This window comes from Mycetocola zhujimingii (assembly GCF_003065425.1).
GTDB classification, from domain to species: Bacteria; Actinomycetota; Actinomycetes; order Actinomycetales; family Microbacteriaceae; genus Mycetocola_A; species Mycetocola_A zhujimingii.
Genome location: NZ_CP026949.1, coordinates 1598592 through 1656262 on the forward strand (window position 1 = coordinate 1598592; position 57671 = coordinate 1656262).

49 protein-coding genes and 1 other RNA gene (2 of these 50 cut by a window edge) are annotated in these 57671 nt (G+C 64.8%); 22 read left to right on the forward strand and 28 right to left on the reverse strand.

Annotated features, from left to right (window positions below):
• A protein-coding gene (locus C3E77_RS07590) for a sulfurtransferase (RefSeq protein WP_108391077.1) crosses the window boundary here: on the forward strand, nt 1-406 show its 3' end. The gene continues 491 nt to the left of window position 1, outside the view; only the last 406 of its 897 coding nucleotides appear in the window; its start codon lies beyond the left edge, outside the window; it ends in the stop codon at nt 404-406.
• A 16-nt stretch (nt 407-422) separates the two neighbouring features.
• Nucleotides 423-860, forward strand: a complete 438-nt coding sequence (locus C3E77_RS07595) for a SufE family protein (RefSeq protein ID WP_108391078.1) — start codon at nt 423-425, stop codon at nt 858-860.
• 45 nt (nt 861-905) lie between these two features.
• Here C3E77_RS07595 and C3E77_RS07600 read toward each other — a convergent pair whose 3' ends face one another.
• Nucleotides 906-2099, reverse strand: coding sequence for an alpha/beta hydrolase family protein (locus C3E77_RS07600; protein ID WP_108391079.1), 1194 nt, complete (start codon nt 2097-2099; stop codon nt 906-908).
• Nucleotides 2100-2124: 25 nt separating this feature from the next.
• Here C3E77_RS07600 and C3E77_RS07605 point away from each other — a divergent pair, with 25 nt between their 5' ends.
• The 4 genes from C3E77_RS07605 to C3E77_RS07620 all read left to right on the forward strand — a co-directional run bounded on the left by C3E77_RS07605 (nt 2125) and on the right by C3E77_RS07620 (nt 7324).
• Nucleotides 2125-2721: a DUF3000 domain-containing protein gene (locus tag C3E77_RS07605; RefSeq protein ID WP_108391080.1), complete on the forward strand. Its 597-nt coding sequence runs from the start codon at nt 2125-2127 to the stop codon at nt 2719-2721.
• Nucleotides 2714-3913 (forward strand): HRDC domain-containing protein, encoded by a 1200-nt coding sequence (locus C3E77_RS07610; protein ID WP_108391081.1) that lies wholly within the window; start codon nt 2714-2716, stop codon nt 3911-3913. Before C3E77_RS07605 ends, C3E77_RS07610 begins: the two co-directional genes overlap by 8 nt.
• 73 nt (nt 3914-3986) lie before the next feature.
• Nucleotides 3987-5183, forward strand: a complete 1197-nt coding sequence (locus C3E77_RS07615; protein WP_108391082.1) for a thiolase family protein — start codon at nt 3987-3989, stop codon at nt 5181-5183.
• A 5-nt stretch (nt 5184-5188) separates the two neighbouring features.
• Nucleotides 5189-7324, forward strand: coding sequence for a 3-hydroxyacyl-CoA dehydrogenase NAD-binding domain-containing protein (locus C3E77_RS07620; RefSeq protein ID WP_108391083.1), 2136 nt, complete (start codon nt 5189-5191; stop codon nt 7322-7324).
• A 414-nt stretch (nt 7325-7738) separates the two neighbouring features.
• On the opposite strand, the gene dxs is transcribed toward C3E77_RS07620, so the two are convergent.
• The 5 genes from dxs to dut form a co-directional block, all read right to left on the reverse strand.
• Nucleotides 7739-9688: a 1-deoxy-D-xylulose-5-phosphate synthase gene (gene dxs / locus C3E77_RS07625; protein WP_108391084.1), complete on the reverse strand. Its 1950-nt coding sequence runs from the start codon at nt 9686-9688 to the stop codon at nt 7739-7741.
• A 125-nt stretch (nt 9689-9813) separates the two neighbouring features.
• A complete protein-coding gene (gene acnA / locus C3E77_RS07630; RefSeq protein ID WP_108391085.1) occupies nt 9814-12624 on the reverse strand; it encodes an aconitate hydratase AcnA in 2811 nt (936 codons plus the stop codon).
• Nucleotides 12625-12783: 159 nt separating this feature from the next.
• Nucleotides 12784-13572, reverse strand: a complete 789-nt coding sequence (locus tag C3E77_RS07635; protein ID WP_108391086.1) for a DUF3159 domain-containing protein — start codon at nt 13570-13572, stop codon at nt 12784-12786.
• Nucleotides 13572-14309, reverse strand: a complete 738-nt coding sequence (locus C3E77_RS07640) for a DUF3710 domain-containing protein (protein ID WP_108391087.1) — start codon at nt 14307-14309, stop codon at nt 13572-13574. Before C3E77_RS07640 ends, C3E77_RS07635 begins: the two co-directional genes overlap by 1 nt.
• The gene (gene dut / locus C3E77_RS07645) at nt 14306-14764 is read right to left on the reverse strand and encodes a dUTP diphosphatase (RefSeq protein WP_108391088.1); all 459 of its coding nucleotides are present in this window, start codon (nt 14762-14764) and stop codon (nt 14306-14308) included. The genes C3E77_RS07640 and dut overlap by 4 nt, the downstream gene beginning before the upstream one ends.
• Before the next feature lie 38 nt (nt 14765-14802).
• On the opposite strand from dut, the gene C3E77_RS07650 reads away from it, so the two are divergent.
• Nucleotides 14803-15264 carry a DUF3093 domain-containing protein gene (locus C3E77_RS07650; RefSeq protein ID WP_108391089.1) on the forward strand — a complete coding sequence of 154 codons (462 nt, stop codon included), beginning with the start codon at nt 14803-14805 and terminating at the stop codon, nt 15262-15264.
• On the opposite strand, the gene C3E77_RS07655 is transcribed toward C3E77_RS07650, so the two are convergent.
• The gene (locus C3E77_RS07655) at nt 15261-15554 is read right to left on the reverse strand and encodes a DUF4193 domain-containing protein (protein WP_121658897.1); all 294 of its coding nucleotides are present in this window, start codon (nt 15552-15554) and stop codon (nt 15261-15263) included. The genes C3E77_RS07650 and C3E77_RS07655 overlap by 4 nt on opposite strands.
• 198 nt (nt 15555-15752) lie before the next feature.
• Here C3E77_RS07655 and sepH point away from each other — a divergent pair, with 198 nt between their 5' ends.
• Nucleotides 15753-16787 (forward strand): septation protein SepH, encoded by a 1035-nt coding sequence (gene sepH / locus C3E77_RS07660; RefSeq protein ID WP_108393176.1) that lies wholly within the window; start codon nt 15753-15755, stop codon nt 16785-16787.
• 17 nt (nt 16788-16804) lie between these two features.
• Here the strand turns inward: sepH and C3E77_RS07665 are convergent, their stop codons facing one another.
• Complete coding sequence (locus C3E77_RS07665) at nt 16805-17944, reverse strand: alkaline phosphatase family protein (protein WP_108393178.1); 1140 nt, start codon at nt 17942-17944, stop codon at nt 16805-16807.
• Between the two features lie 89 nt (nt 17945-18033).
• On the opposite strand from C3E77_RS07665, the gene C3E77_RS07670 reads away from it, so the two are divergent.
• Nucleotides 18034-20511, forward strand: coding sequence for a DNA gyrase/topoisomerase IV subunit A (locus C3E77_RS07670; protein WP_108391091.1), 2478 nt, complete (start codon nt 18034-18036; stop codon nt 20509-20511).
• Nucleotides 20512-20631: 120 nt separating this feature from the next.
• Here the strand turns inward: C3E77_RS07670 and C3E77_RS07675 are convergent, their stop codons facing one another.
• Nucleotides 20632-22713 carry a DNA gyrase/topoisomerase IV subunit B gene (locus C3E77_RS07675; RefSeq protein ID WP_108391092.1) on the reverse strand — a complete coding sequence of 694 codons (2082 nt, stop codon included), beginning with the start codon at nt 22711-22713 and terminating at the stop codon, nt 20632-20634.
• A gap of 179 nt (nt 22714-22892) precedes the next feature.
• Here C3E77_RS07675 and C3E77_RS07680 point away from each other — a divergent pair, with 179 nt between their 5' ends.
• Entirely contained in the window at nt 22893-23138 is a 246-nt protein-coding gene (locus C3E77_RS07680; RefSeq protein WP_108391093.1) for a DUF7455 domain-containing protein, read from the forward strand.
• 89 nt (nt 23139-23227) lie between these two features.
• Here C3E77_RS07680 and C3E77_RS07685 read toward each other — a convergent pair whose 3' ends face one another.
• From C3E77_RS07685 to C3E77_RS07705, 5 genes are all read right to left on the reverse strand, one after another.
• Entirely contained in the window at nt 23228-23968 is a 741-nt protein-coding gene (locus C3E77_RS07685) for a type 1 glutamine amidotransferase (protein WP_108391094.1), read from the reverse strand.
• Nucleotides 23965-25260 (reverse strand): Mur ligase family protein, encoded by a 1296-nt coding sequence (locus tag C3E77_RS07690; RefSeq protein ID WP_146188051.1) that lies wholly within the window; start codon nt 25258-25260, stop codon nt 23965-23967. The genes C3E77_RS07685 and C3E77_RS07690 overlap by 4 nt, the downstream gene beginning before the upstream one ends.
• The gene (locus C3E77_RS07695) at nt 25253-26524 is read right to left on the reverse strand and encodes an RNA polymerase sigma factor (protein ID WP_108391096.1); all 1272 of its coding nucleotides are present in this window, start codon (nt 26522-26524) and stop codon (nt 25253-25255) included. The genes C3E77_RS07690 and C3E77_RS07695 overlap by 8 nt, the downstream gene beginning before the upstream one ends.
• 226 nt (nt 26525-26750) lie before the next feature.
• Entirely contained in the window at nt 26751-28067 is a 1317-nt protein-coding gene (locus C3E77_RS07700; protein ID WP_108391097.1) for an MFS transporter, read from the reverse strand.
• A gap of 25 nt (nt 28068-28092) precedes the next feature.
• Nucleotides 28093-29034, reverse strand: coding sequence for a proteasome assembly chaperone family protein (locus tag C3E77_RS07705; RefSeq protein WP_108391098.1), 942 nt, complete (start codon nt 29032-29034; stop codon nt 28093-28095).
• A gap of 115 nt (nt 29035-29149) precedes the next feature.
• On the opposite strand from C3E77_RS07705, the gene C3E77_RS07710 reads away from it, so the two are divergent.
• The 3 genes from C3E77_RS07710 (at nt 29150) to sucB (ending at nt 33675) form a co-directional block, all read left to right on the forward strand.
• Nucleotides 29150-30649: a leucyl aminopeptidase gene (locus C3E77_RS07710; RefSeq protein ID WP_108391099.1), complete on the forward strand. Its 1500-nt coding sequence runs from the start codon at nt 29150-29152 to the stop codon at nt 30647-30649.
• A 96-nt stretch (nt 30650-30745) separates the two neighbouring features.
• The gene (lpdA, locus tag C3E77_RS07715; protein WP_108391100.1) at nt 30746-32119 is read left to right on the forward strand and encodes a dihydrolipoyl dehydrogenase; all 1374 of its coding nucleotides are present in this window, start codon (nt 30746-30748) and stop codon (nt 32117-32119) included.
• Nucleotides 32120-32190: 71 nt separating this feature from the next.
• Nucleotides 32191-33675, forward strand: a complete 1485-nt coding sequence (gene sucB / locus C3E77_RS07720) for a 2-oxoglutarate dehydrogenase, E2 component, dihydrolipoamide succinyltransferase (RefSeq protein ID WP_108391101.1) — start codon at nt 32191-32193, stop codon at nt 33673-33675.
• Here sucB and C3E77_RS07725 read toward each other — a convergent pair whose 3' ends face one another.
• The gene (locus C3E77_RS07725) at nt 33676-35247 is read right to left on the reverse strand and encodes a hypothetical protein (RefSeq protein ID WP_108391102.1); all 1572 of its coding nucleotides are present in this window, start codon (nt 35245-35247) and stop codon (nt 33676-33678) included. It abuts the gene before it with no gap.
• 185 nt (nt 35248-35432) lie between these two features.
• Between C3E77_RS07725 and C3E77_RS07730 the strand changes: the two genes are divergently transcribed.
• Nucleotides 35433-36143: a DUF4191 domain-containing protein gene (locus tag C3E77_RS07730; RefSeq protein WP_108391103.1), complete on the forward strand. Its 711-nt coding sequence runs from the start codon at nt 35433-35435 to the stop codon at nt 36141-36143.
• Nucleotides 36144-36163: 20 nt separating this feature from the next.
• Here the strand turns inward: C3E77_RS07730 and C3E77_RS07735 are convergent, their stop codons facing one another.
• On the reverse strand, nt 36164-36592 hold the full coding sequence (locus tag C3E77_RS07735; protein WP_108391104.1) for an RDD family protein: 429 nt from the start codon (nt 36590-36592) through the stop codon (nt 36164-36166).
• Nucleotides 36593-36729: 137 nt separating this feature from the next.
• On the opposite strand from C3E77_RS07735, the gene glnA reads away from it, so the two are divergent.
• Complete coding sequence (gene glnA, locus C3E77_RS07740) at nt 36730-38154, forward strand: type I glutamate--ammonia ligase (protein ID WP_108391105.1); 1425 nt, start codon at nt 36730-36732, stop codon at nt 38152-38154.
• A gap of 293 nt (nt 38155-38447) precedes the next feature.
• Here glnA and C3E77_RS07745 read toward each other — a convergent pair whose 3' ends face one another.
• Nucleotides 38448-39035: a TetR/AcrR family transcriptional regulator gene (locus C3E77_RS07745; RefSeq protein WP_108393180.1), complete on the reverse strand. Its 588-nt coding sequence runs from the start codon at nt 39033-39035 to the stop codon at nt 38448-38450.
• A 110-nt stretch (nt 39036-39145) separates the two neighbouring features.
• Here C3E77_RS07745 and C3E77_RS07750 point away from each other — a divergent pair, with 110 nt between their 5' ends.
• Together C3E77_RS07750 and C3E77_RS07755 are read left to right on the forward strand one after the other, a co-directional pair.
• Nucleotides 39146-39550, forward strand: coding sequence for a Dabb family protein (locus tag C3E77_RS07750; RefSeq protein WP_108391106.1), 405 nt, complete (start codon nt 39146-39148; stop codon nt 39548-39550).
• 104 nt (nt 39551-39654) lie between these two features.
• Nucleotides 39655-40074, forward strand: a complete 420-nt coding sequence (locus tag C3E77_RS07755; protein WP_108391107.1) for a hypothetical protein — start codon at nt 39655-39657, stop codon at nt 40072-40074.
• A 195-nt stretch (nt 40075-40269) separates the two neighbouring features.
• Here C3E77_RS07755 and C3E77_RS07760 read toward each other — a convergent pair whose 3' ends face one another.
• Both C3E77_RS07760 and C3E77_RS07765 read right to left on the reverse strand, forming a co-directional pair.
• Nucleotides 40270-43263, reverse strand: coding sequence for a bifunctional [glutamine synthetase] adenylyltransferase/[glutamine synthetase]-adenylyl-L-tyrosine phosphorylase (locus C3E77_RS07760; protein ID WP_108391108.1), 2994 nt, complete (start codon nt 43261-43263; stop codon nt 40270-40272).
• A 24-nt stretch (nt 43264-43287) separates the two neighbouring features.
• Nucleotides 43288-44643, reverse strand: a complete 1356-nt coding sequence (locus C3E77_RS07765) for a glutamine synthetase family protein (RefSeq protein WP_108391109.1) — start codon at nt 44641-44643, stop codon at nt 43288-43290.
• Between the two features lie 112 nt (nt 44644-44755).
• On the opposite strand from C3E77_RS07765, the gene panB reads away from it, so the two are divergent.
• Entirely contained in the window at nt 44756-45589 is an 834-nt protein-coding gene (gene panB / locus C3E77_RS07770) for a 3-methyl-2-oxobutanoate hydroxymethyltransferase (protein ID WP_108391110.1), read from the forward strand.
• 38 nt (nt 45590-45627) lie between these two features.
• Here panB and C3E77_RS07775 read toward each other — a convergent pair whose 3' ends face one another.
• The gene (locus C3E77_RS07775) at nt 45628-45816 is read right to left on the reverse strand and encodes a hypothetical protein (protein WP_108391111.1); all 189 of its coding nucleotides are present in this window, start codon (nt 45814-45816) and stop codon (nt 45628-45630) included.
• A 35-nt stretch (nt 45817-45851) separates the two neighbouring features.
• Between C3E77_RS07775 and map the strand changes: the two genes are divergently transcribed.
• Entirely contained in the window at nt 45852-46733 is an 882-nt protein-coding gene (gene map, locus C3E77_RS07780) for a type I methionyl aminopeptidase (protein WP_108391112.1), read from the forward strand.
• Nucleotides 46730-47500, forward strand: a complete 771-nt coding sequence (ppgK, locus tag C3E77_RS07785) for a polyphosphate--glucose phosphotransferase (protein ID WP_108391113.1) — start codon at nt 46730-46732, stop codon at nt 47498-47500. Before map ends, ppgK begins: the two co-directional genes overlap by 4 nt.
• 46 nt (nt 47501-47546) lie before the next feature.
• Here the strand turns inward: ppgK and rnpB are convergent.
• From rnpB to C3E77_RS15640, 4 genes are all read right to left on the reverse strand, one after another.
• Nucleotides 47547-47910, reverse strand: an RNA gene (gene rnpB, locus C3E77_RS07790) — RNase P RNA component class A.
• Between the two features lie 40 nt (nt 47911-47950).
• On the reverse strand, nt 47951-48688 hold the full coding sequence (locus C3E77_RS07795; RefSeq protein WP_162924944.1) for a zinc ribbon domain-containing protein: 738 nt from the start codon (nt 48686-48688) through the stop codon (nt 47951-47953).
• Between the two features lie 47 nt (nt 48689-48735).
• Complete coding sequence (locus C3E77_RS07800; RefSeq protein ID WP_108391115.1) at nt 48736-49554, reverse strand: Nif3-like dinuclear metal center hexameric protein; 819 nt, start codon at nt 49552-49554, stop codon at nt 48736-48738.
• 71 nt (nt 49555-49625) lie between these two features.
• On the reverse strand, nt 49626-50408 hold the full coding sequence (locus tag C3E77_RS15640) for an aggregation-promoting factor C-terminal-like domain-containing protein (RefSeq protein WP_234031162.1): 783 nt from the start codon (nt 50406-50408) through the stop codon (nt 49626-49628).
• Between the two features lie 391 nt (nt 50409-50799).
• Here C3E77_RS15640 and C3E77_RS07810 point away from each other — a divergent pair, with 391 nt between their 5' ends.
• Complete coding sequence (locus tag C3E77_RS07810) at nt 50800-51759, forward strand: manganese catalase family protein (protein WP_108391116.1); 960 nt, start codon at nt 50800-50802, stop codon at nt 51757-51759.
• 141 nt (nt 51760-51900) lie between these two features.
• On the opposite strand, the gene C3E77_RS07815 is transcribed toward C3E77_RS07810, so the two are convergent.
• Both C3E77_RS07815 and C3E77_RS07820 read right to left on the reverse strand, forming a co-directional pair.
• Complete coding sequence (locus tag C3E77_RS07815) at nt 51901-52482, reverse strand: small multidrug efflux protein (protein WP_108391117.1); 582 nt, start codon at nt 52480-52482, stop codon at nt 51901-51903.
• 78 nt (nt 52483-52560) lie between these two features.
• Nucleotides 52561-53379 carry a MerR family transcriptional regulator gene (locus C3E77_RS07820; RefSeq protein WP_108391118.1) on the reverse strand — a complete coding sequence of 273 codons (819 nt, stop codon included), beginning with the start codon at nt 53377-53379 and terminating at the stop codon, nt 52561-52563.
• Nucleotides 53380-53816: 437 nt separating this feature from the next.
• Between C3E77_RS07820 and C3E77_RS07825 the strand changes: the two genes are divergently transcribed.
• Complete coding sequence (locus tag C3E77_RS07825) at nt 53817-56549, forward strand: ATP-binding protein (protein WP_198412128.1); 2733 nt, start codon at nt 53817-53819, stop codon at nt 56547-56549.
• 8 nt (nt 56550-56557) lie between these two features.
• Here C3E77_RS07825 and C3E77_RS07830 read toward each other — a convergent pair whose 3' ends face one another.
• Nucleotides 56558-57196 (reverse strand): dihydrofolate reductase family protein, encoded by a 639-nt coding sequence (locus tag C3E77_RS07830; RefSeq protein WP_108391119.1) that lies wholly within the window; start codon nt 57194-57196, stop codon nt 56558-56560.
• A gap of 204 nt (nt 57197-57400) precedes the next feature.
• Nucleotides 57401-57671: the 3' end of a hypothetical protein gene (locus C3E77_RS07835; RefSeq protein ID WP_162924945.1), read on the reverse strand. Its footprint extends 281 nt past the window's final position; 271 of the gene's 552 nt are visible here — the last part of the coding sequence; its start codon lies off the right edge, out of view — the gene reads right to left on this strand; it ends in the stop codon at nt 57401-57403.

Consider the following 57671-nt stretch of genomic DNA (forward strand, 5'->3'; position numbering starts at 1 on the left):
CGACGTCCTCGCCCACCTCGGCAATCCCCTGATCGACGTCAGGTCGCCGGAGGAGTACAGCGGCCAGCGCACAACCGCTCCCGCGTACCCGGAAGAGGGAGCTCTCAGGGCCGGCCACATCCCGACCGCGAAGAACGTGCCGTGGGGCCAGGCGGTGGCGCCGGACGGCACATTCAAGCCGCTCGCCGAGTTGGCTGCCGTCTACAAGGACGGCGCGGGCCTGGCTGATGGCGACTCGGTCGTGGCGTACTGCCGGATCGGTGAGCGCTCGAGCCACACCTGGTTCGTTCTGCACCACCTGCTCGGCTTCTCAGACGTTCGCAACTACGACGGTTCGTGGACCGAGTGGGGCAGCGCCGTCCGTGTTCCCATCGCCGTCGGTTCAGAGCCCGGTGACAGGCTCTGATGGCAGACTTGAATCGATGACCGAAATTACGCTCCCCGCACAGCTCGCCGAAATCCGCGACGACTTCCTCGAACTCGACGAGAAATCGCGCCTTCAGCTCCTCCTCGAGTTCTCGCAGGAACTCCCCGAGCTGCCTGCGCGCTACGCCGACCACGAGGACCTGCTCGAACGCGTTATCGAGTGCCAGTCCCCCGTCTACATCTTTGTGGACGTCGTTGACGGTGCCGTCCACCTGCACGCGACTGCCCCACGTGAGTCACCGACGACGCGCGGGTTCGCGAGCATTCTTGCGCAGGCCATCGACGGGCTGAGCCCGGAAGAGGTCCTCGCGGTTCCCGACGACTTCCCTCAGATGCTCGGCCTCACCCGGATCGTGTCGCCGCTTCGCCTCAACGGGATGAACGGGATGCTCAGGCGCATCAAGCGTCAGTTGACGGAGCGGGTCGCCGCCTAGGACGAATCGGCTTGTCCTGCCGCGAGCGTCAGCATGCGGCACGCATCAGTGTTCGGCGAGCCACTCCCTGATCGACTGGTTCCACCGATCGGGGTCGAAGTTCCAGAGCTTCGTGTGCCGAGCAGTGGAGAACGGCACAAAGGTGGCGAGGTCAGAACGCTTCTCGGCGAGCCGGCGCGCACCGTCAGCAGGAACGAAACCGTCGTCGTCGCTGTGCAGGACGAGCATCGGGATCGTGAGCTCGTCCGCCCTGTCGACCATGTTGAGCGCCGGAAAGTTCACCGCGGTGTGCTGGCCGGTCAGCGCCCGGCCCCAGCCATTGCTGATCGCCGCGATCGCCGCCCGCCGAACCGCGATGGGGATGCGCCCGGCGTCAGCCTGGTAGTCGAGCACGCTGCCCCAGTCGACAACCGCAGACTCGAGGATCAGCCCGGAGACGAGATCGGCTCGCTCGGCCCTGAGCGCTGCCTGAAGGGAGATCACCCCGCCCATCGACCAGCCCATGAGGACGACAGTTTTCGCGCCGTGCGTCGCGGCGAACTCGAGAGCGGCCTCGACATCCTGCCATTCGGTATCACCGAGCCCGTAGAGCCCGTCGCTGCTCGGCGGCGCGTCGCCGTCGTTGCGGTAGGAGATGAGCAGAGCCGTGCACCCTGACTCGTGCAGCACAGGCACCGCGCGAAGGCATTCACTGCGCGTCGTCCCCCTGCCGTGCACGGCGATGACCCAGCGCTCGGACTCAGGCTCGGCGGGAAACAGCCAGGCGGGTGCCGGTCCAACCTCGGTCTGGACGATTTCCTCGCTCCACGGGAGTCCGAGTTCGTCAGGTCGCGAGTAAAACCAGCCGCTGAAGGTCGCCGGCCCGGACGAGGGCAGGCCGTCGAGCTCGTCTCTGTCGTTGAGCAGGGCGCGAGTGACGGTGGACGCATTCTGGGACAGGATCGGGCCGAGCTTCAGGTAGCGTCCGTCCGGACCGAACCAGAGGCCGTATTTTCCGGGCAGTTCGGTATCCGGGTTGCGGACGAGGGTGATCGTCGCCGCGCGAGGGTCGAGTGATGTAACTACCGTCTCCTGCGCCCGCTTCGTCGCCGGTGTCACGACGCGCCGTGCAACAGCGGAGACCAGGAGTACGGATGCCGTCGCGGCTGTGGCGATGAACCCGCCGATGGTCAGTGAGATTTTCAGTGCCGCTCGTCGCGGACGTGTGACCGGCTCGACGGCGTGGCTGTGACGATTCATTGGGAAGTAACTCTAGTCTGCAAGCGTGGCAGACAGACTCACAGGCGCCGACGTTCCGGCGGCCTTCGCCCGTGCACTCGAATCGGTGCGCGGCGCCCAGGCACGCCCCGAACTCAGCGTTCACGAAATTCCTGCCCCCGGCAACCTGGCGCCATTCGCCGTCGCGCTCGCAGCCGATGTCACCCCGACCAGGCACGGCGCGGACTCCGAGCTCGGCACCGGGCGGTTCATCCTGCTCTACGACCCGGAAGAGCCGGAGGCGTGGGGCGGACCGTTCAGGGTCGTATGTTTCGCCCAGGCCCCACTCGAAACAGAGATCGGTCTCGACCCTTTCCTCGCCGACGTGGCGTGGTCGTGGCTCGTTGACGCTCTCAACGCCCGGGGTGCCCAGTACGCCTCCGCGTCGGGAACGGCAACAAAGATCCTGTCGACCGGGTTCGGCGAACTCGCGGCACAGCCCGACGGCGCCCAGATAGAGTTGAGGGCGTCCTGGACGCCGCTCGAAGCCGATGTGTCCTCCCACGTGGAAGGCTGGGGCGAGCTGCTGTGCATGCTCGCCGGGCTTCCGCCAACAACCGAAGGTGTAACCCTGTTGTCTAGCCGCAGGACGGCACGTGACTGACCGTCACGTCATCGATAGCGAGGACGAGTACCTCGACGCAATCACGAAGATCGAAGCGGGTCACGGACCAATCGCTGTCGATGCTGAGCGAGCGAGCGGATACCGCTACTCCCAGCGCGCGTACCTGATCCAGGTCTTCCGTCGCGGAGCCGGCGTGTTCCTCTTCGACCCACCGGCGATCGGCAGGTTCGACGCACTCAACGCCGCCATTCGCGACGAAGAGTGGATCATCCACGCAGCAAGCCAGGATCTGGCCTGCCTCCGAGAGGTCGGTCTCGACCCCAGCCGGATCTTCGACACCGAGCTTGCCAGTCGGCTTCTCGGTCTTGATCGCGTTGGTCTCGGCTCCGTCGTCGAAGAGCTTCTCGGCATCCACCTCGCGAAGGAGCACTCCGCCGCAGACTGGTCAACACGGCCGCTCCCCGAGTCATGGCTCGAGTACGCAGCCCTCGACGTTGAACTTCTCGTCGACGTGCGCGACAAGCTCGATGCCCTGCTCACCGAGTCAGGCAAGCAGGAAATCGCCGCTCAGGAGTTCGAGGCGACCAGGCTCCGCCAGCCCAAACTCGTTCGCCAGGATCCCTGGCGCCGGTTGTCCGGCCTTCACGGCGTGCGCGGCGCCAGGAACCTCGCCGTCGCACGTGAACTCTGGACGGCTCGTGACACCCTCGCACGGGAACGGGACGTAGCCCCCGGCCGCCTGGTCCCGGATGCCTCGCTCGTCGCCGTGGTCAAGACCCAGCCACGCTCGAGCGCAGCGCTCGCCGCCATGCGCGACTTCAAGGGCCGCGCGAGCCGTACCGACCTTCCTGTGTGGTGGGCGGCTCTCGAGCGGGGACTCACCACCGATGACCTCCCGCCGCTCCGTCCGGCGTCGAGCGATGTCCTCCCTCCGGCCCGGAGCTGGTCTGAACGCAATCCTGAAGCTGACGCGAGGCTCAAGGCCGCGCGAACAGCGCTCGCCGTCGTCGCTGAATCGCTCTCGATTCCGCTGGAGAACGTCCTCACCCCCGAGATGCTCCGTCGCCTCGCGTGGACTCCCCCCGTACCGCTCGACGCCGCGACGGTGGGCGATGCGCTCCGTGAACTCGGTGCTCGCGAGTGGCAAATTGAAGCTACTGCACAGACGATCGCCCTCGCCTTTGTAGAAGGTAACCAAACGGCATCCGAACCGCAGAAAAGCGAGTCGTAGGAAGGGTCAAAGGATGCGGCGGAGATTTTCGCCGCTCCTAGGATCGAATCCGAATCCGAAATTGGGAGGCAAAGTGGCCGAAATAGCTGACGTCTTTTTTGTTGATGGTGTGCGGACCCCCTTTGGTCGCGCCGGACAAAAAGGAATGTACTGGAACACCCGTGCAGACGACCTGGTCGTCAAGGCGATGATCGGGTTGCTCGAACGCAACCCCGATGTTCCCAAAGACCGAATCGATGAGGTCGCCATTGCCGCGACCACCCAGCAGGGCGACCAGGGCCTGACGCTCGGACGCACGACGGCACTTCTCGCCGGGCTGCCGCAGTCGGTCCCCGGCTACGCCATCGACCGCATGTGTGCCGGCGCAATGACGGCAGTGACCCAGGTGGGTAGCGCCATTGGTTTCGGCGCATACGATTTCGCCATCGCCGGTGGAGTCGAGCACATGGGCAGGCACCCGCTCGGTGCTGACGCCGACCCGAACCCCCGGTTTATGACCGAGAAGCTGGTCTCGGCTGATGCACTCGACATGGGAAAGACAGCCGAGCGAATCCACGACCGCTTCCCGCACCTGACCAAGGAGCGCGCCGATCGTTTCGGCATGCGCAGCCAGCACAAGCTCCAGGCCGCATATGAGGCCGGCAAGATCCAGCCTGACCTCATTCCCGTCGCCATTCGCAGCGAGTCAGGCTGGGGCCTGGCGACCCGCGATGAGGGAGCACGACCCGAGACCACCATGGAGGGACTGGCCAACCTCAAGACGCCGTTCCGCCCACACGGCCGCGTCACAGCAGGAACCGCATCGCCGCTCACCGACGGCGCGACGGTGAGCTTGCTCGCCGGTGGCTCCGCTGTCAAGGAGTTCCGCCTGAAGCCCAAGATGCGCATGGTGAGCTTCGCCTTCGCCGGCGTTGAGCCCGAGATCATGGGCCTTGGTCCTGTCCCGTCCACCGAGAAGGCGCTGAGGAAGGCCGGCCTGACGATCGATGACATCGGCCTGTTCGAACTCAACGAGGCGTTTGCCATCCAGGTACTCGCCCTTCTCGACCACTTCGGCATCGATGACGACGATCCCCGCGTAAACCAGTGGGGCGGCGCTATCGCCGTCGGCCACCCGCTCGCGGCATCCGGTGTCCGACTCATGAACCAGCTGGCAGCGCAGTTCGCCGAGCGTCCCGATGTGCGTTACGGCCTCACGGCGATGTGCGTCGGACTCGGCCAGGGCGGCAGCGTCATCTGGGAAAACCCGAACTGGAAGGGAAAGAAGTAACCGCGATGACCGATTACTCCACAATCGACTTTTCCCCTCTCGTCGCGCTGAGTGCCGATGAGGTCGTAACTCACTCCTTCGTCCAGAACGTCACCCTCCCCGGCGGCAAGGTGATCGCACTGATCACCCTGGACAACGGGCGCGACCACACCCGCCCGAACACGCTCGGCCCGATCACCCTCATGGAGCTCGGCAGGGTCCTCGACGAGCAGAAGGAGCGGGCCGGCCGCGGTGAGATCCACGCCGTGGCGATCACGGGCAAGCCGTTCATCCTCGCCGCAGGCGCTGACCTCAGCAAGGTGAGCGAGGTCGACTCCCGTGAGTCCGCGTTGCTCCTCGGCCAGCTCGGGCACTTCACCTTCGGCAAGCTCGACGCGCTCGGTGTGCCGTCGTTCGTGTTCATCAACGGACTCGCTCTCGGCGGCGGCCTCGAAATCGGGCTCAACGCGAATTACCGCACCGTCGACGCATCGGCACCAGCCATCGCGCTCCCCGAGGTGTTCCTCGGTCTCATCCCCGGCTGGGGTGGCGCATACCTGCTGCCGAACCTCATCGGAATCGAGAACGCGCTCAAGGTCGTCGTCGAGAACCCGCTGAAGACGAACCGCATGCTCAAGGCACAGGATGCCTTCGAGCTCGGTATCGCCGACGCGATCTTCCCCGCCGCGACCTTCCTCGAGGACTCACTGCGCTGGGCCGGCGGCGTCCTCGACGGCACCGTCAAGGTAACCAGGAAGAACCAGCCGGGCAAGGTTGAACGGCTCGTCAAGTGGGACGCGGCTGTCGGCATCGCCAGGAAGATGCTCGAGTCGAAGATCGGCACTGTCGCACAGTCCCCGTACGTCGCGCTCGACCTGCTCAAGGCAGCAAAGAGCGGAACGCGTGCCGAGGGGTTCGCGCGCGAGGATGAGGCCCTCGCGGATCTCGCCACCGGCGACCAGTTTCAGGCGAGCAACTACGCATTCAACCTCGTACAGAAGCGCGCCAAGCGTCCCGCCGGTGCCCCAGACAAGGCTCTGGCCCAGAAGGTCACCAAGGTTGGCGTCATCGGTGCGGGTCTCATGGCCAGCCAGTTCGCCCTGCTCTTCGTTCGGCGTCTTCAGGTCCCGGTCGTTATCACCGACCTCGACCAGGGCCGGGTCGACAAGGGACTCGATTACATCCGCGGCGAAATAGCATCCCTTCTCGCCAAGGGCCGCATCTCCCCCGATGAGGCCAACCGGCTCAACGCTCTCGTGTCGGGAACGACGAACAAGAGCGACTTCGCCGACTGTGACTGGGTCATTGAAGCGGTCTTCGAAGAGCTCGGTGTGAAGCAGGACGTGTTTGCCGATGTCGAGCAGTACATTTCGGAAACCGCGATCCTCGCTACCAACACCTCGTCGCTGTCTGTCGAGCAGATTGGTGCAAAGCTCGCGCACCCCGAACGCCTCGTCGGCTTCCACTTCTTCAACCCCGTGGCCGTGATGCCCCTGATCGAGGTCGTCAAGACCCCGAAAACGACGGACGCGACCCTCGCGACGGCCATGGCGACCGCGAAGGCGCTTCGCAAGAACGCGGTCATCACGCGCGATACCCCCGGGTTCGTCGTGAACCGCGTGCTCGCGAAGGTGCTCGGTGAGGCCATGTACGCCGTAGATTCCGGCACCAGCTTCGCGACGGTTGATGAGGCACTCGCTCCACTGGGGCTGCCCATGCCGCCGTCGCAGCTGCTCGACCTCGTCGGACTCAAGGTTGGCGCCCACGTGCTCGACACGCACCACGAGGCGTTCCCCGACCGGTTCTACCGGAGCGAGAACCTTCACAAGCTTGCCGAGTACGGCACGCTGCTCGAGAAGGACTCGAAGGGCAAGGTCAAGGGCTTCGACAAGGGTGCCCTCAAGATCGTCTCTGGAGGCAAACAGCCCCTCCAGGCGGATGAGATCCTGCGGCGCCTCGAAGACGGCCTGGCCGACGAGATCCACCGGATGCTCGAAGACCACGTCGTCGAAGGACCGGAAGACATCGATCTCTGCATGATTCTCGGTGCGGGCTGGCCGTTCCAGATGGGCGGCATCACGCCGTACCTCGACCGGACCGGTGCCAGCCAGCGTGTCTTCGGCGGCACGTTCCACGATCCCGAGATTCGCGGCATCCGCTAGATCGATCGGGACAACGAAAAACGCCCGGCCATGCGGCCGGGCGTTTTTCGTGCCGGCACACGGCCGCGGCACTGGAAGCCGATGTGCCAACAACGGGAACCGTTCGTGCACCCGCCTCTAGCGCATCCGTTCGCCCCGCCTTGCCCCGAGCGCTGCACAAACTCGACCGGCGCTACACAAGCTTCTGTAGCGCAACGCAGGACCTGCAGCGCTCAATGCCCACGCACGGGAACACGCGCTGCTGCTGCTGGAAGCCGATCTGCTGGCAGCGGATGCCGTCACGCGCACAGAAGAACCGGCATCCGTTCACTCCCGCGCTCCCCCGAGCGCTGCACAAACTCGACCGGCGCTGCACAAGCTTCTGCAGCGCAACGCAGGATCTGCAGCGCTCACGCGGGGAGGACGAGCGAGCGCCTACGCTTGTTCGCTCGAGTGCTCGGACGGCTCGCTGACACCGGACTCCGGCTCGGGCCGCGCCACAGGGATGCGACTGCCGAGGACCTGCGCGACAACGTCCCGCGCGATCTGCTGGCCGGTGAGACCAGCGTCGATCATGATCTGCTCGCGCGTCGCATGGTCGATGAACGTGTCCGGCAGGCCGAGCTCGTCGACTGCGGTGTCGACTCCGGCGCTCCGCAGGTCCTGTCGGATGCGCGTGCCGACTCCTCCGACGCGGATTCCGTCCTCGATCGTGATGACGAGGCGGTGGTCCCGCGCGAACTCGATAACACTCGCCGGAACCGGAACGACCCAGCGCGGGTCGATCACCGTCGCGCCGATGCCCTGTGCTTCGAGCCGACGTGCGACGTCGAGTCCGATTTCTGCCATCGGGCCAACCGTGACGATGAGGACGTCAGGTTTGTGGCTCTCGTAGAGAACGTCGACGTTGTCGTCGGTGCGGCGGAGCGCCGGTATCGGCTCCTGCACGCTGCCCTTCGGGAACCTGATCACCGTCGGTGCGTCGTCGACTCCGATGGCCTCGGCCAGTTCCTCACGCAGCCGCTCGGCGTCTCGCGGCGCTGCGAGACGGATGCCTGGGACCAGCTGGAGGATCGCGAGATCCCAGATACCGTGGTGCGACGGACCGTCAGGCCCGGTCACTCCTGCCCGGTCGAGGACAAAAGTGACCCCGGCCTTGTGGAGTGCGATGTCCATGAGGATCTGGTCGAACGCACGGTTGATGAAGGTCGCGTAGATCGCCACAACGGGGTGCAGTCCACCGAACGCGAGGCCGGCGGCGCTCGTTGCGGCGTGCTGCTCGGCGATTCCGACGTCGTGAACCCGGTCGGGAAAACGCTCGGCGAGCTTGTGCAGCCCGGTCGGTCGGAGCATTGCAGCGGTCACCCCGACGATCCTGTCGTTCTGCTCGGCGAGACCGACAAGCGTGTCACTGAAGACGCCCGTCCAGGTCTCGGCACTGCTCGACGACATCGATACACCGGTGAGGGGATCGATTTTGCCGACCGCATGGAACTGGTCCGCTTCGTCATCGACGGCGGGCGCAAACCCCTTGCCCTTCTGGGTGATCGCATGAACGATCACGGGGGTGCCGTAGTTCTTGGCCTGTTCGAGGGCTTCCTGCATCGCGTTGAGGTCGTGTCCGTCGACGGGACCGATGTACTTGATGTCGAGGTTGGAATACAGCGCCTCGTTGTTGCTGAAGCGGCTCAGGAATCCGTGGGTGCCACCGCGGACACCCCGGTAGAACGCGCGACCCGGTCCGCCGAGCCGGTCGAACATGCGCTGGCTCGTGATGTAGAGATCCTTGTAGGTTCTCCGCGTACGCACCGTGTTGAGGAACCGCGCCATTCCGCCGATCGTCGGGGCGTACGACCGGCCGTTGTCGTTGACGACGATGACCAGGCGACGGGTGTTGTCGTCGCTGATGTTGTTGAGCGCTTCCCAGGTCATTCCGCCGGTCAGCGCACCGTCACCGACAACGGCGACGACGCTTCTCTCGGTCTGCCCGGTCATTTCGAATGCACGGGAGATTCCGTCTGCCCAGCTCAGGGAACTCGACGCGTGGGAGCTTTCGACGATGTCGTGCGGAGATTCACTGCGCTGGGGATACCCGGCGAGTCCGCCGCGTTCCCGCAGGTTCTCGAAGTCCTGACGTCCGGTGAGCAGCTTGTGCACGTAGGACTGGTGCCCCGTGTCAAAGACAATGGCGTCAGACGGCGAATCGAAGACGCGGTGTATTGCGAGCGTCAGTTCGACGACCCCAAGGTTGGGGCCGAGGTGTCCGCCGGTTCGGGAGACTTCGCTCACCAGAAAAGTGCGGATCTCGGCAGCCAGTTGGTTCAGCTGATCCTTCGAGAGGGCATCAAGGTCCCGTGGACCCCGTATCGACTCAAGAAGACCCATTCGAACTCCCTCATTACCATCCTGACCGGGAGGTGTGCCCGGCCGTTCCACTCTACGCGCCGCCCCTGAGCGTTTCCGGTTGGAATCGCTCAGGGGCGGCGTCGAGAACGGGACTATCTGTGTGCTTAGACGAGGCTCCGCAGCACGTACTGAAGGATTCCACCGTTGCGGTAGTAGTCGGCTTCACCCGGCGTATCGATACGGACGACAGCGTCGAACTCAACCGGCTGCTTGCCTTCCGGCGAGTGCTCGGTCGGCTCGGCGACGACGTGGACCGTCTTCGGGGTCGTGCCGTTGTTCAGCGCGTCCAGACCGATGATGCTGATCGACTCGGTGCCGTCGAGGCCCAGGGTTTCCCAGCTCTCGCCAACCGGGAACTGCAGCGGGACAACACCCATGCCGATGAGATTCGAGCGGTGAATACGCTCGAAGCTCTCGGTGATGACTGCCTTGACGCCGAGCAGGCTCGTACCCTTTGCAGCCCAGTCGCGAGACGAACCGGAGCCGTATTCCTTGCCACCGAGGATGACGAGCGGGATGCCGGCTTCCTGGTAGTGCTGCGACGCGTCGTAGATGAACGACTCGGGTGCGTCTGCCTGCGTGAAGTCGCGGGTGTATCCACCCTCGACGCCGTCGAGCAGCTGGTTCTTCAGACGGATGTTCGCGAAGGTACCGCGAATCATCACCTCGTGGTTTCCACGCCGTGACCCGTACGAGTTGAAGTCCTTGCGCGAGATGCCGTGCTCGGTCAGGTAACGGCCAGCCGGGCTGTCCGCCTTGATCGATCCGGCCGGGCTGATGTGGTCGGTCGTGACCGAGTCGCCAAGCTTGGCGAGCACACGGGCACCGGTGATGTCGGTGACCGGAGTGGTCTCCATCGTCATGCCGTCGAAGTACGGGGGCTTCCGGACGTAGGTCGACTCTGGGTTCCAGTCGAACGTGCTTCCTGCAGGGGTCGGAAGCGAACGCCAGCGCTCGTCACCCTCGAAGACCGACGCGTACTCGTGCGTGAACATCTCGGTGTCGATCGAGCTGTCGATCGTTTTCTGGACCTCGGCGGAGTCTGGCCAGATGTCCTTGAGGAACACGTCGTTGCCTTCGGTGTCCTTGCCGAGGGCATCCGTCTCGAAGTCGAAGTTCATCGACCCGGCGAGGGCGTACGCGATCACGAGGGGCGGGCTTGCCAGGTAGTTCATCTTCACGTCCGGGTTGATCCGGCCCTCGAAGTTGCGGTTACCCGAGAGAACAGCGGTGACCGCGAGGTCGCTCTCGTTGATCGCTGCGGAGATTTCCTCAGCGAGCGGACCGGAGTTACCGATACACGTGGTGCAGCCGTAGCCGACGGTGTAGAAGCCGAGGGCTTCGAGGTCGTCGGTGAGTCCCGCCTTGGCGTAGTAGTCGGTGACGACCTTGGAACCAGGCGCAAGCGTCGTCTTGACCCACGGCTTTGCTGTGAGGCCCTTCTTCGCTGCGTTTCGGGCGAGCAGACCGGCGGCGAGCATGACCGACGGGTTGGAGGTGTTCGTGCACGACGTGATCGCGGCGATGGTGACGGCGCCGTGGTCGAGGGTGAACGTGGAACCGTCGTCGAGCGTCACGCTGGTCGGCTTCGACGCCGTCGATGGCGCTGAGCTCGTGTGCGAGTGAACGTGGTTGTTGTGCTCGCTCTCCGGCGTGTTCGCGGGCGGGTCCGAAGCGGGGAACGACTCGCTGACCTCGAGGTCGACGAGGTCATGCTCGACGTCCGCGTAGTTGTTCAGGTCGACCTCGAACTGGGTCTTCGCTGCGGTGAGCTCGATCCGGTCCTGAGGACGCTTGGGGCCGGCAATGGACGGAACCACTGTCGACAGGTCGAGTTCGAGGTACTCGCTGAAGGAGGGCTCGACCGACGGGTCGTGCCACAGGCCCTGGACCTTCGAGTACTCCTCGACGAGCTTGACCTGTTCTTCGCTGCGGCCGGTGAGGCGCAGGTAGTCAAGGGTGACATCGTCGATGGGGAACATCGCGGCGGTCGAACCGAACTCGGGGCTCATGTTTCCGATGGTGGCGCGGTTGGCGAGGGGAACCTCGGCAACGCCCTCACCGTAGAACTCGACGAACTTGCCGACAACGCCGTGCTTGCGGAGCTGCTGGGTAATGGTGAGAACGACGTCTGTCGCCGTGACACCGGTGGGGATGGAGCCCGAGAGCTTGAAACCGACGACCTTGGGGATGAGCATGGAGACGGGCTGGCCGAGCATCGCTGCCTCGGCTTCGATTCCGCCGACGCCCCAGCCCAGTACGCCGAGTCCGTTGACCATCGTGGTGTGAGAGTCGGTACCGACGAGGGTGTCGGGGTACGCCTGGAGCGCGCCGTTGACCTCGCGGGTGTACGTCACGCGGGCGAGGTACTCGATGTTGACCTGGTGCACGATGCCGGTTCCCGGCGGCACGACCTTGAAGTCTTCGAACGCGGTCTGGCCCCAGCGGAGGAACTGGTAGCGCTCTCCGTTGCGCTCGTACTCGATCTCGACGTTACGCTCGAGTGCGTCTTCGGTGCCGAAGAGGTCGGCGATCACCGAGTGGTCGATGACGAGTTCTGCGGGGGCAAGCGGGTTGATCTTGGTGGGGTCGCCACCGAGTTCGGCGACGGCCTCCCGCATGGTGGCGAGGTCGACGATGCACGGAACACCGGTGAAGTCCTGCATGACGACGCGGGCGGGCGTGAACTGGATCTCGGTGTCAGGCTCCGCCGAGGGGTCCCAGCTACCGAGAGTGCGGATCTGCTCAGCCGTGACGTTCTTTCCGTCTTCGGTGCGGAGCAGGTTCTCCAGAAGGACCTTGAGGCTGAACGGCAGCTTCTCGTAGCCCTGGACGGTGTCGAGACGGAAGATCTCGTAGTCGGTACCGCCGACTGTGAGTGTGTTCTTCGCCCCGAAGCTATTAACTGTAGACACGTAGCCTTCTCCTTCGTTGGCACAGGCACTGACACGCTGCCTGCCTTGGGTCAATCTTGGGTTCCCCTCGGCCAGTTTTTCTAGCAAGGTTTGCCTAACAATCGCCCAATGCCTCAGGGAGCACCTGCATCAATTTATCTTGATGTCGAGATAACTCTATCAGGGGCGAACAGGACTGGTGCGGTACAACGCGCGGACGACCAGCCAGGTGAGGATCAGAAGAGGGGCATAGAGCGGCAGCCCCATAAGCAGCTTTGTCGCCGCGAGCCATTCAACGTTTCCCGCAGCGTAGAGCGGCAACTGCACAGCGAGCCTCGCGATGAACATCCCCGCCCAGCAGAGCGTGAGGATCATGAACGTCCGCCGCTTGACGGCATCCTTCTTCCACGCTGTCGAATCACTCATCAGATAGCCGGCGACCAGACCGATCAGCGGCCACCCGACGAGCACCGAGATGAGCAGGGCTGCGCCGTAGGCACCATTGGTCACGAAACCGAGAACGAAGTTGTCTTCCGGTCGGTTGGTCATCAGCGCGAAGACAGCGGATGCCACTGCGCCGATGAGACCGCCGACCGCGCTTGCCACCGGGGTCTTCTGCACCAGTCTGGCCACGGTCAGGACAGCCGCTACGCCGACGGATACACCGAGGGACAGCGGCAGGTTCTTCGAGACTGTGTAGACCACGAGGAAGAGCAGGCCGGGCACGACAGCCTCGATGATCCCCCGGATGCCGCCCATCGCCTCGAGCAGCACGTACCCGTTGGGTCGGTCGGCACGCGCCAGCGAGTCGAGGCCCGCTTTCCTTGCGGCGTCGGCGAGGGCCGCGCCGACAACAGCAGCTGTTTCGCCGGTGTCGGCGCTGCCCTTGTCGCCGCCGGGGTCGCCGTCGAGGTTACTGGCGGGCGCGGCCTGCCCGGCCGTTGTGCTGTCCTCGTCGTGGCCCGGCATCAGTCCGTCCGAGCCGCCGTCGGCGGCATCACGAGCGGGATCAGGTCGCGCGGAGGCATGGGTGCCGAACCGCGGACAACCACAACGCTGCGGAAGAGATCCTCGACGAGTGCAGCAGCTTCCTCCTGGGTCGCTGCGTCACCGGCGATGACACCGCGGAGGAACCAGCGGGGACCGTCGACACCGACGAACCGTGCGATCCGTGTCCCTGGCGCTCCGCCGGCGCTGGCGACAACGGGAACCTCGGCCAGCAGTTCCGGACCGAAAGCGCCATCGCGCTCCGTGACCGTTCCACCCTGCCTGGCGATCTGTTCCTGGATCTGCTCGCGGGTCTCGTGCCACAGTCCCGTGCTGCGGGGCGCGGCGAACGGCTGGATCTGGAGGGTCGAACCTGCGTAGTCGAGTCCGACGGCAACAATGCGCTTCGTGCTCTCCTCGACCTCGAGCCGGAGGTTGAGTCCATCGCGGGGAAGGATCTTTACACCGCCGAGATCGATGTACGGCCTGACCGGGTTGGCCTCTGACTCGTCGAACGGGCCATCGCTTGCGCGGTTGTCCGGCGCGGACTTCGAGATATCGAGCGCGTCCGGCTCCTCGGCGTCCTCGGACTCCGCAAGTTCAGTCGATGGGTTTGAGTCATCGACGTCGGCAACATCCACATCGGTCGACTCGGACTCATCCTGAACGTCGACGTCGGGATTGGCTGCCGCTTCGATGTTCTTTTTCTTCTTGCTCATGACTGGGCTCCTGTCTGGATCGTGTCGTAACCGGTGGAACCGAAACCCCTGTCCCCGCGGAGGCTGCCCGGCAGCGTCTCGACCGGCACAAATCTGGCCTTCGAAACCGGCATGACGATCATCTGTGCGATCCTGTCCCCCGCCGAAATCGTGTACGGCTCGCTGCTGTCGGTGTTCAGCAGCGTCACGCGGATTTCGCCACGGTATCCGGCGTCGACGGTACCCGGCGAATTGACGACGGTGATGCCGTGCTTGGACGCCAGGCCGGAACGGGGAACCACAAAGGCTACATAGCCGTCGGGAAGGGCGATCGATACGCCGGTTCCGACGACCCGTCGCTCGCCCGGCTGGAGTGTCAGGTCTTCAGTAGACTTGAGATCAGCGCCCGCATCGCCCGGGTGGGCGTAGTTGGGCAGTTCCGGGGCGACAATGAGTACGTCTACGCTTTCGGTCACGTGTCGAGGGTAGTGCAGAAGTCTGGATGAGAAGAGACATGGCCGAATATCGAGAACGTTTATGGCCTGCCGTGTGGATCGTCTGCGTGACGGCACTCGTGATCCCGGCAAGCCTGCTGGTGCTGGCTCCGATCTCAGTGGTCGCCGGCGCTGTCACCGGGGTGGTGCTTTACCTCGGCTGCCTTCTCCTCTTTATTTACGGTGCGCCGGTGATCGAGGTGAAGGACGGCATCCTCAGTGTCGGGCGCGCATCGATTCCCGTGCGGCTGATCGGAGATGCCCAAGCTTTCGACGGTGATGAAGCGACCCTCGAGCGAGGCCAGCGCCTCGACGCGCGAGCGTTCCTCGTCATCCGTGGCGGCATCCGCGGTGTCGTCAGGCTGCAGATCGTCGACCCGATCGACCCGACACCCTACTGGTTGCTGTCATCGCGCCACCCAACAAAACTGGCCGCTGCGATCTCGCGATCACAACGGCCAGATGTTCCCATCAAGACTTAGGCTGCGCACTCCAGGCAGACCGGTCCGAGCTTGGACTCGTGATCGATCTGTGAGCGGTGCTTCACGAGGAAGCACTCAACGCAGGTGAACTCGTCAGCCTGCGGGGGCAACACAACAACGTCCAGGTCCAGGTCCGAAAGGTCGGCGCCCGGCAGATCGAAACCACCAGGATTGTCGGCATCTTCGTCGCCGACCGATCCTGACAGTTTGTCTGGCACGCGCTCCTTGAGGGCCTCAATCGACTCTGAATCGTCGTCGGTCTTCCTTGGGGCGTCGTAATCCGTTGCCATTTCCATCCACTTCTTGTTGTCTTCCGATCGCTTCGGCGGCCACAGTTTGCATCAATCTGGATCGAATAGCAAACCGGCTTTGGCCTCTGAGAAGCGACACGGTGTGGAACCCACGGCACGCCCACTGTATTCCCACGTAAATGGCACATGCCGTGACACCATTTGGATAACAAATCACAGCCTGAGAGGCAGTTGATCATGCACGATTTGAAGGTCATTGGCGTTGAAGACGGCGCCCTCATCGCCGCGACAGAGAGCGGCGAGCGTTTTCGTCTCGTTATCGACGAGGTTTTGCAGTCCCATGTGCGCCGCAGCCGCAAGGAGCCGTCACAGGGTCCAAAGCCGAGCCCGCGTGAGGTTCAGGCCCACATCAGGTCAGGGCTGTCGGCCGAGGAGGTCGCCGACATCACCGGTGCCGACCTCGAGTACGTTCAGCGCTTCGAGGGCCCTGTTCTCGCTGAGCGCGAACACATCGTCGGTGCTGCACTGAGTGTGCATGTCCTGACCACCATCGACCCGACGCGCGAGGACGACGACGACACCTTTGGCTCAGCCATCAGGGCACGTCTCGAATCGCTCGGCGCGTCCGAGGAACGGTGGACCAGCTGGAAGGAGCCCTCGGGCGGCTGGGTGGTCAAGCTGGCGTTCACGGCCAGCGAGATCGACCACGATGCGCGGTGGAGCTTCGAGCCGAAGAAGCAGGCTCTCGCACCGATGAACAGTGAAGCGGTGACGCTGTCGAAGCAGGGCGAACTCCCACAGCAGGGCCTCATCCCCCGCCTTCGCGCCGTCGAGCGCGACGACTCACGTCCCGATGACAGCCGGTTCGACAGCGGAGCTTTCAACTTCCGCGACAGCTCCGATGAGAGCCTCGACCTGTCACCGACCATCGACATCTCTGCGCTCGGCCGCCCGCAGGCATCCTCGAAGGCAGCCGCCGCAGCCGCGATCAACCGGGCGGAAGACGCCGGCTCGCAGTCGAACCAGACCGCTGATTTGCTCGAGGCGCTGCGTAAGCGCCGGGGCGAACGAGAATCCGCGCACACCGACGAAGCACAGCTGGAAACAGCGAAGGCTCCGAGGGCTGATGCCCCTCTCCCCGACAAGCCGCAGCCGGCTCCGACGCCCGCCGAGGCACCGGTCACCCCGGCACGCGGCAGCGGCAAGCGCGGCCGCACGTCAATGCCGTCGTGGGACGAAATCGTCTTCGGGGCGCGTACCGACGAAGACTGAGCGGGTCGGGCTCGTCGTCAGCGCTGAAAGGCGCCGAGCCTGATCAGCGGGATCGACCGTTCCTCGTGGGTCAGTGACCCGTGCTGGCCGATCATCTTGCGCGCTGACTGGTCAGCCGGCCGCGAGTCGTAGTACACGATCCGTTTGCGCGCTGCAACGATCACGTCTCCGATCCGTGGAAGAACCTCCGCGGAGACTTCCCCGAGCAGACCCGACGCCACGAGTTCTTCGCGGGTGGCCACCCAGGCACGCTGAGATTCGCTCTTTTCCCAGGTCCGCGCGAGGGTCTCCCGATCGGATGCCGTTGCACCCGGCTCAAGATAGAGGTGCAGGCAGCGCGGTTCTCCCCCGACGTGCCGCACGCCGTCGATCAGCTCCGGTGCGGTGTCGAACAGCACGTGGGACGACGCCGGAACGTCAACTGAGCCGTGGTCGGCGGTCACGAGAAGTCCCGTGCGGGCCGGGAGCTGCGAAGCCAGCGTGGACACCTCGGCGTCGACCGCTTCGAGCACTGACAGCCACTGATCCGATTCCCACCCGTACTGGTGCGAGGCCCTATCGAGCTCGGGGATATAGAGGTAGGTCAGCGAACCGGGGTACTCACGCGCCACGCGCACAGCGGCCGCGCGTCGCTCGGCGATGGTGTTCGCGGACACATAGGTCGCGCCACGCAGGATGGCTCGGGTGAATCCAGACGCCGCGTACTTGGCCTGCCCGATCGCGAAGGTGCGGATGCCGTCATCGCCCGCCTTTTCGAAGACGGTCCGCTCGCGCTGCCAGGTCTCGGGAAGCATCCGGTCATCCCAGCCGTTCAACTGGTTCACGACCCTGTCGTTGGCGGCATCGAGGGTGCGGTAGCCGACGAGTCCGTGTGTGCCGGGGAGCACGCCCGTCGCGAAGGTGGCCAGCGCGGCCGCCGTCGTCGACGGGAAGACGCTCACGATGGAGTCGCTCTTCGTAGACGTCAGGAAGCGTGCGTGTCCGGCGCGGGCCTGCAGCTGTGACCGCCCGAGTCCGTCGACAACAACAACGACGACGGATTCAGCGGCGGGGAGCGAGAGGTCGTTTGGAATCCCCCTGAGCGCAGCGAGGGAATTCGGCAGAACATCGGCAAGGCTGCGGGCGCCGGCTTTGTCGGTGGGTAGCATTGTGGCCATCGGGCCAAGTCTGGCACAGAGTCGCGAACGCGGCCCGCTTGCCCGACCGGCATCCGCCATCCTCCCTCTTCCTGCCCGAGAAACGCCGAATGACCCCGAAGAAAACCCCCGCAGCTCCCGAGTCCTTCACCGAGCGCATCCAGGACGTCGACGTCTCCACAGAAATGCAGGGCTCGTTCCTCGAGTACGCATACTCGGTGATCTATTCGCGCGCGCTTCCTGACGCTCGCGACGGGCTCAAGCCGGTCCAGCGTCGCATCCTCTACATGATGACCGAGATGGGTCTTCGACCGGAGCGCGGGCACGTGAAGAGCGCTCGAGTGACCGGCGAAGTCATGGGAAAGCTCCACCCGCACGGAGACAGCGCGATCTACGACGCGCTCGTGCGGCTCGCCCAGTCGTTCACCATGCGTGTGCCCCTCATCGACGGCCACGGTAACTTCGGTTCTCTCGACGACGGTCCCGCCGCGGCACGGTACACAGAGGCACGCCTCGATGCCGCCGCACTGGCGATGACAGACGGCCTCGACGAAGACGTCGTCAACTTCATCCCGAACTACGACAACCAGCTCACGCAGCCCGAGGTCCTCCCCGCCGCGTTCCCGAACCTCCTCGTCAACGGTGCGAGTGGTATCGCGGTCGGTATGGCGACGAACATGGTTCCGCACAACCTGGTCGAGGTCGTCGGAGCCGCCAGGCACCTGCTCGCCCATCCCGATGCGACCCTCGACGAACTGATGGAGTTCGTGCCAGGCCCTGACCTCCCCACCGGCGGCACCATCGTCGGACTCGCCGGAATCAAAGACGCGTATGCGACCGGTCGGGGAAGTTTCAAGACGCGGGCAAAGGTCTCGGTCGAGAGTCTCTCCGCGAGAAAGACCGGGCTCGTCTTTACCGAGCTGCCGTATCTGGTCGGCCCCGAGCGCGTGATCGAGAAGATCAAGGACGGCGTCACCAGCAAGAAGCTCAGTGGGATCTCGGATGTCACTGACCTCACTGACCGCATGCACGGTCTCCGCCTCGTCGTCGGCATCAAGACCGGGTTCAGCCCGGAGGCAGTGCTCGAGCAGCTCTACCGGTACACGCCGCTCGAAGACGGCTTCAGCATCAACAATGTGGCGCTTGTCGACGGCGGGCCGCAGACACTCGGTCTCCGCGAGCTGCTTCAGGTTTATGTGGATCACCGGATCGAGGTCGTGACGCGCCGCTCCTCGTACCGGCTCGCGCGCCGTCGTGAGCGGCTGCACCTCGTCGAGGGAATGCTCATCGCGATCGTCGACATCGACGAGGTCATCCAGGTGATCCGGGCGAGCAACGACACCGACCAGGCCCGCACCCGTCTCATCGAAGTTTTCGACCTCTCGCAACTGCAGGCCGAGTACATCCTCGAACTGCGATTGCGCCGGCTGACCCGGTTCTCCCGGATCGAACTCGAGGCCGAACGCGACAAGCTCAAGGCAGAGATCGCTGAGCTCGAACTGTTGCTCTCCAGCGAAGCGCTCATCCGCAAACAGGTGTCCGTCGAGCTCGCTGACGTCGCCGAGCGCTTCGGTACGCCCCGCCGTACCCTGCTCACCGAGGCACGACCCAGCATCGCGACCGCCGCGGCCAAACGCCAGTCGGCCCAGCTCGAAGTTGCTGACGTGCCCTGCAGGGTCTACCTGTCATCGACGGGCCGCGCGCTCCGCATTGACCTGACCGAACGCGCCGAGGGCGAGGCGCCCGCCGGCAGCGCCCGCGCCCGGAGGCGCACGAAACACGACGCCATCCTGTCGACGCTCGAGACGACATCCCGCTCTGAGATCGGTGCTGTGACGTCACTCGGCCGCCTGATCAGGTTCAGCCCGGTCGACCTGCCCGTTGTGCCCGTCAACTCGCTGCAGCTGGGCGCTGGCGTGAAGATCGGCGATTACCTGGCGTTGCCGAACAAGGCCGAGCGCGTGCTCGCCCTCGTCTCGCTCGAGAGCACTGATGCGATAGCTCTCGGCACCCGGCACGGCGTGGTCAAGCGCGTGAGCCCCGGAGACTGGCCGAACAAGCCGGAGTTCGAGATCATCGGCCTCAAACCCAAGGATGAGGTCGTCGGAGCCGTGCAGGCCCCCGAGTCAACGGATCTCGTCTTTGTCACCTCCGCGGCGCAACTGCTTCACTTCCCGGCATCCGCGGTTCGGCCGCAGGGCCGGCCGGCCGGAGGCATGGCGGGCATGACCCTTCCTGTGGACAGCCACGTGATCTTCTTCGGTGCGGTCGACCCGGGCGCAGACGTTTCTGTGGCCACCGTGTCGGTCAGCAGCGAGACAATTCCCGGCACTGACCCCGGTCGTGCGAAGGTGTCGGCATTCTCCGAGTACCCGGCAAAGGGCCGTGCGACAGGCGGAGTACGCACCCACACGTTCCTGAGGGGTGAGGACATGCTCGCCCTGGCCTGGGTGGGCCCGACCCCGGCGATGGCTGTGGGACCCGATGGGTCAGCCAGGACGCTGCCTGAGGTCGGCGCGAAGCGTGACGCGTCTGGCACGATGATCGACTCGGTGATCGGCTTCATCGGCAGCGAGATCACGGTCTAGGCCCACTCGCGGTCCGCTGCCCTCGAGAACACCTGTTCCGGTCGAGAACACCCGTTCCAACGGATGATCTCGACCGCTCTGGGTGATCTCGACTCTGGGTGAGCTCGGCGAACCGCTCCGCTAAACGTCGATGCGGTCGCGGTTGAGCCGGTCAGAACTGTCGATGATGAACTCCTTGCGTGGCGCAACATCGTTGCCCATCAGCAGCTCGAACACCTGCGCGGCCTGCTCGGCGTCAGGAACCTGCACCCGGCGAAGCGTCCGGTGGCGTCGGTCCATCGTCGTGGTGGCCAGCTGGTCAGCATCCATCTCGCCGAGGCCCTTGTAGCGCTGAATCGGCTCGAGGTAGCGCTTGTTCGTCTTCTTAAGGTTCGCGAGCACGGCGTGCAGCTCCTGCTCGGAGTACGTGTAGATCGTGTCGTTCGGCTTTGAGCCGGGGTTGACGACGATCACCCTGTGGAGCGGCGGCACGGCGGCGAATACCCGTCCCTCGGCAATCATGGGTCGCATGTACCGGAAGAACAGGGTGAGCAGCAGCGTACGGATGTGCGCACCGTCGACGTCGGCGTCGCTCATGATGATGACCTTGCCGTAGCGCGCGGCGGAGATGTCGAAGCTGCGGCCGGAGCCCGCTCCGATCACCTGGATGATCGAGGCACACTCGCTGTTCGACAGCATGTCGGACACGGATGCCTTCTGCACGTTGAGAATCTTTCCCCGGATCGGGAGGAGAGCCTGGTACTCGCTGTCTCGCGCGTTCTTTGCCGTGCCGAGCGCCGAGTCGCCCTCAACGATCAGCAACTCGCTGTTCGCCACGTCGTTCGACCGGCAGTCGACGAGCTTCGCCGGGAGCGTCGAGCTCTCGAGGGCATTTTTGCGCCTCTGGGTCTCCTTGTGCGCACGGGCGGAGATCCGCGACTTCATCTCGGAGACGACCTTGTCGAGCACGAGTGCGGTCTGTGCCTTGTCGTCGCGCTTAGGTGAGGAGAATCGTTCCTTCAGAGCCTTGGTCACAACGGCGGACACGATGTTACGTGCTGCCGGGGTGCCGAGGACCTCTTTGGTCTGGCCCTCGAACTGCGGCTCGGGCAGGCGCACGGTCAGCACCGCCGTGAGGCCCGCAAGCACATCGTCCTTTTCGAGCTTGTCGTTGCCGACCTTGAGCCTGCGGGAGTTGAGTTCAACCTGCTGGCGCAGGAACTTGAGCAGTCCCTGGTCGAACCCGAGCTGGTGGGAACCACCCTTGGGGGTCGCGATGATGTTGACAAAGCTCTTGGTGACGGTGTCGTACCCGGTACCCCAGCGCAGGGCGATATCGACTTCACAGGTGCGCTCGAGTTCGGTCGGCACCATGGCGCCGCTGTCATTCAGCACCGGTACCGTCTCGGTGAACGTGCCCGAGCCCTGGAGTCGCCAGACATCGGTGACCGGTGTGTCGGTGGCGAGGTGCTCGACGAACTCCGAGATGCCTCCCTCGTACTGGAACAGGTGCGAACCAGCGTCGGGTGAACGCCGGTCATCGATGGTGAGGGCGAGTCCGGGGATGAGGAACGCGGTCTGCCGGGCGCGGGCGACCAGATCGTCCATCTGGAACGCGGCCCCCTTGGTGAAGATCTGCCGGTCAGCCCAGTAGCGGACACGCGAACCTGTCACGCCCTTCTTGACCTTGCCGACCACGCGCAGTTCGCTTCCGAACTCGAACGGCGTGAACGGGGCATCCGGGCTCGGCTCGCGGCCCTTGTCGTCGAAGATCCCAGGCTCACCGCGGTGGAACGACATCGCCCATGTCTTGCCGTCACGATCGACCTCGACGTCGAGTCGCTCGCTCAGCGCGTTGACGACAGAGGCGCCGACACCGTGGAGGCCACCGGACGCGGCGTACGACCCTGACCCGAACTTTCCACCGGCGTGAAGCTTCGTGAACACGACCTCGACACCACTCAGCCCGGTCTTCGGTTCGATGTCGACGGGGATGCCGCGGGCACGGTCGCGAACTTCGACGCTTCCGTCTTCGTGCAGCACAACATCGATGTGGTCCCCATGGCCGCCGAGCGCCTCATCGACCGAGTTGTCGATGATCTCCCAGAGACAGTGCATGAGACCGCGTGAGTCCGTGGACCCGATATACATTCCGGGACGCTTGCGCACGGCCTCGAGACCCTCGAGGACAGACAGGTGGCGGGCGGAATAGTCAGAACTCACCTCACAAGCCTATAGACGGTGAGACGGGAAACCGCCCAAGACACGAGAGGCATTCGCCTCCGTCTCCCCCGGTCTACGCGCAGAGCGAAATACCCGCGCGAGTGGGCCGATTCCCGGGTTCGCGTGGTTTCATTGGGTTACAAGGCATTTAGGTCGAAACGCGAGGTCAGGAGGAGCTCATGTCAGAGGGAGAAAACGGTACGGTCGGAAGAGAGACCGGCGCCGTTGACACGCTTGAGCCAAAGCTGACGGCGGCTGACCGCTGCGACAGCTGCGGTGCCCAGGCCTACATCCGTGTTGTCGTCAAGAGCGGCGAACTGCTGTTCTGCGCACACCACGGCAAGAAGTACCAGGAAAAGCTCAGTGCGATCGCACACAGCTGGCACGACGAGTCTTCGAGGCTTCTCGAAGACCAGCGCGCCTGACTGCCGCCGTCTCGTACAGACACATAAAAAACGCCGCCCGGAGCCGGGCGGCGTTTTTTCGTGCTCCCGCCTGGTGGCGGGTTCACGGGTCAGTTCCTGGGCTTCTGCACACCCCCGGGCAGCTTATTGATGAGGATGGATCTCGCCAGCTCGACCGTCTTGTCGAGAGCGACGTGCTCGTCGTTCTTCACGTAATCCTCGCCGGCCCGTGACGCTGCCAGCGCGATCAGGTGATCAGCCAGCGCGGGGTTCAGGACCAGTGCCGGGCCGTGGAGGTGCGTGCCGTAGCTGTTGAAGACGACGGCGCCATCGGTACCGTCGCCGTTCCCGACGCCGTTTCGCACACGCCCGAGTGGTTTCTGGTCAGGACGACCGACGAAGACCGACGTGTGGTTCTCCGTTCCGACCAGCAGACCGAAGTCGCTCTCAACAGCGAACGCTTCGGTGATCGTGCGCGGCCGCGACGAGTCGACCGAACCGGCGAACACGCCGGCCCCAGGAAGAACTTCGTCGGAACTGAACCGGACCGAACCGCTGAGGAGGTGGAAACCGGCCCCGGCGGCGAAGATCACGACGCCGTCGGCAGACCACTCGGCGAGCCGCGGCGCAATTCGAGCGATGTCGAAGCCCAGTGAACGCTGGGCGCTCGATGTCCCCGTCCCGATGGTGACGATGTCGGGGGTCTCCGGCAGCTCGTCACCCGGGTTGTACGCGTGTTCAGCGACGTCGAGGCCGGCGAGGCGCATCCGCCGCACCAGCGCAGTGCGGTTGCCGACGTCACCGTTCAGCGAGAGGTGGGCCGGGTAGAGTTCCAGAACCGAGATCGTCATGCTGCACCCGCTTCCAGGTCTTTGTAGCCGAGGTAGCGACGGGTCGCCATCATCTGGTCATAGTCGAGGAAGAACGTGTGGCGACCGCTCTTCGGCCGTGGGCCGTCGAGCATCCGTTGCACCGCCTTCGTGATGTCGGGTTCGATGACGCCGTAGTCCTTGCCCTCGTACGCCAGCCGAAGCGCCACGAAGGCACCCTTGGGTCCCGAGATGACGTCGACATGGTCGAGCCGGCTCAGGTCTGCGGCATAGAGCCAGGACGGGTCCTTGCTCGACTCGTCGTATGCGAACAGCACGGAGTCAGGCGTCTCCTGGAGGTAGTCCAGGTTCAGCTGGAGGCTCGCGAGGTTCTTGAGCATGAGGATTTCGATCTCAACGCCGTTGACCTGCAGGATCTCACCGCGACCGTAGACGGTCTTCGTTGTTTGCACAGCGGTGATCGCCCGGTGGATATCGAACTTGTCGCCGAGGGTCCGTGCGGCAAGGGTGAACGCCGCAGCGATGTCCACCGCGTAGTGCAGGCCGCGTGACGGCATCCGGATGTCGTGCACAGTCCCCGCGAACGAGATCTGAGCGTCGTAACCGTCGGCACGAACGACCTCGGCAACAGCGGGACGCGTGAGCGTCGCTGCGGCGTCGGTGAAGTCACGAGCGGAGACCTGGCCGTGCGGGGCAGCGGCCTGTACCTCCGGCGTTGCGCCGAAGTAATCGACGGCGAGCCGGCCCTCGGCCTCAAGTTCGCTGCCGAGCTTGCCCAGGAAGTTGTCGTCGCGGTTGAGCACGATCGACGATCCGATTTCCGCGGCAATACCGCGGAACATCTGAGCGACCTTATCCGGCTCACCGAAGCGATAGATCTGGTCAACCAGCAGGTTGAGAATGACTGCCGTTTCAGGCTTCAGCTGCCTCGCGATGGCCGCCCCGTAACCCTCGTCGATCTCGAGGATCGCGATATCGGCATCCATGCGGCCGGTGAGGCTCGTCTCAGCGAGGATCGCCGATGCAATGCCCTGCGGCATGTTGGCGCCGGAGGGGTTCGTGAAGACGCGGAGACCGTGCTCGCGCATGATCGCGGAAAGCAGGTTTGTCGTTGTCGACTTGCCGTTCGAACCGAGGACGAACACGACCCCGTATGGCAGTTGTGAGGCGACGTCCCGCATGATGTGCGGCGCAAGCTTCTGCACCACGACGCCGGGCATCGCGCTTCCGCCTCCGCGCAGTCGCGTGACAAAGCGCGTCACGCGACCGGCGGCAATGGGAAGGACGTAGTGCAGACCTGTCGGTTTACTCAAGGTAGTCACGAAGCGACTGCGACCGGGACGGGTGGCGCAGCTTGGCCATCGTCTTCGACTCGATCTGGCGGATCCGCTCACGCGTGACACCGAAGGTGTCGCCGATCTGGTCGAGGGTCTTGGGCATACCGTCACCGAGGCCGAAGCGCATCCGGATGACTCCGGCTTCGCGCTCGCTCAGTGAGTCAAGCAGGCTTTCGAGCTGCTTCTGCAGCATGGTGAAGCCGACGGCGTCGGCGGGAACGACAGCCTCGGTGTCCTCGATGAGGTCACCGAACTCGCTGTCTCCGTCTTCACCGAGGGGCGTGTGAAGTGAGATCGGTTCGCGACCGTACTTCTGCACCTCGATGACCTTCTCCGGCGTCATGTCGAGTTCGCGGCTGAGCTCTTCAGGCGTCGGCTCGCGGCCGAGGTCCTGCAGCATCTGCCGCTGGACGCGGGCGAGCTTGTTGATGACCTCGACCATGTGCACGGGAATGCGGATGGTGCGGGCCTGGTCGGCCATTGCGCGGGTGATCGCCTGACGAATCCACCAGGTGGCGTAGGTCGAGAACTTGAAGCCCTTGGTGTAGTCGAACTTCTCAACCGCACGGATGAGTCCGAGGTTTCCCTCCTGGATCAGGTCGAGGAACTGCATTCCGCGGCCCGTGTAACGCTTGGCGAGAGAAACCACGAGGCGGAGGTTCGCTCCGAGGAGGTGGCTCTTCGCCCGCGCGCCGTCTTTGGCTACCCACGTCAGTTCGCGGCCCAGCTGGGTGCGCTTTGCGGCGTCATCCATCTGTGACAGCTTGTCCTCGGCGAACAGGCCCGCCTCGATGCGCATGGCAAGCTCGACTTCTTCGGCCGCGTTGAGGAGCGCGACCTTTCCGATCTGCTTGAGGTAGTCCTTGACCGGGTCGGCTGTTGCACCGGTGATGGCCGAGGAGTAGACGGGGAGCTCATCCTCGTCGTCGGTCGCAGAGAGAACCAGCGCACCCTGTGGAAGCGCTTCTGTCGCGATCGTGCTCGGCTTGCTGTCGTCGTCGTCGTGATCGTCGTCGGCGATGTCAGGAGCGGCGGCGGCCTCGTCGACGACATCGGCCGTCTTCTTCTTTGCCCCACGCTTCGCGGGCGCCTTGACCGGCGCGTCGTCGGCGGCTGCTGCCTTCGCTGCCTTTGCCGCTGCTGCTGCTGTTATCTTCTTCGCTGCCGGAGCCTTCACGGCTGCGGCTGTCGCTGTCGTCTGTTCTTCTTCTGCCGAAGTTTGTGCGGCCTTGGTGGCCATAAGAGCACCTTTCAGTCCCCCGAGCGAAAGAGTCGCCAGAACTCGCCCGCAGGTCCATATTGTTTTCGGACATTACGAGGACCCATGTCAAGTCCGGGCGCTTCACTGCTCGCTTCACGACGTGCATGCCTCGGGAACCTGAACGGGTCCTTATGAGCATTATGCCACGTTTTCGTCAGCTACCCCGCCATGGGTCCTGTTACCCGGCGCCCGCCCTGTGGCGACCTCAGCGGCGGCGTCGGAATCTCTCTATAGCTGCAACCCACAAAGGCCCCACTTCAATTCCCTCGTCCATGACAATTCTGCGACGCGTCCGCTTGCGAGCACCGATCAGCATGACCACTCCAAATCCGATCACGAGGTACTGCACAAGGAACGCGATCTTGAAGGAGGAGATGCTGTAGAGCTCGGCGGTACCGGCTCCGGGGGCGGCCTGAAAATCGAGGATCACACCGATCAGGAACATCATGACAAAGCTCGCGAGGAATCCCCCGACATTGACGACGCCGTTGGCTGCGCCGAGCACGCGCACGGGATTGAAGGTCCTGGCGAAGTCGAATCCGATCAGGGACCCTGGACCGCCCGCGCCGAGGACGACGAGGAGGAGGATGAGCAGCCAGAGTGGGGGCACACCGGGCCAGCTCAGGAAGAGCGCCCACGCCGCGCCGATCACGAGCACGATCCCGAGAACGAGATTGCTTCGCCTGTACGGGAACCTCGCCGAGAGCAGGCCGAGGACAGGACCGATGATGACGCCGGATGCCACGACGACGAGAAGCATGGACGCGGCAAGAGGCTCGTCGAGTCCCATGGCGTAGACCATGAACGGGTAGCCCCACAGCAGTGAGAACACTGTGCCGGACGACTGTGTCGAATAGTGGGCCCAGAAGCCCAGCTGGGTGCCGGGGCGCGCGAAGCTTGCCCGCAGTTCCCTGAGTGCCTCGCCGAGGGTCGCCACCCGGGGCTGCTCGGTCGAAGCGGCGGGGCGGTCGCGAATCACCGCGAGCGACAGGACGAGGGCAAGCGCGACGAAGGATGCTGCGGCAAGGAACGCTGACGTCCACCCTGCCTCGTGAAGAACCCACGCGAATGGGATCGCCGAGAGGATCTGGCCGGCCTGGCCGAGGTTGCCCATCCACTGTGACAGTTGGGGAACCGTGCGCCCGGAGAACCACGACGTCACGAGTCGCATCACCGAGACAAAAATAGCCGCGTCACCGGCGCCAACCAGAACCCGCCCGAGGACGGCGACACCGATCGAGGGGGCGAAGGCAAGGACGACCTGCCCCGCAACCATGAGCGACAGTCCGCAGATGATGAGAAGGCGCGGGCCGAGCCGATCGATGAGAACACCGATGGGAACCTGAAGTGCTGCGTACACGATGAGTTGAACCACCGCGAGCGTACTCAGCGCTGACGCCGAGGCATCAAACCTCTCGACGGCGGATACGCCCGCAACACCCAGCGTTGACCGCTGCATCACCGCCGCGATGTAGGCGACAACACCGACCCAGAAGACGAACCAGGATCTGCGGGAATTCACCCGTCAAGCCTAAGCCAGGCGGCGATCAGGCTCGTGGGCCCTGGCTCCCTGACGGTCCGTCGTCGTGGCCCTTGCGTGCGGCCAGGAATTTCTCCAGTTCGTCCGCGATCTCATCGGCGCTCGGGAGTTCGCCGTCGGAGTCCATCAGTGGCGACTTCAGGGAGTTGTTCTCCATGTAGGCGTCGTAACGCTGCTCGAGGGTACCGACGAGGCGCTGAAGCTCCTCGTTGCCCTGGACCTGCTCGTCGATGCGAGAGACGAAGTCCCTGCCCTCTTCCCTGAGCTCGTCGGTCGGGAGGATGAGCCCCGTTGCGGCGCTGATGCTGTCGATCGTCGCGAGTGCCGCCGCGGGAAACTCGGTGTCGGCGAGGTAGTGCGGAATCAGCAGCGCAAAGCCAGCGACATCGGAGCCGCGTTCGGTGAGGCGGTACTCGAGCAGGTGAAGAACGTTCGCCGGGACCTGGGTGTGAGGACGCCAGACGCTCATCGCTTCAATCAGGTCTTCGCGCGTCCCGCTCACTGTGACGCCGATCGGGCGGGTGTGCGGCACCGGCATCGGGATCGCGTGGACCCACATCGTGCGGGCGACGCCGAAACGGTCGATCAGCGCGATGACATCCCGGACGAAGCGCTCCCACAGGAAGTCGGGTTCGTACCCGGTCAGCATGAGGAACGGCCGGTGCATGTCGTCCTCGGCCAGCGAGAGCTGGAGCGCCGGAGGTGAGTACTCGGTGAGGCGGTCCTCGTTGAAGTAGATGATCGGGCGCCGTGCGCGGTAGTCGAGCAACAGGTCGTTGTCAAAGACGGCGATCGGTTCGCTCGACACCGCCTCGCGGGAGTACTCATTGAACTGGCCAGCCGCACCACCGGCATCGGAGAACCCGGTGAGTGCGATCACGAGGTCAAGCCCCTGGGGCACAGCGGATGCCGCTGGGGTCAGCTCGAACAGATCGCCGGAAACGCTCATGCATCCACTCTAAACGGCGTCGAGCAGCGAACCTGCCGTGACGCGACGGCGAACGCGCGCCCAGAGCGAACAGGCCGGTGACTGCCGCACGGGTGCCACGGACTAGCATTAAGTAATGGTCGCTCCCGAACTCTCCGTCTCCCGCTCCGCCTCCGATCTGACCGCCGACGTCCTCGTCGTCGGCGCGACCGCCGAGGGGAAGACACCCCGGCTGCACGCCCCGAACGGATTCGAGTTCCTTTCCGCCTCACTGAGCGCCGTCGGCGTCACTGGCGCGGTCGACCAGCTCGTTCGCGTGCCAGGCACCGCTGAATTTCCGACCGTCGCGATTATCGGCATCGGGGCAACCATCTCCCCCGATGCGCTTCGTCTCGCCGCGGGATCCGCGGTCAGGCAGCTCGCCGGCGCGACGTCGGTTGCCATCGCCCTCCCTCTCGATGACGCAGCCGCCCTGGCCGCTGTGCTTGAAGGATCCGCGCTCGGCGCGTACTCCTTTACCGCGTACAAGGGCACATCGATTGACAGCCAGAAGAGCCCCGTCGAGCGTGTGACCGTTGTCGCTGACCACGCACTGGCGGGCAGTGAAGAGGCAACCACCCTCACCGAGCGCGCACTCGTCATCGCCAGCGCCGTCGCTGAGGTCAAGGACCTCGCGGCGACGCCCGCCAACGACCTGTACCCGGAGACGCTCGCCACAGCGGCTGAGGCATCCGTTCGTGACCTGCCCATCGACGTGACCGTGTGGGACGAAGACGCCCTGAAGCGCGACGGCTTCGGTGGGATCCTCGGGGTCGGCCAGGGCTCGAGCCGCGGACCGCGTCTCGTGAAACTCGCATACGCACCGGAAGGCGCCGCCCGCCACCTCGCACTCGTCGGCAAGGGCATCACCTTCGACACCGGTGGACTGAGCCTCAAGCCCGCAGCCTCCATGCTCGGCATGAAAGATGACATGACCGGCGCGGCCACAGTCCTCGCCGTCGTTCGCGCGGCAGCCGAACTCAAGCTCAACGTTCGGGTCACCGCCTGGCTCTGCATCGCGGAGAACATGCCGTCAGGAACGGCCATTCGCCCCGGCGACGTACTTCGGATCAAGAACGGGACAACCGTCGAGGTCACCAACACCGACGCCGAAGGCCGGCTGGTCATGGCCGACGGCCTGGTTGCCGCGAGTGCCGAGATGCCGGATGCCATCGTCGATGTCGCAACACTGACCGGCGCCGCCGTCGTGGCGCTCGGCAACCGTTACTCGGGCGTGATGGGAAATGACGCGTTCGTCGCGCAGGTTCTGGATGCCGCGAAGGCGACAGGTGAAACGATGTGGCAGATGCCATTCGCCGAGGAACTCAAGGGGCTGCTTCGCTCAGATGTGGCCGACCTCGTGAACGCCAAGGTCGGCAACCGTGCGGGCGGAATGCTCCTCGCCGGTCTGTTCCTGCGCGAGTTCATCGGAAAGACGAGCGATGAGCCCGACGCTCCATCGATCCCATGGGCCCACCTCGACATCGCCGGATCCGGCACCAACGGTGAATCCGCGTATGGATTCACCGGGACAGGCCCGACCGGAGTTGCCGTTCGATCGCTTCTCCGGATGGCCGAAGACTTTTCCCGCCCGTAGTAAGGTCGTATGGGCAGTAAAACGCCTACCGCGTTACCACCCCGACCCAGGGACGGTGACTTACGCATGAACCCAGATGCACGAGGGAGCAACTCAGTGTCGGAGCAGAATTTTGACATCGTCATTCTCGGTGGTGGAAGCGGCGGCTACGCAGCGGCATTGCGCGCTAGCGAGCTCGGCTTCACCGTCGGACTTGTAGAGAAGGACAAGCTCGGTGGTACCTGCCTCCACCGCGGCTGCATTCCAACCAAAGCGCTTCTGCACTCGGCCGAGGTTGCCGACGTCTCGCGTGACTCGGCCAAGTACGGCGTGAAGGCCACGTTCGACAGCATCGATATCTCTGGCGTCACCGCGTACCGCGAAGGAATCGTCGCGAAGAAGTACAAGGGACTCCAGGGCCTGATCAAGGCCCGCGGAATCACGGTCATCGAAGGTGAAGGCCGACTGACGTCGCCGACGACAGTACAGGTTGGCGACACGACGGTTACCGGCAAGAACGTCATCCTCGCCACGGGCTCATACAGCCGCTCGCTCCCCGGTCTCGACATCGGCGGTCGCGTCATCACGAGCGAAGAAGCACTCGAACTCGACTTCGTGCCCAAGAAGGTTGCCGTACTCGGCGGGGGCGTCATCGGCGTCGAATTCGCCAGCGTGTGGAAGTCGTTCGGCTCAGACGTCACGATCATCGAGGCTCTCCCGCACCTCGTCCCCAATGAGGACGAGGCGATGAGCAAGGGACTCGAGCGTGCGTTCCGCAAGCGCGGCATCAACTACTCGCTCGGCGTGCGCTTCCAGGGCGTGACCCAGGACGAGAACGGCGTGGTCATCACGCTCGAAAACGGAACGAGCATCGAGGCCGAGCTCCTTCTCGTCGCTGTCGGTCGTGGACCGTCAACGGCCAACCTCGGTTACGAAGAGGTCGGCGTCACCATGGACCGCGGGTTCGTCATCACCAACGAACGCCTCGAGACCAACATCCCCGGCCTGTACGCGGTTGGCGATATCGTTCCCGGCCTGCAGCTCGCTCACCGCGGCTTCCAGCAGGGCATCTTCGCCGTCGAGGAGATCGCCGGACTCAACCCGGTCCTCATCCCCGACGTCAACATCCCCAAAGTCACCTACTGCGACCCCGAGGTCGCATCGGTCGGACTTAGCGAGGCGAAGGCTGCTGAGCAGTACGGCGCGGACAAGATCAAGGCGTACGACTTCAACCTCGCCGGCAACGGCAAGAGCGAGATCATCGGAACCGCCGGAAACGTCAAGGTCGTTCGCGTCATCGATGGCCCGGTTGTCGGCGTCCACATGATCGGCGCACGCGTCGGCGAACTCATCACTGAAGGCCAGCTCGCTGTGAACTGGGAAGCGTACCCGGAGGACCTCGCTCCTCTGATCCACGCCCACCCCACACAGAGCGAAGCGCTCGGCGAGGCGTTCCTCGCCCTCGCGGGAAAGCCCCTGCACGCACTCTAGTTCTCGCCCGCCGCGGGCGCGTTCGTCACTAAGCTCATACAGCAAGAATTGGTTTCAAAGGAGACAAGGTCATGTCAGAATCCGTAAGCCTTCCGGCACTCGGCGAGAGTGTCACCGAGGGTACGGTCACCCGCTGGCTGAAGAACGTCGGGGATCGGGTTGAGGTCGACGAACCGCTGCTCGAGGTATCGACCGATAAGGTCGACACCGAAATCCCGTCGCCAGTTGCCGGTGTGATCGAAGAGATCCTCGTGCAGGAAGACGAAACGGTCGAGGTCGGTACAGCTCTCGTCAAGATCGGTGACGGGTCATCCGCACCGGCCGGTGACGCAGAGCCTGCCGCCGAGGCAGAGCCTGCCGCTGAATCTGCTGAAGAGCAGCCGGCGGAATCCGCGGAGGCGGAGACCAACGAGGCCGAGGCTCCGTCGGTCCAGCCGTCGACCGAGGTTCCTGAGGAAGCCCAGGCCGAACCGGCCGAGGCCCCCGCAGACGCACCTGCTCCCCCGGCGCCCGCAGCACCGGAACCCGCGCCCGCCGCGGCTCCCGCCCCTGCAGCGCCTGCTCCCGCGACTCCATCGCCCGCAGCGCCTTCCGCACCGTCAGCACCTGCTCCGGCAGCACCGGCTCCGGCGAAGGCTCCCGCTGGCGGCGAATCGCTCGGCAGCGGATATGTCACGCCCCTGGTCCGGCGCCTCGCCAACCAGCAGGGTGTCGACCTGTCGACGATCACCGGTACCGGTGTCGGCGGCCGCATCCGCAAGGAAGACGTCCTGCAGGCTGGATCGTCGAAGGCATCCGCGTCCGACGCACCGGCGAAGGCCAAGCCGCTCGAGATCTCACCGCTCCGTGGAACCACGCAGCCGATGTCACGTCTTCGCAAGGTCGTCGCCGAGCGCGCCGTCCAGTCGATGCAGACCTCAGCTCAGCTCACCACGGTGATCGAGGTCGACGTAACCAACATTGCGACGCTCCGCGACAAGGTGAAGGGCGAGTTCCTGTCGAAGACGGGCAACAAGCTTTCCTTCCTTCCGTTCTTCGTCAAGGCAGCAGCCGAGGCACTCACCGCGTACCCGGTCGTCAACGCGACCATCGACGGTGACTCGATCGTCTACCCTGACCACGAGAACGTCTCGATCGCCGTTGAAACCGAGCGCGGCCTGCTCACCCCTGTGGTGCGCAACGCAACCGACCTCAACATCGCCGAGACCGCCGCACAGATCGCCGATCTCGCCGACCGGACCCGTGCCAACAAGCTCAAGCCAGACGAGCTTTCCGGTGGCACGTTCACGGTGACCAACACCGGTTCGCGTGGAGCGCTCTTCGACACCCCTGTCGTGTTCCTCCCGCAGTCCGCGATCCTCGGAACCGGCATCGTCGTGAAGCGTCCCGTCGTCGTGAAGGCAGCCGGCCAGGATGCCATCGCGATCCGTTCCATGGTTTACCTCGCACTGTCGTACGACCACCGCATCGTTGACGGTGCGGATGCTGCCGGCTACCTCGTCGCGGTCAAGAACCGTCTCGAAGCAGGCGCTTTCGAGGCCGACCTCGGCATCTAGTCAGGAAAATCCGTCGGGCTCCGCAAGGTCCCGCAACAACCAGCCGGTGTTCGTCTTCATCACGAGGACGAGCACCGGCTGGTTTGTTGTGTCCGGTGCACCACCGACGCGAAACAACACGGCGTTCCCTGTGCGCTGGATCAGTTCCGTCTGCAGCCCCGCAACGCCGGTCGCGGGCAGGGCACTCAGCGGGGCAGTGTCATTCGACTCGATCGCGTGTACATCGGTGGCCTCCGCGGCTGATGCGTCCTCATCGACGAGCGCGACACAGTCCACGTTGCCGCTCGCGAGGCACCGCGCACGGACCCCAAGAAGCGCTCGAAGTGCGGCGTCCGGATCCTCAGCGCCGATGGCCGTGCGCTCGGCGTCGCTGAGTGCAACAGGTGCGTGCGCCGGAGCCGTCGGGGTCGGCTTCGGGGCTGCCGTCGAACCGGGGAGCATGCTCAACCCGCCCCAGACCGTAGTGATCGCGACCACCGTAGCGACCACGATAAGAGCCGCCCTCCCGCTGAGGGTTCGTCGGAGCCAGCCTCCAACACCGGCGGTTCTCTCCCTGATCAGCTTCGCCGGCGAGAATCCGTCGGCGAGATCGGCCACCAGATCAAGCCCGCTGCCGGTGAGGAGCCACGACAGCGAGCCGCCGCCCGCTCGCGCCTCGGGGTGCGCGCTGCGGGGAAACCCCGGACGCGCACCCACGGGGGCCTCCGGCACATCCGCTGCCGTTGTCCCCCGGCTGAAAGCGACGGGAAGGGGATCCGCCAGGGCGAAGAGCCGCAACTCCAACTGGCTGAAGAACACGGCGTCGGGAGAGTCAGCGACGGTCCGGTCGAACCACCGCAGCAGCGACGGCACGGCATCGCCGACAGGGTACCCGCACCTGTCGAGTACGCCGCGGAGGATCTCACCGAAGGCCAGGCGATCCTGTTGCCACAGCGTCCCGGCTGTCGCCTTGTCGGGTGCGGGGGCGACCCGAACCCCGAGCCGGGTAATGACGGGACGACCGTCCGGTGTGAAGGCGACTGCATCCGTGGTGAGCGCGCCGTGCGGTATGCCCGCCCCGGTGAGTGCGGCGAGCCCGGCGGCGACCGGTGCGAGGATGGTGACCGCCTCCCCCAGCACGAGCGTCCTGCGTTCGGTGAGAAGCTCGGCGAGCGTGCGCTGCGTGCGCTCCGCGATGAGGATGACGGAACCTGTGTCATCGGTGGCCACGTCGATGGCGGCGTGAACGTAGGGTGAGAGCCCGGCCGCTGCTGCGGCGATACCCGACGGGGGCTGGCCCACGAGTCGCGTGAGCTCGATCGCGTCCGGCGTTGGCGGGCCGTCCGGTTCGAAGGTGCGTGCGGCTGTCTCGGCGGGTACCGCCAGCCACGTCGTCCCCTCAGCGGTGTGCGAGATGACGCGCACAAGGCGATACCCACACAGCACACCATCCTGGCCGGTCACAATTGCGCCGTGCTCCCGCTCCACATCCGTCGCTCCGAGATCGTGGGAGGGACCGACACCGCGCGCAGCTGCATCGGCGGTGCTGCGCGGTGTCGCCCATCCTCTGATCAGCGCGGTTCTGCTCGTCATCCGCCGATTCTCCCCGTGTGCCGACCCGCGCGGACCTGGAGCCTTCGAACGGCGGGGCCGGTCCCCCGGACCCGCGGGTGTGAGGGGTCCGGATGCATCGCGCCGGTGAGAGGCTTCGCCCACCGCGCAAAATCACGATCGACCGGGCACATCGGAGGCTTGCGGATGCCGGTATCCTTGATCCCATGGCACGCAAAGAAAAGCCAGCTAAGGCTGCGAAGGAACCAGGCCGTTTGAAGCAAATGTGGCAGGTGTTCCAGATGACCCGCCGCTACGACAAGACCGCCGTCTGGTGGATCCTCCTCGCGTTCTTCGGGAGCATCGCTGTTTCCGTCGCCCTCGCGATCCTCATCTCGGGCGGCAGCGTCTTCGGCCTTGTCCTCTGGATCATCGCGGGCGTGCTCGCCGGCATCCTCGCGGCAATGATCGTCCTCGGCCGCAAAGCCGAAAAAGCCGCGTACGGCCAGATCGCCGGGCAGCCCGGTGCCGTCGGTGCCGTGTTCCGCAGTTCACTCCCCCGCGGATGGCAGGGAAGCGAAATGCCCGTCAACGCGAATGCAAAAACCCAGGACGCCGTCTACCGCGCCGTCGGACGCGGCGGTGTCATCCTCGTCGGCGAGGGCCCTCGCTCGCGCGTCACCCGCCTCGTCGAAGACGAGAAGCGCAAGGTGAAGCGCGTGCTTCCCAACGTCCCCGTCACCGTTCTCTACGTCGGACCTGACGCTGATTCGATTCCGCTGCACAAGCTGCCCAAGACTGTCCGCAAGGTCAAGTCGACGCTGACCAAGCCAGAGGTGCTTGCCATCGTCAACCGCCTGTCGTCGCTGAGCTCGAATGGCCTGCCCATCCCGAAGGGCGTCGACCCCTTCAAGGTCAAGCCGCAGCGCGCGCGGTAGTCGTTATGCCCGGAACGTCCTCAGCCGCGAATGAGGACGGTTCCGGCGACCTTGTCGTGGAATCCGCGCTGGTCTGAGTCCCAGACCAGGGCGGGGACCACGATCACAAGCAGGGCGGTTCGGACGATCGGCCGCCAAACGCCGGCCCAGCCGCCGGTTACCCGGATAAGCCGCAGACCAAACACGCGGTGTCCGATGCTCGCACCGATTGTCGGCAGAAAAACGATCTGGAGAACGGCGAAAACCAGCATGTTCGCCCACGCGTCCGCGTTGAAGAACATCGCCGAAACAAGCATCGCGATGATCCAGTCGACGGTCAGAGCGCCGAGTCTCCTTCCGAGCCGTGCCACGCTGTGCTGACCGCTCTCCGGAAGCCCGAGTCGCTCGCCGGGGTATCGGCTGGGAGCGATGTCGCCGGATGGGGCGTTGGGGCGGCTGTCTGCAGGCATTGTTAAATCCTACGTCGGCTTCAGACGTGTAACATGCCAGAAACATGGGTGTCACTGTCGGGTAACCCCGGCTGCATACCCTTCAAGAGGTTGCACGTTGCATCCTTCTCGGTTCCAACCCTTTTGGAGTTCTCCATATGTTCAGCGATTCTTCCGAGGTGCTCAAGTTCATCAAGGACACGGACGTCAAGTTCGTCGACATCCGTTTCACGGACCTTCCCGGTGTACAGCAGCACTTCAACATCCCGGCATCGACCGTCGACGAGGAATTCTTCACGGTCGGGCAGCTGTTCGACGGCTCGTCCATCCGGGGATTCGCAAGCATCCACGAGTCCGACATGCAGCTGATTCCGGATGTGACGACGGCGTACATTGACCCGTTCCGCATCGAGCGCACGCTCATCATCGTCTTCGACATCTACAACCCGCGCAACGGCGAGATCTACTCGAAGGACCCCCGCCAGGTCGCGAAGAAGGCTGAGAAGTACCTCGCGTCGACCGGCATCGCTGACACGGCGTTCTTCGCCCCTGAGGCGGAGTTCTACATCTTCGACGACGTGCGCTACGAAATCAACCAGCACTCGAGCTCGTACTCGGTCGACTCCAGCGAAGGTGCCTGGAACTCGGGCCGCGAAGAGCCCGGCGGAAACCTCGCCAACAAGACCCCGTACAAGGGCGGCTACTTCCCGGTCAGCCCCGTTGACCAGCACGCTGACCTCCGCGACGACATCTGCCTCAAGCTCATCGACGCTGGCCTGATCCTCGAGCGCAGCCACCACGAGGTCGGCACTGCCGGCCAGGGTGAGATCAACTACCGGTTCGACACGATGGTGCACTCGGCCGACGACATCCTCAAGTTCAAGTACATCGTCAAGAACACGGCACAGCAGTGGGGCAAGACCGCCACGTTCATGCCGAAGCCGCTCTTCGGTGACAACGGATCGGGAATGCACACCCACCAGTCGCTGTGGAACGGCGACACCCCGTTGTTCTACGACGAGGCAGGCTATGGCGGACTCTCGGATGTCGCACGCTGGTACATCGGTGGACTGCTCAAGCACGCCCCCGCCGTCCTCGCTTTCACGAACCCGACGGTCAACAGCTACCACCGTCTCGTCCCCGGCTTCGAAGCACCGGTCAACCTCGTCTACTCGGCAGGAAACCGTTCGGCATCCATTCGTATCCCCATCACGGGAACGAACCCGAAGGCCAAGCGCATCGAGTTCCGCGCCCCAGACGCATCAGGTAACCCGTACCTCGCGTTCGCCGCGCAGTTGATGGCAGGCCTCGACGGAATCAAAAACCGCATCGAGCCGCACGAGCCGGTCGACAAGGACCTCTACGAACTGCCCCCGGAAGAAGCGAAGAGCATCCCCCAGGTTCCGTCATCGCTCGAGGGTGCCCTTCAGGCGCTCGAGGCAGACCACGAGTTCCTCCTTCAGGGCAACGTGTTCACGCGTGAACTGATCGAGACCTGGATCGACTTCAAGCGCGAGCACGAGATCAAGCCCCTCGCTCAGCGTCCGCACCCGTTCGAGTTTGAGCTCTACTACGGCGTGTAACCAGGAACGCATGTGCGGGCCGTCCACCTCTCGGGGTGGGCGGCCCGCACTCGTTAACCGTCTGGCGCCTGCTCGGCCAGAAACGGCGCAAGAATCCGCCACACTCGAGCCCTTCGTGGCCGAGCAACGTTCCGAGGCGCCCGACGCAACCCTTTCTGGCCGAGTAGCGCACATCGAGAGCGAAACCCGCGGGATGAGGGCGTGCGAGGGTGTGGTCGGGCGCCCATGGGCGCCGGCGTCGTTGAGCGGACGTCTGTGGATACGAGGTTTACCTGCAGGTCGATGGCAGCAGCTTATTTGCCGCAACTCCATCCGCGCAGCAGGAGCTCTAGTGCGCGCACTCCTAGTTGGCGTGCCTGGGTTGGTCCGATTGTTCCGAGGCGTCCGAGCGCGGCGATGCCGTACAAAGTCCCCCAGATGATCTCGTAAGCCTCTTTCGCTTCGAGTTCGACCCGATGCCTTTCGGCCCAGTCGTCCACGAGCTTCGACAGGACGCCGATCGCCGGCCTGGCGGCGGCCAAACGCACGTCAGGAGGAAGGGCGGTGCCGTTCATCGCTTCGAAGAGGTGCTCGTTCTCAGCGGCGAACCGCAGGTATTCCGCCGCAACCGCGGAAAGGCGCGTGTCGGGGTCCGTGTCGTTGTGCGCCGCGTCCAAGCGAGCCACCAGTTCGCTGTACCCCTGTCGAACGAGTTCGCCGATCAGGTCGTCCTTGTTGGCGAAATGCTGGTAGACGACAGGTGCGGTGTAGTCCATGGCTTCGGCCACCCGACGCATCGTCACACCCGAAGCACCTTCCGCCTTAAGCAGATTCATCGCCGACACCACGATCCGCTCGCGCACGGCAGTCTTCTCGTGATCTCGCCGCTGTTTGCTCGTCACCTCAGCCACCTTCCCTCCTCCAGCACCGTATCCGACGCCGTTGATATTAAAGTCACATCATGTACTCTAACAACGTTATAGCATCTAACAACGTTAGACCGAGAGGCATCATGATCTTTCACATCAACCGAGCGACACTGAAGCCCACGACGACCCCCGAGCAGATCGAGGCCGCACTGGCCGCCTGGCGCACGATGGGCGAGACCATTCCGTCGGTGAGATCGTACGTCGCGGGCCGCGACCACGGCGGTGACTACGAGTACAGCTGCATCTTCGTCCTCGACGACCTTGCGGGCTTGTTCGAGTTCCTGACTCACCGGGCGACCTACGCCATGGACGTAATCGGCCTCGAGCTCGTCGAACGTCTAGACATCTTTGATATCAGCGACGACAACGACCCCGAGCTCGGCACGAAGATCGAGGAACTGCACCGGCGCCGCAATGAGGACAACCCGAGCATCGCGGGCCTCCTCGCCGAGGTGCCCACGTTCCGCGGCGCTGGCCTCGAGTCCTGACCCGGCCCGCCTCTGGCGGCCCCCGAATCCCGGATCGATCTCGAAGCACGACACCACCTCGAGGGATCCCCCTCATTGAACACGACAAGAAAGAAGTGAACGATATGACTGACATACGCGCTCAAGCAGACTTCGGCCAGCGATCCGTCGTAGCCGACCGGATCGGCCGATCGCTGATGGGTTTCAACGCTCTCCTCACTGTCGGAGCGGTGATCTACGGGGTGACCCAGATGCTCCAGGCCTCACCTGACACTCTGGTCGTGGAAGCGTGGCGCACATTCGGGTTCCTGGTCTTCCTGTCCTTGAACCTCATGGTCGCCCTCTGGCCACGCAAGATCGCCGGAGCATGGGAACTCATCCTTCTCCACAAGATCGCCGTCACCGTATTCGCCATGGCCGTCGGAGGCGCGAACGAAGCCGAAGCGACCGCATGGATCGACGGATGGCTCGTCATCACGACCATCCTCGCCTACGTCCTCACCCGCGGATGGCTCGCCTGGGAAACTCTCCGCAAGGCGCAGTAGCCGTCATCGCTAATGCGGAACGTTCACGCGGCAAAGACCGCCAGACGGCCCGTCTGCTTGAGCAGACGTGCCGCGCTCAGTCAGCCCCCTGCCGCTCGGCGTCCGCTCAACGGCTTCTTCGATGAGCGTTACGCGGGCGAGGGAAGCCAGGTGCGGGGTGGGACATCCAGCTATCCCGCGGCGGCCGCGCGAACCCTACGGGGTCCCGTAGAACTGCTTCTCGAAGACGCTGCGCGCGCGGCGGGTCACGGCGAGGTAATCCTCCTCGAGCCGGGCGGCGGATGCCGGCGGGTACCCGAGAATCCGCGCGATGCCGTTCAACTGCATCCGGTCACTCGGCAGGACATCTGTCGTGCGGTTCAACCACAGGGTCATGGCCGACCTGAGCCGGGACGCGAAGATCCATGCCGCCCGAAGGCGTTCTGCGCTCTCCGGCGTGACCAGGTCGTTCTCCACGGCTACCTGGAGCGCCCCCAGGGTACTCGTCGTCCTGAGGCCTGGGATCGCAGCACCGTGCTCAAGCTGGAGCAACTGCACGAACCACTCAACGTCGCTCAACGACCCGCGGCCCAGTTTGACGTGCCTCGACGGGTCAGCGCCCTGCGGCAGCCGCTCGTTCTCGACCCTGGCTTTGATGCGCTTGACCTCGCGCACCGCGGCATCCGAGATCTCCACTGGATAACGGATGGCGTCCGCCAGCGACTCGAAGTCGGTGATCAGTGCGTCGTCACCCGCGACACCGTCCGCGCGGAGCAATGCCTGTGCCTCCCAGGTGAGCGACCACCGCTCGTAATAGGCCCGGTAGGAGTCGAGCGAGCGGGTGACAGCGCCGTTCTTTCCCTCGGGGCGCAGCCCGACGTCGAGGTCGAGCGGCAACCGATGGTCTTCGCTCAGCCGGTTGAGCTCCGCCACGATACGGTTGGCCGCCCGGTGGGACTGCTCGTTGTCCATGGCCGTCGCCCGGTAGACATACATGACGTCAGCGTCGGATCCGAAACCGAGTTCAGCGCCGCCATACCTGCCCATCCCGATCACCGCGAACTCGAGGCTGTCCTCCCCAAGGCCATCGGTGCGTCGGATCAGGCGGACAAGCGCCCTGATGGTTCCCGTGGTGATGTCGGTGAGGCCGCGGCTGAGTTCGGGCAGTTCGATGACCCCGAGCACCGAGCCGAGTGCGAGGCGGAGAATCTCCCGGCGGCGCACGCGGCGAATAGCCTTCGCCGCTGCGGCATCCGTGTCGTGCCTCGCGAGAATCGCCCACATCTCGTCTTCGATGGCCGCGAGCGACCTGCCGTGAAGGTCGTTGTTGTCGGCGAGCCAGGCAGCGGCCTCGGGGATCTGGTCGAGGAGTTCACCGATGTAGCGGGAGCCGCTGAGCACCCGGGTGAGGCGTTCGGCCACCCCGGATGAGTCCCGGAGGGTTCGGAGGAACCAGTGGGTTCCTCCGAGCGATTCGCTCAGCCGGCGGAACGCGATGAGACCGTAGTCGGGGTCGGCGCCCTCGGCAAGCCAGCGAAGCATGACCGGCAGCAGGTGGCGTTGAATCGTCGCGCGCCTGGACACGCCCGCGGTGAGCGCTGCAATGTGCGACAGCGCGCCCTTCGGGTCCCTGAATCCGATGGCAGCGAGGCGCGCCTCTGCCTGTGCGGGGCTCAGCGCAACTTCCTCGTCGGGGAGGGCAGCAACCGCGGCCAGCAACGGACGGTAGAACAGCCGCTCGTGGAGGCTCCTCACCTCGTGCTTGGTACTTTCCCAGCGGGTGACGAGCGCATCGGCGTTGGGCGCGAGCGTCGACGCCCGCGCGAGCACGCGAAGTTCTTCCTTGTCACGGGGCATCAGGTGGGTGCGGCGAAGGCCGGCAAGCTGCAACCGGTGTTCGAGGACCCGCAGGAAACGGTAGTCCGCGGCGAAGGCCGAGGCTTCCTCCCGCCCGATGTAACTGTTGGCGCTCAGTGCGTCGAGCGCCAGCAGCGTGGAACGTTCGCGCACGCCGGCGTCAACGGCACCGTGCACCAGCTGGAGGAGCTGCACGGTGAACTCGATATCCCGGAGTCCGCCCGGCCCCAGCTTGAGTTGATAGTGAACCTCGTCGGCGGGAATGTGCTCGGTCACCCTCTCGCGCATCCGCTGCACGGAGTCGACGAAGCCCTCCCTGCCCGCGCTTGACCAGACAAACGGCGCTATCGCGTCGACGTACTGCTCGCCCAGTTCGGCGTCACCGGCGAACGCCCGCGCCTTGAGCAGTGCCTGGAACTCCCAGCTCTTCGCCCACCGTTCGTAGTACGCCAGATGGGACTCGAGGGTGCGAACGAGCGCTCCCTGCTTGCCCTCGGGCCGCAGGTTGGGATCCACCTCCCAGAGCTCGGGCTCGATACCCGACTGTCCGAGCCCGCGCATGGTCAGCATCGCCAGTCGCGTTGCCACATCGATGGCGCGCTGGTTCGACAGCCCGGCCGACTCGTCGCCCTCCGCCACGAAGATCACATCGACATCGCTGACGTAGTTGAGCTCGCCAGCGCCGGCCTTGCCCATCCCGATCACCGCAAACCGCGTCGCGCGCACCTCATCGGCCGAAAACAGCATCGGGCCGTTCCCCGGCTGGGTGACCTGGGTCCTGGCGACCGCGATGGATGCTTCAAATGCTGCGGATGCCGCGTCAGACAGGGCTCTGGCGACGGAGTCGAACACCGAGACCGGGTCGACCGCCCGCAGGTCGTGCGCGGCGATCCGTGCCAGCCAGCGCCGATAACGCACCCGGAGTCGGGTCCACGCCTCATCGTCGGTGACCTCGGCAAACCCGTTCTTCGCGCCGACAGAATCGAGCATGCTCTCGGTCAGTTCCGCGCGCGTCGGAAGCCGGCGGGGCCGGTCGGGGATGCGTTCGAGTTCGGCGGGATGCCGCTGGAAGAACTCAGCGAGGCCCGTCGACGCGCCCAGGAGCCTGATCAGAGTCTCCGTGCGCCCCGGGTTCGCGAATACCTCGTTGAGTTCGCTCGGGTGCATCCGCCCGATCCTGACCAGGCAGCCGAGCGCCTGGTCGGGATCTGCAGCGAGGCCGAACTGAGGAAGCAGCCCTGCCACATCGACGGTAACGACACCGTCGAGTTCGTCGAGAAGCGCCCTGACCCCGCTCAGCCCGGCGAAGCCGAGCCGAGCGAGTTCACTGAGCGTTGCCTGGTCGCGTCGCATCGAGAGTCCCCGTTGCCGGACCGGTTAGAGGATCTCGAGGTTCTTCTCGAGCTCGTACGGGGTCACCTGCGCACGGTACTCGTGCCATTCCTGCCGTTTGTTGGCCAGAACGTAGTTGAAGACCTGCTCACCGAGCGTCTCCGCGACGAGTTCCGACTCCTCCATCAACTGGATGGCGTGGTCGAGGCTCGCGGGCAGGGCCGAGTAGCCCAGTGCCCTGCGCTCAGAGTCGCTCAGGCTCCAGACGTTGTCCTCAGCTTCTGGCGGGAGGTCATAGCCTTCCTCGATGCCCTTGAGTCCGGCGGCGAGGAGGAGCGAGTATGCGAGGTACGGGTTCGCGGCGGAGTCGATGGCGCGGTACTCGACACGGGCGCTTCCGCCCTTGTTGGGCTTGTACAGCGGAACGCGAACGAGCGCCGAACGGTTGTTGTGCCCCCAGGTGACGAAGCTCGGCGCTTCGGCAAGCCCGTTACGACCGACGGTGCCCCAGAGTCGCTTGTATGAGTTGACGAACTGGTTGGTCACCGCGGTGATCTCCGGCGCGTGGCGGAGCAACCCGGCGATGAACTGCCGGCCGACCTTGGAGAGCTGGTACTGGGCACCCGCCTCGTAGAACGCGTTGCTGTCGCCCTCGAACAGTGACATGTGCGTGTGCATGCCCGAGCCTGGCTGGTCAGAGAGCGGCTTCGGCATGAACGTCGCGTAGACGCCCTGCTCGATGGCCACCTCTTTGATCACCGTGCGGAACGTCATGATGTTATCCGCCGTGGTGAGCGCGTCCGCATATCGCAGGTCGATTTCGTTCTGACCGGGTCCGGCCTCGTGGTGGCTGAACTCGACGGAAATACCGAGGTCTTCGAGCATCCGGACGCTGCGACGACGGAAGTCGTGTGCCGTTCCGCCGGGAACGTTGTCGAAGTAGCCCGCCGAGTCGACAGGAACCGGACCCTCCTTGCCGAGCTTGGCCGACTTGAGCAGGTAGAACTCGATCTCGGGGTGCGTGTAGAAGGTGAAGCCTCTGTCGGCCGCTTTCTCCAGGGTCCGCTTGAGGACGTTGCGCGGGTCAGACACCGCCGGGAGACCGTCCGGCGTCGTGATGTCGCAGAACATGCGGGCGGTCGGGTCGATCTCGCCGCGCCAGGGAAGAAGCTGGAACGTTGTCGGGTCAGGTACAGCGAGCAGGTCCGATTCGTACGAGCGGCTCAGGCCCTCAATGGCTGACCCGTCGAAACCGAGACCCTCGGCAAAAGCACCCTCGACCTCGGCCGGGGCGATGGCCACTGACTTCAGGGTGCCGACGACGTCGGTGAACCACAGCCGGACGAACTTGACTCCCCGCTCCTCGATAGTACGAAGAACGAAGTCGCGCTGCTTATCCATCCACTCCCCTTAGGTGTCGTGCGTTGCCTGCTCATAGGCTATCCGTTCCTCGGGCCGTACGTTGGCAGGAACGGCACCTGAATTGGCGCGCCCGATCGATAGACTGGCGGGCATGAGCGAGCCAATGAAGAGCGCACCGTCGTCCAGCCCTGCCCGAGTTCGCACACGCCACTTCCAGCGTGCGAAAGAGCAGGGCATCAAGATCACCGGGCTCACCAGCTACGACATGCTCACCGCCCGGATTTTCGACGAGGCAGGCATCGACTTCCTCCTCGTCGGCGACTCCGCCGGAAACAACGTGCTCGGCTACGACACGACGCTTCCCGTCACCGTCGACGAACTCATCCCGCTCACCCGCGCTGTCGCCGGTGCGGCAAAACGTGCTCTCGTCGTCGCCGACATGCCCTTCGGATCTTACGAAAACGGTCCGGAGGATGCTCTCAAGACGGCACTGCGGTTCATGAAGGAAACCGGAGCGCAGGCCGTCAAGCTTGAAGGCGGAGAACGGAGCCACGACCAGATTCGTCGCATCGTGTCCGCCGGCATCCCCGTGATGGGTCACATCGGCTTCACGCCGCAGAGCGAGCACGGACTCGGCGGCCACATGATCCAGGGCCGCGGTGACGCGGTCGAACAGCTGCTGCGCGACGCGCGGTCGGTTCAGGATGCCGGAGCGTTCGCGGTTGTCCTGGAAATGGTGCCGGCCGAGAGCGCGGATCTCGTCACGGCCGAACTCGACATTCCGACCATCGGTGTCGGCGCCGGACCTCACGTTTCAGGGCAGCTGCTGGTCTGGACCGACTTCGCGGGACTCACCACGGGCCGTATCCCGTCGTTCGTCAAGAAATACGCCGACGTGCGCGGCGCGCTGACCGATGCGGTAGCCGCCTTCCGCACCGAGGTGTCCGACGGGATCTACCCCGGCGACGAGTACAGCTACCACTAGACCTCAGTGGGGTCTCCGCCGACGGAGCGGTACCAGGCTCAGTGGTCTTCCGCGGCCTCTTCATCGGCCCACTTGCGGCTGTTCTCGCGGAGCCGCTCAGGAGCGCGTGACGCTTCGGCCTCCGTCGCGAACGGTCCGGCGCGGTCGACAGACGGCGACTGGTAACCCCGTTCGACCTGACCGGTCTTGAGGTTGTACCAGAACTGCGTGGATGGATCTTGTGCCACAGGGGGCCCCTCTCTGGATCGCTAAGCTTGATCCTATGCCTAAGGACCCGAACGGCCACCTGATCGCCGGCGTCAGATCCCCCGAGCGCCAGGTGCCGCCGCCGATCCGCCGGCCCGAGTATGTCGGCCGGAAATCGCCCGCGAAATACACGGGCTCCAACGTGTACTCGCCGACTGAGATCGAGCGAATCCGTACCGCCGGCCGAATTGCCGCGGATGCCATAGCCCTCGTTGGCGAGAACGTGCGGCCTGGGGTCACCACCGACGAGCTCGACGCGATCGGGCACCGCTACCTCATCGAGCACGGTGCGTACCCGTCGACGCTCGGCTACCGGGGCTTTCCGAAGTCCGTGTGCAGTTCGGTCAACGAGGTCGTCTGCCACGGCATCCCCGACAACACGGTGCTCGAGGACGGCGACATCGTCAACATCGACATCACCGCGTACCTCGACGGAATGCATGGCGACAGCAACAGGACCTTCATCGCCGGCACGGCTGCCGAAGAGGTCAGGCTCCTCGTGGAACGCACTGAGGAATCCCTCAGGCGGGGCATCAAGGCAATCGCGCCCGGGCGACAGGTCAACGTGATCGGCAGAGCGATCGAATCGTACGCAAAACGATTCGGCTACGGCGTGATTCGCGACTTCACCGGTCACGGAGTGGGGAGCGCATTCCACTCCGGACTGATCATCCCCCACTACGACTCAGCACCCCAGTACGACACGGTGATGGAAGTCGGCATGGTCTTCACCATCGAGCCCATGCTCACCCTCGGCAGCCACGAGTGGGACCTGTGGGCCGACGACTGGACAGTGACAACAAAGGACAAGAGCATGACAGCGCAATTCGAGCACACCCTGGTCGTCACTGAAACCGGTGCGGACATCCTGACACTGCCATCGGGAGCAGCAGTATGACCGCCCCGACGACCGCCGTCGGCATCGATATCGGTGGAACAGGGATCAAGGGCGCCGTCGTCGACCTGGCGACAGGCACGCTGCTGAGCGACCGGATCAAAGTGCCAACGCCCGAAGGCGGCACACCGGAAGACATCGTCGCGCAGACGGTGAAATTGGTCGAACAGCTCCAGGTGCACGACCCTGACGCACCGGTTGGCGTCTGCTTCCCCGCTGTCGTCAAGCACGGCGTCACACTGTCGGCCGCGAACATTTCGAAGCTGTGGATCGGACTCCAGGCCGAGACGTATTTCGAGGATGCCCTCGGCAGGGATATCACGTTCGTCAATGACGCGGATGCCGCTGGCTACGCCGAGGCCAGGTTCGGCGCGGCGAAGGGAATCGAGGGTGTCGCACTCATGACAACGCTCGGCACCGGGATCGGCACCGCGATTCTTCACAACGGCGTTCTCGTGCCCAACGCCGAGTTCGGGCACATCGAGATCGACGGGGTCGACGCTGAGACGCGAGCCTCGAACTCGGCGCGCGAGCGGGAGGGCCTGTCGTGGAAGGAGTGGGCGAAGCGGCTCCAGACCTACTACTCCCGGCTGGAGGCGTACTTCTCCCCCGACCTCTTCATCGTCGGCGGCGGCGTGTCCAAGCACCATGAACAGTTCCTGCCGCGGCTCACGCTGACGGCCCCGATTGTGCCGGCCGTCCACCGCAACAACGCGGGTATTCTCGGCGCCGCGTCGCTCGCGGTGCGCACGATCCCACCGCTCAGCTGAGCCGGAAGCGGGCCCAGCGCGCTGCGCGGCATCCGTCGTGAAAAGGTGAATGGGCCGGCTGATACGCCGGGTTCTGTTCAGGCGCAGCTGCGCCCTGGACGACCATCTCTCTAGAGACTGCGTTACCGCAGCCTTCAAGCGGCCTACCCGAGAACGGGACGAGCAGCCCCATAGTCCTCTGTCTGACCTTGCTCCGGGCGAGGTTTACCGAGCCGGCCGGGTCACCCCGGTCGCTGGTGGTCTCTTACACCACCGTTTCACCCTTACCTGGCGCTTGCGCGCCCGGCGGTCTACTTTCTGTTGCACTGTCTCGCGGGTTACCCCGGGTGGGTGTTACCCACCGCCCTGCTCTGTGGAGCCCGGACGTTCCTCGGCACCATTACTGGCGACGCGGTCGTCTTGCCGACCCATTCACACCTCGAGCTTACCGGGCGGTGGGGAGCATCGCTGCTACCAGAGACCAGACTCCTCGGTGCGCACCATGATGGCGCCGCACTCAGGGCATTCGAGAACCTCATCGATCTCGGCGCTGCGTACCTTCACGAGTTCGTTTCCGGTGAGCGACATCGTGCACGCCCCGCAGGTCCCGGCACGGAACAGTGCGGCACCGGTGCCGGTCTTCGATCGCAGCTTCTCGTACAGCGCGAGAAGCTCGGGGGTTACCGAGTCCTCGAGGAGGTGACGCTGTGCCGTGAGCGTCGCGCGCTCCTGAGCGAGTTCGTCGAGCGCCGCACGGCGTCTCGTCCCGATCTCGTGGAGCTTCACCTCGAGGTCGCTGTCGAGGTCGCGAGTCGCGGAGAGCTGTGCCTCGGCGATCTCGACGCGTTCCATGACAACAAGTTCCATGTCCTCGAGGTTCGTTTTGCGCCGGTAGAGCGACTCGAGTTCAGACTCGAACGCGGCGACGTCTTTCGTGCTCGAGGTTGAGTTCATGCGCTCGGTGTCCCTCGCGATGCGAGCGTCGACCACGCCGGCATCGCTTTCCAGCCGGCCGAGTTCGGTCTTCGCGTCCTCGAGCTCACCGAGCTCTGCGGCGATGCGACCGCTGAGTTCCGTCCGCTCCCTGGACACTGCCGTGTACTCGGCGATCTCCGGCAGGCTCTTCTCCCGGTGGGCGATGCGGGCGAGCCCGGAATCGATGGTGTGCAATTCGAGCAGTTTCTTCTGCTCCGCGAGGCTGGATTTCACGTCGGTTCCCTTGTGATTCTGGTTTGGAGTTGTGTTGAGGCCTGGTGTCACTGTGTGACGACGAAGTCCCATGGGTCTGTGCGGATGTCGCTCACGGCGATCGAGAGATCCGGCAGGCGTTCGGCCAGCTGTGCGGCAGCGACGTCGAGCCACAGCCATTCGCTTGCCCAGTGTGAGACATCGATGAGTGCCGGTCCTTCGCCGAGGATGGCCTGCTCACGGGCTTCGGATGCAGGATGGTGGCGAAGGTCGCTTGTGATGTACACGTCGGCGCTCGTCACGGTATCCTCGCGAAGCAGTGAGTCACCGGCTCCCCCGCAGAGAGCCACTGTCCTGATCTCGGAGTCGTAATCACCGGAGACACGGATGCCGGTGGCCGTGGCCGGGAGAATTTTCGCGAGCGTGTGTGCGAGGTGGCCGAGCGATGTCGTGGCGGGCAACCGCCCGGCCCGCCCAATGCCACTGACGCCGTCGGCGGAGGGAACGAGTGGAACAACATCCGTCAGTCCCAGCAGCTTCGCGAGGACTCCAGAGGTTCCGTCAGCGACGACATCCGCGTTGGTGTGCGCGGCGAGCAGCGCGCAGTGTCCGCGAATCAGCCGGGTGAGGACTGAGCCCTTGTACGTGTCGCCGGCAATTGTCGTGACACCGCGGAGAAGAAGCGGGTGGTGCACGAGCAGCAGGTCGGTCTTCGACTCGACGGCTTGGGCCGCGGTCTCGGACACGGCGTCGACGGCGAAGAGCACGCGGGAGATCTGATCATCCGGGTCACCGGCGATCAGGCCGGATGCATCCCATGACTCAGCGCCGGCCATCGGCCACAGCGACTCGACAGTGTCGCGGACCTCGCGGAGTGAATATGGCACAGAGCCAGCCTACAGAAAGCCTTTCGCTTTCTGGGCCGGCTCTGTAGCGCGGGACGTCGGTTACGTACGGATCAGTACCAGTTGACGGCCTGCGAGTGCGACCACGCTGAACACGGCGTGCCGTATGCACGGTCGATGTAGTCGAGGCCCCACGCAACCTGGGTGGAGGCGTTGGTTGCCCAGTCACTGCCTGCGGTTGCCATCTTGCTTCCTGGCAGAGCCTGCGGGATGCCGGTAGCACCGCTCGAGGCGTTGAACGCGCTCACGGACCAGCCGGACTCCTTCTGCCACAGCTTGTTGAGGCAGGAGAACTGGTCTTCGCCCCAGCCGTGCGTGGACTGGGCGAGGGCGCGGGCCGTTGCACGGGCGCCGTGAGGGGTGTTGGCTGCGGCCTGGGCTGCGGCGGCTGCCGCTGCTGCAGCGGCCTGTGCTTCGGCGGCCAGGCGGTCGGCCTCTGCCGCTTGAGCGCGCAGTTCAGCCGACGTCGCCTGCGTAGTCGATGCAAGTTCCATCACGGTGTCCTCGTCCTGGCTGGCGTAGGAAGCGAGAGACGCGATCGAGGTGGTCAGCGGAGCCGTGTCGACTTTCTCCTGCACCTCGACGACGACCTGGTTTGCTTCGGCCAGTACCGCCTCAGCGTGCTTGTCGACTTTGGCCTTCGACACGAGGGCCGACGTGCCGGTCAGGGCGGTGGCGAGCTTGGTGCTCGAGCTTGCAATCTTGTCGCCCGTTGCGAAGCTCTGCGCACGGATGACAGTGGCCTGGATGGTGAGGAATGAGGCGATGAGCACGCCGACGAGCACGAGTGATGCGATGAGTATTTGGGCGCGGGTGACTTTTTTAAGTAGAAGCATGTTTTCCGGGATTGGGCCGGCGCGCGTCAGTTCACGCCCAGCGTGAGCCTGGACACGGCTGCGCCGCACTCAATGGGGCGTCTGCCGTGTCGTAGCAAGCGGGCACTGTGTGCGGCCCGCTCTGCGGCTACGTGGATGACGGTCGATGTCGGGGAGACGCGAATCAGGTTCACGTCACGCCTGGCGATTCGGGCGCGCAGGCGACTGATTGGTCAAGTGTGCGCGGTCCAACTGGGAAACTCCGCTCCGAACCCTGTGCAAGTCGTGTGTGGACGTCGGACGGCGGGCGATAGTAGCCCTGCATTTCGCCCGCGTCCAGCCTCTGGTTCACCGCACCTAACGGGTGCAGAGTCAGAACTGCGAATCCGCAGATCATAAACAGGAGGTAGCAGTGTTTTTTCACGTGCAACGACTGATCAACGAAATAGTGCCGGGCGAACCTGATCCCGCAGCAGCCAACGCGCTCCAGGAGGGGCTTGGCGGCCAATTCGGTGAAATGCGAACGATGATGCAATACCTGTTCCAGTCGATGAACTTCCGTGGTCCGAGCGCGAAACCGTACCGGGACCTGATCCAGGGAATTGGAACCGAAGAGATCAGTCACGTCGAACTGATCGGTACGACCATTTCGCGGCTGCTCGACGGGTCACCGGAATACTCGGGCAAGCCGACCGATCCTGTCGACAAGCCAGGTTCCGGGGGCGCGACACCGCTCAACATCGCCCTCTCTGAGAGCAACATTCACCACTACCTCGTTGGTGCGCAGGGTGCGCTTCCCGTCGACGCAGCGGGTAACCCGTGGAACGGGAGCTGGGTATACAACTCGGGCAACCTCGTTCTCGACCTGCTCTACAACCTCATGCTCGAGTCGACCGGCCGGCTGCAGAAGTGCCGCATCTACGAGATGACCGACAACGTGACGGCGCGCTCTACTGTCGCGTACCTGATCGTTCGCGACCAGGCACACGAGAACGCCTACGCGAAGGCGTTGGAGACCCTCGGCGTGAACTGGAAGACGGCGCTGCCCATTCCGAAGACGAACGCCGAGAAGTTCCCCGAGGTCAAGAAACTGCTCGATCTGGGCCTCCAGAGCAAGCAGTACACGTTCGACCTCACCGGGCAGTCGGAGGCGGGCAAGATCTTCCAGGGGCTCTCCCCCTCGAACGACGGTACAGAGCTCATCGCCAACGAGCAGGCACCGGCCGGGGTGCCCTCGACCATCGCGCCTGAGCGCTTTGAAGAGTTCTCCCCTGGACTCGACACCGATCTCCTGGCGCTCATCCAGGCAACCGCAGAGATGGAACTTGCCGACATCGAGGCGCTCTTCGCGCCGGTGCCGCCGACGAAGTAGTCACGGATGCCGCGACGGTGATGTTCTGAGATCCCCACCGTCACGACTGAGAAAAGGGAGGGCTGGCCACAATTGGTCAGCCCTCCCTTTGTTATGCGGCTTGTTATGCAGCGCCCGATTACACATGCGCCACTCCGTTCGTCAGATGCCGACGATGAACGTGAGTGCGGCCCAGGCCGAGACCGTGGCTGCGGTCGTCCACAGCGCGATCGCGACGGCCTGCCAGAGCAGGACCCAGCCGCGCGAGGCACCGCCAGCAACGAAGATCGCGGAGGTGAACTGTGTCGGGATCGCCAGGGGGCCGAGGATGCTGGCTCCCGGCACGCCGAACCGCAGAAGCCAGCTCTTGACCCGTTGCCGGCCCTTCGACTCAGGCTTCGCCGGGACTTCCTCGAGCGTCCCAACGTATCCACCCTCCGTGGCAGCGGATCCCCCCGCAGCAACGCTCACGGTCTGGCGGCGCGCTGCCCGGCGATCCACCACAGCACCACGCGCCCTGGAACTCACAACGACGACGAGGAGGACGCTGAGGAAGTTGCCGGCTGCCGCTGCGACGCCGACGAGAATCGGGTTAAGCCCACCGATCATACCGACGAGCGCACCACCCTCACCCTCGACGAATGGGATCATCGACGCGAGCATCACGACGAACGGTTGAACGAACTCGGGCACCTGGGCCACGAGCTCCTGGAAATTGCGGACGAGTTCCTCTGTGGGGTTCATTTCTGTGGTTCCTCTCTGTTGTCAGGCGTCGAAGATGTCGACGTGCCGACCATTAGAGGCTGTGTTCCCAGAACACAGTCAAGCCCTGAGAGGTAGCGGTCGCCGGAGTCGGGGAGAGAGCGGATGTTCGTGGCGACGGCTGGACGCAGCTACCTCGCGGGCTGGGACCTCAGCCTGCAACTGCTGCGCGAGGGCACCCGCGCGAGCGAGCACATCAAGCTGTGCTGGGTTGTACAGCTCCGTGAGTGCTTCGACAAACGTCAGTCGCGCGACGCGTTCCCCTTTCGCGAGGTGCTCGGTCGGGTTTGCCAGCCAGGGGTATTCGGCCAGATTGCGCGCCAGGACCGGCGCCAGAGCTCCTGCAAGCCGCGCCCGCGTAGCTTCATCCGCGGCGGCCGGGAGCCTGTCGATCTCGTTCCCGACCTCGCCGGCATCCGAATCCAACTCCACCATCCGACGCAGGTCAGTCATCGCATCCCCGTCGTAGAGCCGGTTCCAGATGTGGACAATCGACCGGTCCGACTCCGACAACCGCGACGCGACGGAGACGAAACCGAAGGGTGCGTCGGGTGGAGCGTCGTCACGAAGGACTGCTGCAATGTCGGCGCGGGCCTGCTGCAGCCGCTCGATACGCACAACAAGCTCTGCGTCCACTTCCTTCAGGGCAGCTTTCGCAGCCTGCCCACCCGCCCCGACATGAGCGATCTTCGCCAACGGCACACCAAGCCCAGCCAGCCGGAGGATCCGCAACAGGCACACCAGCTCCAGAACGCCGTACTGCTTGTATCCGTTGTACGTCCGTTCCGGTTCGTCCAGCAGGCCGATCCGGTGATAGTGCCGGATCGTGTTGACCGTCGTCCCGGCGAGCTCGGCGAGCTCGCGCGTACTCCACGCCACGGTTCTATCCTCCTGACCGGCGCGTCCGCGCACCGGCGGAGCCGAGGCTCAGCATGATCGAGGCGAGAGCCGCAGCGAGGCTCACGGAGCCCTCCAGTGCCGTCTCCGAGTCCTCCGACGGTCGGCGGGAAGCTTGTCGCTGATCGGATCTGCACCGCGCGGTCTGCGCACCTGCATCGCAGACTTCTGTTCGAGGTATTTCGGTTCCCACGGTCTTTCTCCTCTGCTCGAATGATTTTCAACCAAGGGCATCTCGTGACCGAACCTGCCCTGGTCATCAGCGTCGCCCGTGAGCGGTGGCCTCGCGTCGGTAGAAAACACTGAGATGGGCGCGATATGGCCGATCCGGGCGCTCAAGTGCCGCGATCGGTCATAATGCTGTGGTAGCCACAGGGTTTGGTTGTGGAAACAGTCGGTCTCTGAACGGAGCGAACCTGTTGAAGCTTCTGGGTAGGCGTCTGGAGCGCCGCCAGGTCGAACAGCTGCTGATCGAGGCGCACGCCGGCGGCAGCGCGGCCCTCGTGGTGCGCGGCGACGCGGGAATCGGCAAGACGGCACTGCTGGCGCATCTCGGCGATGTGGCCGCTGCCTCTGGATTCCGTGTGGAATCCTCGACCGGTATCGAAACGGAGACCCAGTTCGCGTTCGCGGGGCTTCATCAAATCTGCGCGCCGTTCCTCGATCATCTCAGCGCGCTACCCGAACCGCAGCAGGTGGCGCTCGGAGTGGCTCTGGGACTGAGAAGCGGTCCAGCACCGGACAGGTTCCTCATTGGACTGGCTACTCTCAACCTGATTGCCGAGGTCGCCGAGCACGGTCCGCTGCTTTGTCTGGTCGATGACGCGCAGTGGCTCGATCATGCTTCCGCCGAAGTGCTGGCATTCGTATCCCGCCGGGTAGATGCCGACCGGCTCGTCATGGTGTTCGGTGAGCGGGATATCAGCGGGCAGCGAACCCTCTTCCCCGGCTTGCCGGAGCTGAGGCTGACGGGACTTGACGGCGTCTCTGCGCGAAAGCTGTTGGACGCCGCTGTTCGGATTCCGCTGGACGACGACGTACGCGAGCGCATCATCGCGGAGGCACGGGGCAACCCTCTTGCGCTCCTTGAGCTCCCCGCAAGTGCGCCAGCAGTCCGACTCGCTGGCGGATTCCAGCTTCCTGACGTGTCGGATGTTCCTGGCCGAGTCGAGAGTGGATTCCAACGACGCTCGAGTGAGTTACCCGAGACGACGCAGCTGCTGCTGCTCACCGCGGCGGCTGAGCCTACGGGAGACCCGGCTCTGCTGTGCCGTGCGGTCACCGAACTTGGTATGGGCTCGGAGTCCGCCGCTCCGGCGGAAGCCGCCGGACTGATCGAGATCGACTCGCTGGTGCGATTTCGCCACCCCCTGGTTCGCTCGGCGGTGTACCGGGCCGCCTTGCCAGCGGATCGCCGCCGCGTGCACGGCGCGTTGGCCGCGGCCACCGATGCAACCCTCGACCCTGACCGGCGCGCCTGGCACTGCGCTCAAGCGATACTCGGCGTTGATGAGGAGGTTGCCGGCCAATTGGAGCGCTCCGCAGTGAGGGCGCGTGCGCGCGGCGGCCACGCCGCGGCAGGCGCGTTCCTGAGACGTGCGTCCGAGCTCAGCCCTGAGGTCGCCGATCGCACCAGGCGGGCGCTGGATGCCGCGCACTCGCTGGCCAACGCTGGCGCATTTGAGAACGCACTTGACCTGCTCGCGGTCGCCGGTGTTGGGCCGGCTGACTCGTTGGAACGCGCTCGCGTGACACTGCTGCGCGCCCAGATTGTATTCCAGCTCACCCGCGGTACTGACGTTCCGGGGATGCTGCTGGACGCTGCGGCGACGCTTGCCCCGTACGATCCCTCCCTGTCGCGTGAGACCTACCTGCACGCACTGGACACGGCAATCGTCAGCGGCGCCCCCAATCTCGCGGTCGTCGCGCGAACGGTTCTCGCCGCACCGCAAGCTCAGTCCCCTCGGCCGGTGGACCTGCTTCTGGACGGGCTCGCGGTGACGATGGTCGAGGGCTATTCGCCGGGTGTCCCGGCTTTGCGGCTCGCGCTCGACGCACTGGGTGCGGCGACGCGCCCCGACGCCGTCCAGGACGATGTCAGCCAGTCGTGGCTTTGGCTCGCGGGCCGACTCGCGGTCGGCATCCTCGACGACGAACGCGCCCATCGCCTCGCGGAATGCGCTGGCGCCGTATCGCGCAGCACTGGCGCTCTGGCGAGGCTCCCCGCCGCTCTTAAACTCCACGCGAACATCCTGACCATCAGCGGGCAACTTCCCCGCGCGCGCGAGCTGACTTCTGAGGCGGAGGCGATCGCGGAGTCGATTGGCGGAGTAAAACTGCGCCACACCCAGGCCATCCTCGCCGCGTGGGGCGGTGACCAGGCAGCGGTAGAAGAGCTGAACAACCGCACCCTCCTCGAACCCGGTAACCCCGATGGCAGCGTGGAGGCAGCGATGGCGCACTACGCAAGCGCCGTGCTCTACAACGGGCTCGGCGAGTATTCGGCCGCGCAGGGAGCGGCGGTTAAGGCATCCGACGCTGCCGAGCTCTCCCTGAGCACGATCGGCCTGCCCGAGTTGATCGAGGCAGCTGTACGCGCTGGCGACACGGAGACCGCTGCGCATGCTCTCGCGCGCTTGTCCGTGCGCGCGCGTGCCAGTGGCACGGACTGGGCGCTCGGGCTTGAGGCACGATCTCGAGCACTGACGATCGCGGGCCCCGCGGCGGAGGACTCGTATCTGCAAGCGATCGCGCACCTCAGCAGGTCACGCATTGCTGGCGAGGCCGCGCGTGCCCAGCTGCTCTACGGCGAATGGTTACGCCGTGAGGGACGCCGCCAGGAGGCACGTGGCCAATTGCGAACGGCCCACGAACGCTTCTCGGAGATGGGCGCGGAAGCCTTCGCCGCCCGAGCCGCGCGTGAGCTGCAGGCCACCGGCGAGCATCCGAGAAAGCGCACCGCCCGACGAACCGACGAACTCACGGCGCAAGAGCTGCACATTGCTCGACTGGTAGCCACCGGCGCGACATCGCGGGAGGTCGGTGCGCAGCTTTTCCTGAGTCCGCGAACTGTTGAATCCCACCTGCGCAGCATCTTTCAGAAACTCGATATCTCGTCACGCAGGCAGCTCAAGGAGCTGCAGCTCGCCTGACGACAATGTCAGGAGCCGCGATTCTCGACGCCCATGTCGCCCGTCGACGGAATTGAACCCTTAGACCGGTAACGCAGGAGAACCGTGCCCTTTTCGGACGCACTCTCCGCGGCGAGAAGTTCGAGGGACGCTGGCGGGCCGTCATCGGGAAAGAGGCGTTTGCCCGCGCCGACGACGATCGGGTACACCCACAGGTTCAACTGATCGAACAGGTTCTCGGTGACGAGGGTGCGGGAGAGGTCGATGCTGCCGATGACGTGAATCTCCCGGTGTCGATCGCGGAGCGCCGATATCTCCGCCCTGAGGTCACCACCGAGCAGGTGCGAGTCGCGCCAGCTGAGTTCCGGCGTTCCCCGCGACACGACGTACTTGGGGATCGCGTCAAACTTACGGGCGATGTCGGCATCAGGCCCGTCGAGGTGGTGCGGCCAGTACGCGGCGAAAATATCGTAGGTGCGACGCCCCAGAAGCAGGGCGTCCATGCCCTTTATCCCCGCGTCGACCTGAGCTCCGTCAGTACTGTCGATGAGGGGCGCCTGCCAGCCCCCGAACGCGAATCCGCCGTCGGTATCTTCGTCTGGTGCTCCTGGCGCCTGTGCGACACCGTCGAGCGTTGTGAAGTGGTCGATGTGTATCCGGCCCGACATGGCGAGCTCCTTTCGGCGCTGTCCGAAGCCCTCAGCGATGCCCGCACGCGCCAGGCGACAGCTCCGCCGCTGATGACGATACGCCGAACATCGCGGTTCCACCATGGGTTTTGTCAGCGGCTCTCGCGCCGCGCGACGCGCTCCGCGAACGCAAAAACCGCGGCCTGGCTAGGACGGACCGCGTTCTGACAGGGCGTCTGCTCTTTACGGTACGGGGGCCGCCGGAGAGATCTTTGCGCGAAGCGCTTCGACCACACGACCCAAATGTGTAGTACTCGGACCGAACATGTCAGTCCACACACCTCGCACCACGACAAGTTCGATGACCAGACCGTCCGTGAATGTCAGGGTAAGGAGAGGCGCGAACCCCAGTCCGGGGAGTTTTCTCTCGCATCCCACTGTGACGATGTCGGTTAGCGGACCAACGACCAATGGCTTTCTTGCTTCCGGTCCTGCCCACAGTTGTAGCTCGGTC

Coding starts and splice junctions, on each gene's coding strand:
- C3E77_RS15640 (WP_234031162.1), bottom strand. CDS start 50,408: ATGCTTCTACTTAAAAAAGTCACCCGCGCCCAAATACTCATCGCATCA.
- C3E77_RS07705 (WP_108391098.1), bottom strand. CDS start 29,034: ATGAGCGTTTCCGGCGATCTGTTCGAGCTGACCCCAGCGGCATCCGCT.
- C3E77_RS07730 (WP_108391103.1), top strand. CDS start 35,433: ATGGCACGCAAAGAAAAGCCAGCTAAGGCTGCGAAGGAACCAGGCCGT.
- C3E77_RS07685 (WP_108391094.1), bottom strand. CDS start 23,968: ATGACGATCTCGGTTCTGGAACTCTACCCGGCCCACCTCTCGCTGAAC.
- C3E77_RS07830 (WP_108391119.1), bottom strand. CDS start 57,196: ATGTCGGGCCGGATACACATCGACCACTTCACAACGCTCGACGGTGTC.
- panB (WP_108391110.1), top strand. CDS start 44,756: ATGAGCGAGCCAATGAAGAGCGCACCGTCGTCCAGCCCTGCCCGAGTT.
- C3E77_RS07750 (WP_108391106.1), top strand. CDS start 39,146: ATGATCTTTCACATCAACCGAGCGACACTGAAGCCCACGACGACCCCC.
- C3E77_RS07710 (WP_108391099.1), top strand. CDS start 29,150: ATGGTCGCTCCCGAACTCTCCGTCTCCCGCTCCGCCTCCGATCTGACC.
- C3E77_RS07620 (WP_108391083.1), top strand. CDS start 5,189: ATGACCGATTACTCCACAATCGACTTTTCCCCTCTCGTCGCGCTGAGT.
- C3E77_RS07635 (WP_108391086.1), bottom strand. CDS start 13,572: ATGCCGGGCCACGACGAGGACAGCACAACGGCCGGGCAGGCCGCGCCC.
- sucB (WP_108391101.1), top strand. CDS start 32,191: ATGTCAGAATCCGTAAGCCTTCCGGCACTCGGCGAGAGTGTCACCGAG.
- C3E77_RS07680 (WP_108391093.1), top strand. CDS start 22,893: ATGTCAGAGGGAGAAAACGGTACGGTCGGAAGAGAGACCGGCGCCGTT.
- C3E77_RS07765 (WP_108391109.1), bottom strand. CDS start 44,643: ATGGATAAGCAGCGCGACTTCGTTCTTCGTACTATCGAGGAGCGGGGA.
- dxs (WP_108391084.1), bottom strand. CDS start 9,688: ATGGGTCTTCTTGAGTCGATACGGGGTCCACGGGACCTTGATGCCCTC.
- map (WP_108391112.1), top strand. CDS start 45,852: ATGCCTAAGGACCCGAACGGCCACCTGATCGCCGGCGTCAGATCCCCC.
- C3E77_RS07665 (WP_108393178.1), bottom strand. CDS start 17,944: ATGGCCACAATGCTACCCACCGACAAAGCCGGCGCCCGCAGCCTTGCC.
- C3E77_RS07640 (WP_108391087.1), bottom strand. CDS start 14,309: ATGAGCAAGAAGAAAAAGAACATCGAAGCGGCAGCCAATCCCGACGTC.
- C3E77_RS07755 (WP_108391107.1), top strand. CDS start 39,655: ATGACTGACATACGCGCTCAAGCAGACTTCGGCCAGCGATCCGTCGTA.
- C3E77_RS07815 (WP_108391117.1), bottom strand. CDS start 52,482: ATGAACCCCACAGAGGAACTCGTCCGCAATTTCCAGGAGCTCGTGGCC.
- sepH (WP_108393176.1), top strand. CDS start 15,753: ATGCACGATTTGAAGGTCATTGGCGTTGAAGACGGCGCCCTCATCGCC.
- C3E77_RS07595 (WP_108391078.1), top strand. CDS start 423: ATGACCGAAATTACGCTCCCCGCACAGCTCGCCGAAATCCGCGACGAC.
- ppgK (WP_108391113.1), top strand. CDS start 46,730: ATGACCGCCCCGACGACCGCCGTCGGCATCGATATCGGTGGAACAGGG.
- C3E77_RS07600 (WP_108391079.1), bottom strand. CDS start 2,099: ATGAATCGTCACAGCCACGCCGTCGAGCCGGTCACACGTCCGCGACGA.
- C3E77_RS07760 (WP_108391108.1), bottom strand. CDS start 43,263: ATGCGACGCGACCAGGCAACGCTCAGTGAACTCGCTCGGCTCGGCTTC.
- C3E77_RS07725 (WP_108391102.1), bottom strand. CDS start 35,247: ATGACGAGCAGAACCGCGCTGATCAGAGGATGGGCGACACCGCGCAGC.
- C3E77_RS07650 (WP_108391089.1), top strand. CDS start 14,803: ATGGCCGAATATCGAGAACGTTTATGGCCTGCCGTGTGGATCGTCTGC.
- C3E77_RS07670 (WP_108391091.1), top strand. CDS start 18,034: ATGACCCCGAAGAAAACCCCCGCAGCTCCCGAGTCCTTCACCGAGCGC.
- C3E77_RS07655 (WP_121658897.1), bottom strand. CDS start 15,554: ATGGCAACGGATTACGACGCCCCAAGGAAGACCGACGACGATTCAGAG.
- glnA (WP_108391105.1), top strand. CDS start 36,730: ATGTTCAGCGATTCTTCCGAGGTGCTCAAGTTCATCAAGGACACGGAC.
- C3E77_RS07735 (WP_108391104.1), bottom strand. CDS start 36,592: ATGCCTGCAGACAGCCGCCCCAACGCCCCATCCGGCGACATCGCTCCC.
- C3E77_RS07695 (WP_108391096.1), bottom strand. CDS start 26,524: ATGGCCACCAAGGCCGCACAAACTTCGGCAGAAGAAGAACAGACGACA.